Source organism: Hymenobacter sp. DG25B (genome assembly GCF_000801315.1).
Classification (GTDB): domain Bacteria; phylum Bacteroidota; class Bacteroidia; order Cytophagales; family Hymenobacteraceae; genus Hymenobacter.
The window spans coordinates 572,426-630,096 of the sequence record NZ_CP010054.1 but is presented as its reverse complement, the minus strand read 5'-3'; the positions used below and the strand labels follow the sequence as shown (position 1 = coordinate 630,096).

Sequence of the window (57,671 nt, the reverse complement as noted above, 5' to 3'; positions counted from 1 at the left end):
GAAACCGTGAGGTTGGTTTGCTTGCCGAAGAAGTCCTGCTTGTAGTCTACGCCAGCTTTATCCTCCGTGAGGGGCGGGTTCTGGTCGGGCAGGGTGGTTACCCGGAACATTTGGCCGGCGCCTTCGGCATCGGAACCCGTGATGATGGGCGTGTGCACGTAAAAGAAGCCGTGGTTGTTGAAGTACTGGTGCACCGCAAACGCCATGGCGTGCCGAATGCGCAGCACGGCCCCAAACGTGTTAGTGCGGGGGCGCAGGTGAGCAATTTCGCGCAGGAATTCCAGCGAGTGGCCTTTCTTCTGCAAGGGGTACGTCTCGGTATCGGCTTTGCCATACACCGAAATGTCCGTGGCCTGAATTTCAACCGTCTGCCCTTTGCCCTGCGAAGCTACCAGCCGACCGCGCACCTGTACGGCGGCGCCGTTCTCTACACCATCGGCCTTTAGCTTTTCCTCCGGAAACTGCTCGGCATTGGCTACTACCTGAATCGAATTAAAGCCGGAGCCGTCGTTTATGGCAATGAACTGCACGTATTTGTTGCCACGGCGGGTGCGCACCCAGCCGCGTACCAGCACTTCGCGTTCCAGCTCTTCGCTACGGAGCAATTCCTGCACGCTGCTTCTTCGGAGGTCGGACATCGGGACTTTTTTGGTTCGGAGTTGATAACGATAAGGGGGCAAAGGTAGCGGTTTTGAAAAGCGGCCGGAAGTGAAATTATGCCTACGGCTTACCGGGCGGGCCGCCCGCCACCGTATAAAGGCAGCGGCGCCGCTGGCAGGCCAAACTTTTTTACTTTAACTCAAGTACAGAAAGGCCTACATTTGAAGTTAAACCCCGCTTTCGCTGCCAGCGGGGCGTACCATTTTTAGCGTATGCAACGACTGGACATGAAACAGCTTCTCCAGCAGAAGCTGTCCCCCCAACAGATACAATTCATTAAGCTGCTGCAGATTCCTACTGCTGAGCTGGAAGCCCGCATCAAAGAAGAGCTGGAGGCCAACCCGGCCTTGGAAGAAGGCGACGACGAGCCCGAGGAGGAGTTTGAGGAGCAGGACCGCGACGAAGACGCCGAGGATTTCGACAACGACCCCGATGCCGAGTTCGATAGCGACAACAGCACGCTGGATGAGGATTTTGACGAGCCCGCCGACGAGCAGCCCGAAATAGAGCTGCCCGTAGCCGAAGAAGCTGCGCCCGAGGAACGCCAGAACGACAATGACGATCTGGACCTGGGCGACTATCTCAACGACGACGAAATAGCCGGCTACAAAATGCAGGGCGACGGCCCCGGAGAGCCGGAAGACGACCGGGAAATGCCCCTGGCCGATACCAGCGGCTCCCTCATCGACTCCCTGCTGAACCAGCTGGGTTTTACTGATTTAGACGAAAAGCAGGAAGCCATTGGCCGCCAGCTTATCGGCTCTATTGATGGCGACGGCTACATCCGCCGCGACCTGTCGGCCATCGTCAACGACCTGGCCTTCTCCCAGAACATCGAAACCACCACCGAGGAAATAGAGCAGGTGCTGCACCTGATTCAGAGCTTCGACCCGCCCGGCATTGCCGCCCGCGACCTGCAGGAGTGCCTGTTGCTGCAGCTGGAGCGCCGCCACCAGGACGACCCGGTAGTAGAGCACGCCGAGCGGATTCTGACCGATACTTACGACGAGTTTACCAAGAAGCACTACACCCGCATTCAGCAAAAGCTGGATCTGGAAGATGACGAGCTGAAGGACGCCATTGCCCTGATTCTGAAGCTGAACCCCAAGCCCGGCGGCACCGGCCCGGTAGGCCTGGGCAAGGTGCAGTACATCATCCCCGACTTCATTCTGACCAACGACAACGGCCAGCTGAGCCTGACCCTGAACGCCCGCAACGCGCCCGAGCTGCGCGTGTCGCCGGCCTACCAGGAGATGTTCCAGACATATGACAAGGCCGCCAAGAAAGACACCAAGATGAAGGAGGCCGTCACCTTCGTGAAGCAGAAGCTGGACTCGGCCAAGTGGTTTATTGATGCCATTCGGCAGCGCCAAAACACGCTCCTGAAGACCATGGACGCCATTGTGCGCTACCAGCGCGAGTTCTTCCTGGAAGGTGACGAAGGCAAGCTGCGGCCCATGATTCTGAAGGACATTGCCCAGGAAATCAGCATGGACATCAGCACCGTGAGCCGCGTGGCCAACTCCAAAGCCGTGCAGACGGAGTTCGGCATTTATCCGCTGAAGTATTTCTTCTCCGAAGGCATTGCCACCGACTCCGGCGAGGACGCCAGCTCCCGCGAGGTGAAGCACATTCTGAAGGAAATAATTGAAGGCGAAAGCAAAGGCAAGCCGTTATCCGACGACAAGCTGGAAAAGATGCTGAACGCGCGGGGCTACAACATTGCCCGGCGCACCGTGGCCAAGTACCGGGAGCAGCTGAACATACCGGTGGCGCGTCTGCGCAAAGAACTCTAAGAAAAAGGCCGGTAGCTACCGGCCTTTTTTTATGCCCGGCAGGGTGCTCCGCCGGGGCTGTATCTTGCGCCTCACTATCTATTCTGCCTGTTCTTGAAAAAGCATTTTGCTACCCTGCTCTCGGGAGTGTTTCACCCGCTGCTGGTCCCTACGTATCTGTTTGCTTTAGTTTGCTACGCCTTGCCCGGGGCGCTGGTGCGGCCCGCCTTGCCAGACCGCTGGGTAATCATGGCGGTGGTGGCGGTGTTTACATTTGGGCTGCCCACCCTGGGAACCTTCGCGCTGTACCGGGCGGGGCTGGTAAGCTCCCTGCTGCTGCAGGAGCGGCAGCAGCGGGCCTGGCCCCTTTTGCTGGCCACCATAAGCTTTGGGGCCGCGGCGCGGTTACTCTACCGCCCGGCGGTGTTTGACCCGCTCTTGGGACAAATGATGCTGGGCATGACCCTGGCCGTGCTGTTGGCCTTTGTGGTAACGCTCCGCTGGAAAATCAGTGCGCACGCTATGGGCATGGGTGGGGCGCTGGGCTTGCTCACGCTGCTGGGCTTACAACAGCTGGCGGCCCCGGGGGCTTTATTTCTGATTGGGGTAGTGCTGGTGGTAGCGGCGGCCGTTTTATGGGCCCGCCTGGCCTTACGCGCCCATACAAAGGCTCAAGTGGTGGCTGGCGTTGGTGCAGGACTTGGTATTGTATTCAGTTTAGCGGCTTACTGGCGAGGTTAGTCGGCTGAAATGCCACTTTGGACGATTTTTCAGCGGCTTTGGTAGAGGAATAAATAATTTCGTCTGATACCTAGATTGAATTGCATTTATTTCTTGTACTTTTGGAACATAATTCTGTACCTCTCCCTATTTCACCATCTATTGCCATGTTTCACTTTTACACCGCTCGCCTGGTTGCTCTGCTTTTGCTGGTAGGTATTCTGGCCGGCTCTCGTGGTGTACAGGCGCAATCCAATATGCGCCCCGCTAACTTCCTGGCTGATCAGGAATCCGCTGAACCATTGATTCTGTCGAAGTCAGATAAGGCCGAACTCATTACTCAGCGCTTTAGTGATGCGCTGGATCTAAGCCCTAAACAGCAAAGCCAGTTTCAGCGCTACACCTACAGCCACTTGTGCCAGAAGGAAGCCGCGGCCACCCGTCTGGTAGGCGCTACCCGTGCCCAGCGCCGCCTGGACCGCCGGTATGCCGCCGACCTGAGCCGGGTACTGCGCTCCAGCCAGCTGGCTACCTTTTACTGGCTCCGCAACCGCGAGCCACTGGCTCTTTTTGAAGCCCCGGCCACGGCCAAACGCTAGATTTTACCTCACACTCTACCTGCAACAACAAGCCGCCCGGCTGCCCAATCAATCCTGATGGGCTGGCCGGGCGGCTTACTTTTAAAGTGGGCCAGTGCTTAGTGATTCGCCTCCATTTCGGCCGCTACAAGGGCCTGCACCTGGGGCAGGTCATAGTCGGCTTCCTGCTGAATATGTGGCATCAGGCGCTGCATAATCTGGTCCTGGCGCTGCCCGGCGCTCCAGGCCTCGGCGTAGGGCGTGGCGGAGAAGGTTACCTGCGAGTACAGCGGAACCCAGCGGCCGGGGTATTGCGCCGAGATTTTACTTTCGATTTTCTTCTGGAGCAGGAAGCGCGGGTCGGCCACCCGGTCGCGCATTTCCTCAAAGTTGTACACAGCCAGGTCGGCCATGGCATCGGTGTTGGGCTTGCGCTGGCGCTGAAATTCTTGGAAGATAACGTGCCAGTCGTCGCCGTGCTGGTCCATCAGCTGGTTGAGTACGGTACAGTCCTCGAAGCCCGCATTCATGCCCTGCCCGTAGAAAGGCACAATGGCGTGGGAGGCATCGCCCAGCAGCAGCACGGCATCATCAAACGCCCACGGGAAGCACCGCACCGTAACTAAGGAGCCGGTAGGGTTCTGGAAAAAGTCTTCCACCAGCTCCGGCATCAGCGGCACCGCATCGGGGAAGACTTCCTCAAAAAACGCCTGTACCTGCGCCGGGGTTTGCAGGGCGGCAAAGGAATGGGGCCCCTCATAGGGGAAGAACAGTGTGCAGGTGAAAGAGCCGTCCAGGTTGGGCAGCGCAATCATCATATACTGCCCGCGGGGCCAGATGTGCAGGGCATTTTTCTCCAGCTGCCAGGTGCCGCCGGGGCCCGGAGCTATGTTCAGCTCTTTGTAGCCGTACTCCAGGTAGCTCTGGGAGTAGTTGTAGCGGTCGGTCTTCTGCAGGGCGCCGCGTACGGCGGAAAAGGCCCCATCGGCCCCAAATAAGCGCTGAAAATCCCGCGTGTACACTTGATTGGTGGCCGTGTTGCGTAGCTCCAGGGTCAGGTTGCGGGTATCTACGTTCAGGCACTGCTGGCTGAACTGCACCTCCACGCCGGGCATTGCTTCGGCCAGCTCCAGCAGCGTGCGATTCAGCCCGCCCCGGGATACGGAGTAAATGGCCTGGTTATCCTGGCCGTAGGGCTGGGAGGTAAGGTTACCGGCTACATCGTGCATCACGCGCCTATACATGGGAATGCCTACCTGCCGGATTTGCTCGGCTATGCCCACGCCCTCCAGGGCCCGCAGGCCCCGGTCGGAAAGCGCCAGGTTTATGGAGCGGCCCTCTATGGGGCCGGCCAGGCGGGGGTCGGGGCGGCGCTCCAGCACTTCCACCGGGTACCCGCGTTTGGCCAGATATAGTGCCAGCAAAGAGCCCACCAGCCCGGCCCCCATAATGGTGTAGCGTTCAGCAGAAGCAGCCGAAGAACCGGCCGTGGCAGCGTCAGAAGAAGATGTACTCATACAGAATAACAGACAGCGTAGCGCAATCTAAATCGGTTTTAGCAAAACGGAGGTGGTTGGCAAACCCTGCTTATTGCCAGATTACAGTTTTATTAAAATATTATACATAATTAGATGAATTATTCTAAACATTTGATTATACTTGTTTAATATGAAATTATACGATGCAATGATTTATCTGGTATAACAACGCTCTCAGCCTCCCCCACCCTTCCTTACCGCTACCGTTATGCAGTGGACACCCTTTTCGTTATTTGCTTCCGAACCTGGCGTTTCTTCTTCTGCTACCATTAAAGCCCGGCCGCTGCCCCGTGCCAAGCGACCGGCAGCCGTGGCCCGCCCCGTGGTGCCGCCGCAGCAGCTGGCCATTCCCTTTCAGCAAACGCTGCCCGCTTTCTCTACCATGCCGGCCGGCCGCCTGGGGGTTACCTTCACCCGGGCTGATATTTTTCAGATAGGAGAATTTATAATTGGCCGCACGGAATGCCAGAACCTCTATGGCCATCCGGATATTCGCTACTAGCAGGCGGCCGCATTAGTGCGGCTCCATTCTGTCTTTAATAAACCCTATTTCATTCCACCCTCTATCCTACTGATAGGCAAACAAATAAGTGTCGGTATGTTTTGGCACCCGGTGGGCTTTCCATTACATTTGTGCCTCGTTTTTTATACCGACCTCTTTTCTGTTCACCTATTGTATGAAAAAATTTTACGGAGCCTGGCTCCTGGCCTTATTCCTATGCCTGGCCCATTCCACCTGGGCACAACAGGAAAATCCTATTTCAGGAATAGTCCAGACTAACACCGGTGAGCCCCTGCCTGGCGCCACCGTCTTTTTGAAAGGCACCTTTGTGGGTACCAGCACCGACCGCGAAGGCAAGTTCACGCTGCGTGCTGATTTCAGTGCGGAACCGGTGGTGCTGTCGGTATCCTTTGTGGGATATGAAACCCGTGATGTTACGCTGAGTCAGCCGGATGGCGCCCTCCAGGTAGCCCTGGAGCCCAGCGCGGCCTTCACCAACGAAGTAGTAGTGGCGGCCTCCCGCGTGGAGGAAGGCATTCTGCAGGCCCCGGTAACGGTGGAGAAAATCACGGCCCAGCAGGTAGAGCGCATCCCCACTGCCGATATTCAGGTGGGCCTCAACCACTTTAAGGGCATTGATGTGAACAGCTCCAGCTTGCTGATGAACAGCCTGAGTACCCGCGGCTTTAACTCGGCAAAATCGGAACGTCTGATTCAGCTGACCGACTATTTCGATACCCAGTCGCCCTCGCTGAACGCCAATGCCGGTAACCTGACGGGCGTACCGGAGCTGGATATTGAAAGCATTGAAATTATTCATGGCCCGGCCTCGGCGCTGTACGGGGCCAACGCTTTTAATGGCGTGTTGCTGCTGAACTCCCGGGACGCTTTCGTGAGCGAAGGCCTGAGCTTCCGGGTGCGCGGTGGCCAGCGCAGCTACCTGGATGGCCAAGTGCGCTACGCCAAAAAACTGGGCGAGAAGTTCGCCTTTAAAGTGGTGGGCAGCTACCTCACCGCCGATGACTGGCTGGCCAGCAACTACAACGCTACCAGCACGCAGGTTGAGCGCCGCAACAATGCTGCCGGCTCTACTTTGGGTTACGATGCCGTGAACCGCTACGGCGAGCTGGGCGGCTATACCTTCCCGCAGTCTTTCCCCTTCCCCGAAGTGCGCGGCAAAACGGTGTTTATGCCCGGCTTTGATGAGAAAACCCTGGTGGCGAATGACGACAAGGCTACGGCCCGCAAGTTCCAGCCCACGGTTTCTTACCTGCTCAACAGCAACACCAAAATGACGATTGGGGCCAGCTTTGCCCGGGGCACCGCCTCGTACCAGAGCAGCAGCCGCTACCGCTTCAAGGACTTTGGCACCAACCAGTACCACGGCGAAATCAAGGGTAAGAACTGGTTCCTGCGGGGCCAGTCGGTGCAGGACTTCGGCAACAACTCCTACGACCTGAGCTTCCTGGGTGCCTTTATCCAGACTTCGCCCATTCCGGGTGTAAAAGATGCTCAGGGCAACCCGGTTAGCTACGCCGGTGCCTACTACAATGCCTACGTGCAGACTTACGCAGGCGCCCGCCAGCAGGGTATGAGCAACGAGCAGGCCCAGGCCGCTGCCCAGGCCGCCGCGGCTAAGTACCAGCTCGACCCCAACAGCCCGGAGTTTTCCTCGCTGCGCAGCCAGATTATCAAAGATGCTACTCCCGGCCGTGGTGCCCGCCTCAACCCCAGCTCCCTGCTGAACGAAGGCAACGCCCAGTATAACTTCAAGTTTGGCGAAGCAACCGACCTGATTGTAGGCGCGGCCTACCGCAAGTTCCGCCTCGGTTCCAACGGCAACCTGTATGCAGATGACAACGAGCGGATTCAGAACCACGAGTTGGGGGCCTATTCGCAGCTGACCTATAAAATGCTGGAAGACCGCCTGAAGCTGGCCGTTGCCGGCCGCGTAGACGACTTCAAGAACTTTGATCCGGCTTTCTCACCCCGCGCCTCGGCTGTGTACTCGGCCGGTGCCAACAAACAGCATAACTTCCGCGCCAGCTACGGCCGCGCCTTCCGCTCCCCTACCCAGTTGGACCAGTACATCCGCCTCGATGTAGGCCAGGTAGTGCTGCTCGGCAACGTGGGCAACGGCTTCCAGGGCTACAGCCTCACCAACCTGAGCCCGGTAGAATATGCCAAGCTGAAGCTGGAGCGCCTGAACACCTATGAAGTAGGTTACAAAGCTATTCTGGCTGAGAAAGTGCTGGTGGATGTCAACTACTTCCGCAGCAGCTACAACGACTTCATCGGCGCCCAGCGTTTCATTGGTAACCGCGACGGCAGTCGCCCCACGGCGGAGCAGCTGCAGGCAGAACAGGCAAAAAAGTCGCCGCTGACGCCGTTCCAGGACCCCAACTCCCAAACCCGCGTGTTGCAGGTTTGGACCAACGCCCGCCAGAAAGTAAGCACCCAGGGCGCCGCTCTGGGACTCACGTACTACATGACCAAGGCGCTGAACCTGACCGGCAACTACTCCCTGAACGTGCTGGAGGAAGACAACCTGCCCGAAGGCTTCCAGACCTTCTTCAACACGCCCAAGCACAAGTTTAACGTGGGTGTGAATGGCGTAGCCGTAAGCAGCCTGAGCTACTCGCTGAACTACCGCTGGGCGCAGGGTCACCTCTATGAGATGCCCTTCGCGCAGGGCCAGCTAGATGACTACAGCAGCCTGGATGCCTTTGTGGGCTACTCCCTGCCTAAGCTGGGGGCTACGCTGCAGGCCGGTGCTTCTAACCTGCTGAACCAGAACAACACCCAGGTATATGGCGGCCCCAACATTGGACGCCTCGCATTCGTAGGTGTACTTGTGGATATCAAATAATCCCAACCTCCCTATTCGAAAAAAGCCCTTCCAGCAATGGAAGGGCTTTTTTATTGTGGCTAAACCAAGTCGTAAATCAGCGACCAGGCTGTGCGTGAATAGTGCGAAAGGTAAGGTTAAGGCGTGGCCCCACCGGGCGGGCGGTTTTGGGCACGGCATGTTGCCAGTGCTGCTGCGTGGTACCGCGCATCACCAGCAAACTGCCGGAGGGCAGATCCAGACCAAGCGGGGCATGAGGTAGCTGCTGCGAGTGGCGCGGGCGCAGCCGAAAGCGCCGCGTGGCCCCCAGGCTGATGGAGGCAATAACCGGCTCCGGGCCCAGCTCGGGTTCATCGTCGGCGTGCCAGCCCATGCTATCCTGCCCGGTGCGGTAAAGGTTGAGCAGCACGCTGTTGAAAGTGGCGCCCGTGGCCTGCTCTACCAGCGTGCGCAGGGCCAGCAGGGCGGGCGTCCAGGGTTGGGGTGTGAGGTCCAGCCCGGAGTAGCTGTACCGGGCAGTGGCGTCGCCGTACCAAGCCGTGAGGCGAGGCTGCAGCACCTGCTTTCCAAACAGCCGGATGGGCTCCTGCCGCCATTGCAGCGTATTCGTTAACTCCTGTTGCAGCCGGGCCGCTTCTGCAGGCGGCAGGAACTGCGGATCAAGCCAGACGTCAGCGGCGGGCAGAGAGAGGGAGGAAAGCGGCACGGCAGGGGCTAAGATGAACCAGCGTTTAGGGCTTGATGAGCTGCTCCATTTCCCGCTGCACTTCCTTGGGCTGCTGCTTCATGAGGTAGGGCATCATCTTTTGCAAGCCCCACACCACCAGAAAACACAGGATAATGGGCGGCAACAGGCTGCGGCTGCGGTAGCTGGTGGCACCCACGTAGCGGGGCCAGAACCAGAGCAGATACGCCGCCAAAGCCCCACCATTAAAAATCAGGGCCGCCAGAAACGGGTTGACACCCTGCTGCATAATACCCCACATAAGCAGCTGCGTACCCGCCACCAGGTATACTACCAGAAACAGAATCAGCCCCAGCATGGCCCGCACCCGACCCAGCCGAAACAGGTTCATGCACAACAGAATGCCCCCGGCCAGCATGGAAAAGAAGACCGACAGAATAGTGATGGAAATGGGCGAATAGAGCGCCGTATCCGTGGTGGCGACTTCGGCTACCACTTCCGTATCATTGGCCTCGGAGAGTTGGCGGGCAGCAGCTTGCTGCACCTCCTGCTCCCGCACGGCTGCCTCCAGCGAAGGGCGTAGTGCATCGGCTTCGGCGTAGGGCTGCCCGCGCCGCGCCAGCTCGTCCAGGGCGGCCAGCACGGCATCTTCCCGGTATTGGTAGCGGGCCGTTACGTATTGCAGCAGCTCAGCCAGGGATTTGGTGGCCATTTTGGCCGCATATTCTTCAGCCATAGGTGAAATCAACTTAAATAACAGATATCCGCAGGTGGGATATGTGCAGGTACGAATTCAGACTGCATTTAAACAGCTAAACCCAAAAAATTATTCCGCCCAGCGCGACCAATCGGCCAGGGCCGCACCGGCGCGCTGGACATCGGCGAAGGTATTGTACAGCGGCACGGGCGCCATCCGAATAACGTTAGGCTCGCGCCAGTCGGCCATTATGCCCACGCTGGCCAGGTGCTCAAACAGCTCGCGGCCGTTGCGGTGCACCAGCAGAGAAAGCTGGCAGCCGCGCTGGGCGGGGTCGGGCGGGGTAATAATTTCGAGGACATCCTTGGCCAGTTCCAGGCGCCGAATCAGAAACTCGAGGTAAGCCGTGAGCTGCTCGCTCTTTTGCCGCAGCGCCGGCATGCCGCCTGCTTCCTCCACCAGGTTGAGGGCCACGCGGTGGATGGCCATGGGGAAAATCTGGGCGTTGGAGAGCTGCCAGCCGGCCGCGCCGGGCATGGGCCGGAAGCCTTTTTTCATCTGAAAACGGTCGGCGGGGTCGTGGCCCCACCAGCCGGCCAGGCGTGGCAGATCGGGGCGGTTGGCAAACCGCTCGTGCACGAACACGCCACTGGTGCCGCCGGGGCCGGAGTTAAGGTATTTGTAGGAGCACCAGCAGGCAAAGTCTACGTCCCAGTCGTGCAGGTGCAGCAGCAGGTTGCCGGCGGCGTGGGCCAGGTCGAAGCCGACCATGGCCCCTACGGCGTGGCCGGCCCGCGTGATTGCAGCCATATCAAAGGCCTGCCCGGTGTAGTAGTTCACGCCACCCAGAATCACGGTAGCCAGCGAATCGCCCAGCTCCTGAATTTTGGCTTCAATGTCCTCGGTGCGCAGCGTGTGCTCGCCGGGGCGCGGCACCAGCTCCACAATGGCCTCCTCGGGCTGGTAGCCGTGCAGCTTCACCTGCGACTCCAAGGCGTACTGATCCGAAGGGAAAGCGCCGCCTTCCATCAGTACTTTGTAGCGCGAGGTGGTGGGCCGGTAGAAGGAAATCAGCAGCAGATGCAGGTTCACGGTGAGGCTGTTCATCACTACCACTTCCACGGGCTGGGCGCCTACCAGCCGGGCGGTGGCCGCCGTCAGGTTTTCGTGGTAGTGCATCCAAGGCATAGCGCCCAGGAAATGGCCTTCCACGGCGCGCTCTTCCCAGGAGGCAAACTCCTCCTCCACGGCGGCGCGGGCAGCGCGGGGCAAAAGCCCCAGGGAGTTGCCGCACAGGTACACCGCTTCTCCCCCTTCAGGACCAGGGGGAATGTGGAACTGAGTACGGAACAAATGCAGCGGATCCTGCGCGTCTAGGTGGGCAGCGAATTCGGGAGTAGGCTCGAAGGTCATGTGTGGGCAAAGATAGGCAGGGGCGGCCTCTAAGAGTGGAGCAAGCTTAACTTGAAGCAGATGGCTCCGGCAACGCTGTCCAAGGCCATTTTACGCTGGCGTACAGCTTAACCAAGCCCAACAGAATGATCAGACCAAATAAAGTGGCCACAAACCAGGGCTGCATAATGGTGATGGTGTAAGGCTTTGATTTCAGGAAATGCAGCACCGATTCCAGATTGAGGAAGTAGGCCACTGAAACCGCTATGTACAGCCAGTAACTACGGGTCAAAAAACCGTAAGCTCCTAAAAATAGAATGGCCGGGTGCCAGTACCGCTCATGCATCTGGGTGTTGAAAAACGCAAACAGCAGCGGAATCAGGGCACAACTTAGCAGAACCAATTCTATAGATGGACCTGGGTTAAGGCAGATTTGGGTACGTGGCCACTTCAGCACACTTTGCACAGCCGAGGCCAGCAAGGGAAAAAGTGTAATGGCGGAAAAGCCAAAGAAGAGCAACAACCCCCAACCCTTGTAGGTGAGCCCGGCGAAATGTTGGGCATCGGAAACAAACCGCAGGTCTACATTCTGAAAAAGAAGATGCCAGAAATTGTAGGCATTCACAGCTACCACCGGAGCATAATCAACCGCGTCCCGGTTTATGTCCAGAATGTGGGGCAGGTAGTTTTTGGTACCACCCCAGATAAAGGGCGCCAACAGTAATAATGATGTGAGTGCAGCGGCGCCAACAGATTTCCAGATCCACTGCGGGCGCTGCCACCAAAGGGGAAGCCACAGTAACAGTAGCGGAGGCATAAAGATGATGGCCTGCGTTTTAGTGGCCAACGCCAATACATAGAGCATTACGCTAAGCACTGGCTTCCTCTGTACTGCGAATACTACGGCTCCAAACACCCAGAACGTATAAATGGCATCCACCTGCTCCCAAATCAGGGTGTTATACAGATATGCAATATTGAACAGCAGTAGCAGGCTCAGCTCAAACCGGCGGTTACGCTGTGCTACCAGAGAGGCGGCCCAAATAGCCCCGGCAAAATCAAAGAGTAGCGTGAATCCCTTCAGCGAGTTGATATAGGACCTGATACGCTCAGCATTACCCAGCAGCTTTCCGAAAAGCCACAGGATGTAGTGGTAAAAGGGATTGTAGTTGTTGCTGGGGTCAGCGTATGTGTTGCCCAGCCCATGCTCAAGTATATACGATGCCCAATTTGCCCAGTAGCCTACGTCGCCTTGGTGGCCGGCCCGGGGTACCAACACCATCAGCATCATAAACAGCAAACCGTAATACACCGCCTGACGACGATACGAAGGCTCGAGCATCTCAGGAATGGCTACAAAGGTTTACCAGCTTAGCATCATGCTTCTTCATAGCCCATTTACCGGAGTCCGGTGGTTGCGTTGGAGGTCATAAGGCGGGCTATCTGCGGATGTTGGGGACCCAGCCAGTCCAGGGCATTCTGACCCAGCATGCGGGCTTTTATTTCATCAGGGAAAGGCATGGATTCAATCAATTGCCCCGGTTGCAGCTCGCCTAGGGGAAAAGGATAATCGGTACCGAGGGTGATTTTATCGGCGCCCAGTGTTTTCACCAGGTAGTCCAGCATCAGCGGGTCGTGCACCAGGGAATCTACCCAGAACCGGCCCAGGTACTCGCGGGGGTTTACGTTGTTGTCGATGGCGCACAGGTCGGGGCGCACGTGGAAGCCGTGCTCAATGCGGCCAATGGTAGAGGCAAACGTGCCGCCGCCGTGGGCTACGGCTACGCGCAGCTTAGGCAGGCGCTCCAGCACGCCACCAAAAACCAGGGAGCAGAGCGCCAGGGTGCTTTCGGCGGGCATACCCACCAGCCAGGGTAGCCAGTATTTGGGCATTTTCTGCTGGCCCATCATGTCCCAGGGATGCACGAATACGCAGGCACCCAGCTCCTCGGCGGCCGCAAATACCTCAAACAGCTGCGGGGCGTCCAGATTCCAGTCGTTCACGTGGGAGCCAATCTGTACGCCGGCCATGCCCAGCTCTTTCACGCAGCGCTCCAGCTCCTTGATAGCCAGATCGGGAGCCTGCATAGGGATGGTACCCAAGCCCACGAAACGCGTGGGGTAGCGGGCCACCACGCCGGCAATATGGTCGTTGAGCAGGCGGCTCAGGTCCAGCGCATCGTGGGGCTTAGCCCAATAGCTGAACATCACGGGTACGGTGCTGAGCACTTGCACATCAACGCCAAACTGGTCGTACTCCCGCATGCGCACCTGCGGGTCCCAGCAATTATCCTGGATTTCGCGGAAGAACTTATCATCCTGCATCATGCGGGCGCAGCACGGCTTGTGGTGCTCCAGCCGGATGAAGCCGCCGTAGCCGTACCGCTCGCGCAGGTCGGGCCAGGTTTCGGGCAGGATGTGAGTGTGAATATCGACTTTAAGCACGGGTGGGGACTAGAAGCAATAAATCAGGAAGCAACCGGCGCGGGTGGCTGCATTACGGTGCCGCACACCTGACAGGTCCGCTTGTGCTCATCCTGCCAGAAGCGGTTCATAATGGGCGGCAGCTGGGCCACGATATCCGTGATTTCAGCGAATTCCTCGTAGAGCTTGTTGCCGCAGTTTTCACAGTACCATTGAAAGCCATCCAGCTCGCCTGCAGAGCGGTAGCGCTCTATTACCAGGCCCACGGTGCCGGCCGGGCGGCGCGGGGAGTGGGGCACGCCGGGCGGCAGCAGAAACATGCTGCCCTGCTTGATTTCGATATCCACGGGCTTACCGTCTTCGATAATCTTGACTACTATGTCGCCCTCTATCTGCAGGAACAGCTCTTCGCCTTCGTCCACGTGGTAGTCTTTGCGAGCGTTGGGGCCGCCCACCACCATCACAATAAAGTCTTTGTTGTCTTTGAACACCTGCTGGTTGCCCACGGGTGGCTTCAGCAAATGGCGGTGTTCATCAATCCACTGCTGGAAGTTGAAAGGACGGGCGACGGGCATAACGGGGCGGGTTGAGGTGGGAAACAAAGGGCGCAGCAGGCCAAAAAACCAGCACAAACGCCCGGCTAAGTACGGAATTGCCGCCGCAACTTCCCGCGTAAGCCCACAACTTTCTACCTTGCCGTCTGTCGCATCCTTATTCTTATTCCACCGTGAATCTTTCCTTAACTCCCTACCGCGCGCTGGTGGGCGGCAGTACCCAGGGCATTGGCCGGGCCGCCGCCGAAGAGTTGGCCCGCCTGGGCGCCACCGTCACGCTCCTGGCCCGCAACGAAGCCAGTCTGCGGGAAGCCGCCGCCAATTTGCCCACTGACCACGGCCAGCAGCACGATTATATAGTAGCCGATTTCTCCCACCCCGACCAGCTGGCCCAGCGCCTGCAGGAATATTTGGGTAGCCACCCCGCTGGCTTTCAGATTCTGGTGAACAACACGGGTGGCCCGGCCGGCGGCCCCATTCTGGAGGCCAGCGTGGATGCTTTTCGGGCGGCGTTTGAGCAGCATTTAGTGTGCAACCACCTGCTGGCTCAGGCTGTGGTGCCGGGCATGAAAGCCAGCGGCTACGGGCGCATCATCAATATTATCAGCACTTCCGTAAAGCAGCCGCTGCCGGGACTGGGCGTATCCAACACCATTCGGGCGGCGGTGGCCAACTGGGCTAAAACCCTGGCCAACGAGCTGGCGGCGCATGGCATTACCGTGAACAACGTGCTGCCCGGTGCTACCATCACGCAGCGGCACACCTCGCTCATCGAGAAAAAAGTGCAGACTACCGGGCAGACGACGGAGGAAATTGAGGCCGGCATGCTGCGCCTGATTCCGGCCCAGCGCTTTGGCCAGGTCGGGGAAGTAGCCGCCGCCGTAGCGTTTCTGGCCTCGCCGGCGGCCGGCTATATCAACGGCATTAACGTGCCCGTAGATGGCGGCCGCACCGGCAGCCTGTAAGGGTTTTTGCTGATTTGCCCGGGGCCGCTGTTGGCGGAAACGCTTTTAGGCGCTTCCTTCGCAGCGGCCACTGGCCCCCAACCACGCTCAACTACCCCCGATTTGGTCAAGTTTGATACGCTCTCTATCGTTATTCCGGTTTATAACGAAGCCCGCACCATTCATCAGATTCTGGATTTGCTGCACGAAACCGTGCTGGTAAATGGCATCCGCAAGGAGATTATTCTGGTGAATGACTGCTCTACCGATGGCTCGGCGGCCGCCATTACCAGCTACATGGAGCAGAACCCTAAAATGGGGCTGCGGCTGCTGCACCACAGCGTAAATCAGGGCAAGGGCGCGGCCCTGCACACGGGCATCCGGGAGGCTACCGGCGACTATGTCATTATTCAGGACGCCGACCTGGAATACGACCCGGAGGAGTATAACGTGCTGTTTAAGCCCATTCTGAAAGGCTTTGCCGATGTGGTATTCGGTTCCCGGTTTATGGGCGGCAAGCCCCACCGTATCCTGTTTTTCTGGCACAGCATCGGCAATAAGTTCCTCACCTTCCTGTCCAACATGTTCACGGATCTGAACCTGACCGATATGGAAACCTGCTATAAGCTGTTTCGGCGGGATATTATTCAGAGCCTGGTGCTGGAGGAAAAGCGGTTTGGCTTTGAGCCCGAAGTAACCGCTAAAGTGGCCCGCGTGCCCGGCGTACGCATTTACGAGGTGGGTATCAGCTACTATGGCCGCACCTACGCCGAGGGCAAGAAAATAGGCTGGCGCGATGGTGTGCGGGCTATTTACTGCATAGTGAAGTACGGGCTGTTTGGTTAAACCAGGCGGTTCTACCAGTACCCTGCGTGGCCCTTCGCCCCGCTATTTCATCCTGTATGCTCCTTCCCAAAGTATATGCTACCCGTTGGCCCATGCGCCTGGCGCTGGGTACGTTGCTGGTCCTGCTGTTTTTTGCCTGGCATTTTTATCTGGAGCGGGCGGCTTACTATGACCTGGCCTGGCACACCTATGTGTACACTAAAACCCAGGCGCTGTTTCTGCAGAACCGGCGGTTTGTGGCCGTGGTTACGCAGTGGCCCACTTTAATGGCCGTGAAGGCGGGCTTGCCGCTGGATGTGGTGCTGCGGCTGTACTCCCTGGTTTTTGTGGGGTACTACCTGGCGGTGTTTCTGGCGTGCGCTTACTGGCTGCGCAACGAGCAGGTGGCCTTGGTAGTGCCTCTACTGATGGTGCTGCTCTCTACGCGTACGTTTTACTGGTCGCAGTCGGAGCTGCCGCAGGCGCTGATGCCGCTGCTGCTTTTTTATGCCGGCGTAGCCCGGCAGGCGCCCATTCAGCGGCGCTTTAGTAGTCTGGCGCTGGCGGCGCTGATTCCGGTATTCATTTTTGGCTACCCCACCGCCCTCATAGCCTTTTTGTTTGTGTGGGTGTATGACTGGCTACTGAACCGGCGCTTCCGGGACTGGGCCTACTACGGCTACCTGGCGCTGGCCCTGGCCCTGCATGTGCTGCGCACCAAGCTGATTCCGCCCGGCTCCTACGAGGACTCGCAGATGACGTTTGTGCCCAACCTGCTGAAATACTTTCCGCACTACCTCTCGCTGGAAAGCTTCGACAACTTCTGGCACCTGAGTACCCATAACTTTATTCTGCTGCCGGTGCTGCTGGCCGTGCTCACGGTGTTCTACCTGCGGCAGCGCAGCTGGCTGGCTACGCTGCGCCTGCTGCTGATTTGGGGTAGTGTGGTTGGGTACGTCTTTATTGTAAGCGTTACCCGCGGAGGCTATACCGAAGTTACGTATCTGGAAAACCTGTATCTGCCGCTTACATTTTTTGTGGCGATTCCCCTGGCCATGGAGTTGCTGCCTGCCCTGGAGCACCGTTGGAGCGGGCAGGGCCGGCTGGTGGCCGCCAGACTGCTGGCCCTGGTTTTGGGCCTGCGCCTGGCGGTGCTCTGGCATCAGCATATTCCCTATACCGCTTATCAGCAGTGGCTGAAGCACTTGCTTACCTATACCCGGCAGTTTCCGGAGCGCAAATACATTATGTACCCCGATAACGTGGATCCGCAGGGCCTGCGGGCGGGCTGGCCTTGGTGGGCCATGGCCAGCGAAACCATGATGGTCAGCGCCCGCCAAAACCCCGACTCGGTGCAGACCGTGCGGGTGGGCTGGGACGTAGATCAGCTGGCCGCGGCGGGCGCGCAGACCACCACGTTTCTGGAGCCTTTTGATAACATTCCCAGCGCCCAGGTACCTACCCGGTACTACCGCTTCCCCAATACCGCGTACCGCGTCCTCAACACCCAGCCGCCCCAGGATACAGCCGCCCTGCGCCGCTATATTGGGGCGCACCGGCAGGTGCAGCTGCAACTGGTTGATTCGTTGCCCACAGCTATCCGGGCGGGGCAGGTGCAGCAGCTGCGGGTGCAGGTGCGCGTGCCCGCAGCGGCGCAGCCGCTGCACTCGGGCATACGTGGTCCGTACCCTACCTTAATCCGTTCCGGCTTCTATAAGCCCCACAACTGGCCCTCAGACACGGCCCCGCTGGAGGTAGCGCTGGAGGTGGACGTGTGGCAGCCCTGGACGCAAACTATCCGCGTGCAGGCGCCGCACCAGCCGGGTCGCTACACATTGGAAATCAGCCTGGTTAGTAAAGATTTCCAGGACTGGCCCGTACGCCTGCGCCGCCCCATAGACGTGACGGAATAGCGCACCGCAGGCTATTTGCCCAGCGTTACCTGCAAATCGTCCATAAAAACGGGCTGGGTACTCTGCCCGCGCCACACGTACGCCAGCAGCCGGCTTTGGGGGCCGGCCGTATCGGGCAGGGTAATGGTTTGCTCCACGTATTGCCACTGGTTGTACAGCTTCACGGCTTTGCTCAGGTCCAGCCCCTGCCAGAGCAGCCCTTTGCCGTCCTTGCCTGGCTGCTTTATCTCGATGACCAGTTGGGCGCTGGCCTGTTCGTTGGGCACGAACACCCAGGCGCCCACCGTCAGCTTAGGCGGCCAGTCGGGGGAGAGTCGGCTGAGGGCGTTGTTGTAGCCCAGGCTGAATTCATGGTTGCCATCTACCCGGCTGCTATAGGTGCCGGAGTGGGCTTTTTCCCGGCTTAGGGTTAACAGATAGGGCGAGTCAGCCAGCCAGCCATCTACATTCTCAAAATCGTTGAAGGCCAGTGGCTTTTTTCCTTTATCAGTATCCGTTTGTGGGGAACAGGCTACTAAGAAAAGTGCCGCCAGCAAGGCAGCAGAGCGGGAAGCAAACATAGCATCAACAAGCAAAAGAGAAAGACATAAAATGGCAGCGGGACGCTATTGGGCCAGCAGACTATCGGCGGGTGGTTGCCGCCAGGCTATAGCCAGCACGAACACTGAGATAAACAGCGTGAGGGAGGTGAGGTAGGCGTAGGGTATTTGAATGAAAGCGTAAAAAGTGCTCAGGTAAAAGCTCAGGGAGGCCAGTGCCAGCACCCGGTAATCGAGGCGGTGGCGCAATAGCCAGTAGACACCGGCGCTCAGCACCACAGCTCCTAAAGAAGCCACCACGTGGGCTTTCTGCAGCAGGCTGATGCGAGCAGGAACATCACCGCTGCCATAAGTATAAAACCAGGAGGCAAACCCCAACCCGCCAAACAAATGCCAGGGCTTACCATCGGGGCCATTGGTGCGCGTCCATTCCCCCAGCGTGGCAATTTTATACTCGCTTAGGGCGTGCGTAAAAATCGTCCAGTCCTTGGAGAGAAAAGGCACCACATAAATCAACACAATGCCCAGCAGCGTAAGGCCAGCCACCGCTACAGCGTGCCAGCGGCTCCGCTCCCGCCACAACAGCCACAAAAACAACGGCACCCAAAAAATCACCGAGTAGCGCGACAACAGGCAGAGCACCAGCGCCGCCGCCTGCACCAGCACCGAGCGGGAAAAGATGGCTGCCACCAGCAGGCAGTAATAGGCAATGATGGTAAACTCCACGGTATGCGCAAACAGTCCGCTGTCTACCTTAATAAGGTGCCATAAAAGCAGCCAAGGCAATACGGCCGCCGCGGCAAAAAGCCCCCCCCGCAGCCGCTGGCCGTTCAAAAACGCCAGATACGCTCCAAACCCAACCAGCAGCAGCAGCCCCAGTGCCCACCAGCGGTAATCAACCCCCAGCTGCTCGGCCATTACATAGGGCAGCCACTGCAAGGGCAAATGATTGGGAAACAGCGGGTACGGCAGATTGGTAATGTACTTGTACACCACCTCCCCGCTCAGGAAGCGGTGCACGTAGTTCTGCAGAATAGGGATAATATCGGACTGCGTTACATCTACCGGGTGGCCCAGAATAACCGGGGCCTGTACGTAGAGCACCGCTACGCCGCCCAGCAAAGCCACCAGCCAGGAGCCCAGCACCCGGCGGCTTTCCAGGGGTGCGGGCTCTGTGGGCGCAGGCTGATCCAGCTGTGCCAGCACGGCACACACGCACAGCGCCACCGAGGCCAGATAAAACCACACCGGGCTCCAGAACGGCCCAAAGTACCCCCGCAGCCTGGTGAAGAGCAGCACCTCTACTACAAAGGCCAAAACAGCGGCCAACTGCCACGGCCATTGCTTGGGCCGAACCAGCACCGTGGAAATGCGCGTAAATTCTTGGGGCATATTGGCTACAGGAAGGGGCGGGCCAGGGGTGCGGCGGCGCTACTTATTCAATGGCTTTAATACTCAGATCATCCACGTACACCGTGGAGGCCGCGCCGGCCCGCCACAAAAACGCTTTCAAGTTGTGCGTGTAGGCAATGTTATCCGGCAGCATAATGTCTTTGCTGACCTGCACCCATTTGCCGTATTCCTTCACGGTTTCCGGCAGGTTGATACCCCCGCCAAAGATTTCCTTGTTGCCCTGAGCCGGGTCCAGAATCTGCACGCCCAGCACGCCGGTGGTCTTCTCATCGGGTAAATAAACCCAGGCTTCCAGCTTAATGCCGCGCAGCTTGTGCGCACTTACGTTGCCCAGCATGGCCTGGTAAGTGAGGCTGAATTCGTGCTCGGGCGTTACCTGCAGGGCATACTGGCCGGAGTGCGCATGGTCCCGGGTCAGGGTAGAAGCATCGGGCACCCAGCCCATCATCGATTCAAAGTCGTTGCGCGTGATGGTGTCGCTGGGGGTGCCCAGCTCCGGGGCGGAGGAGCAGGCCGTAAGGCTTAGCGCGGCCAGCGCAGTCAGCAGTAATTTCATGCAGGAATTCATCAACTGGTATACCGGTATACCGGCGAAATTAGGCAGATTATCCACACGCCCTTAACAGCCGGCCTATCAGTGGGGACTCTCCGGGGCGGGGTGGGGTTGCGGGCGCCACCTTTCCACCGGCAGATACTGCGCCAGCAGCAGCAGGGCTACCCACGGCAGCAGCCAGGACACGCGGCCCTGCAAACGGTCGAGCACGTTCGCCAGGCTGCCGGTTACAAAGGCATTGCTCACCAGCCCGGCCCCGCACACCAGCACCAGACCCACGGCCGCCGGCGCTACCCGCGCCCGCCCGGCTCCCAGCACCAGCCAGCCAATGGCCAGCAGCGCCAGCAGGTGCACTGTATACACCCGCTCGTTCAGGCTTTTGAAATCCAGCAGCCCCCGGTTTTGAAGCGACGACATGTACTCTTTGAGCTCATAGGGGGTATAGCCGCCTACCTTCCAGTAGGGACTGGTGTTTTCCCGAAACGGCGTCAGGCCATCTCCATAACCCACGTGCGTAAGCTGCCGGAGCGTGGCCTGTATGCTTTCCGAAACCAACAGCGGGTAGTAGCGCGGGGAAAGCAGGATTTGCCGGATGATGTGCCGATATTCATCCCGATTGGCATTCCAGCCGCCCGTGCGCTGCAACGGGCTGTTGGCATCCCACATAAACAGCATGGCATCATTAGGCAGATCGTTCTGGAAAGCGCAGAGCTTGTATTGGTTTTGAGGGCCGCAGTTTTCGTGCAGAAACTTTTCCAGCACCCCGGTTTCCGACAGGCGGGCCATCAGGAAGGCCGGGGAGGCTTTGGAAATTTCGCCGCTGCCGCCAAAAGCCAGGTGCAGCCCGGGCAGCATAACCCAGCCCGCCAGCGTGACAGCCAGCGCCAGCAGCCAGCTGGCCCGCTGCAAAACGCCTCGCCGGAAAAGCCGCTGCTGCCAGCCCACGGCGCCCACGCTGAGCACCGTGAGCAGCAAGCTGAGCAGGTTGGAGGAGTGCATGATGGCCGCCAGCAGCAGAATAGCCAGCAGGGCCAGCCGCTCCGGCAGCGCCGGCCGGGTAAGCAGCAACAGGGCCAAAGCCAGCATACCCACGGCCGTAAAAATATCAGGCATCAGCTGGCTGCAGTACCACGATACGCCGGTAAGCCAAGTGGCCGCCAGCAACAGCCCCAGCCGGCCGGCCGGGTGTTGCAGGCGGGGCACAAACGCCACCATGCAGCGCCATAGCAGCCAGGCCAGCAGCAGGCCCTGGGCAAAAATTACCAGCCACAAAGAGCTGCGCAGCCCGGTGGCCAGCGTCCAGAGGCCGTAGGTGATGGGGCGGTCATCGGGCACGGACAGCTCCAGCGCACTGTTCAGGTAGGTGCCCGTGTCGGAAGTCACGAGGGGAAACCCATTGTAGAGGCCGGCACTGATGAGCACCAGCGCCCCCAGCAGCAGCCAGAACAAAGTATTGCCCGCACGGCGAAGAGTGGTCATAGCAAATAAATAGCCCGGGAAGGAATAAAAGCTGGCCGCCAATGAGGCGAAGAAGCTCAAAGATAGCCAAGCCCGCAAAAGACCAATACTACTCTTTGGCGGCCGGAAAATCCTGCTTCCAAAGCTCGCCTGCCTGGGTATGCTGGGCAGGCCGGCGCTGCTATCTTTGTCCGGCTTCCTGCTATCCGGCTATCTACCTTTCCCTGTCTTGTCTTACATCTCCTCCTCTTTCCGTCGGCACGGGCTGCCAGTACTGGTATTGCTGCTGCTCACGGCCGCGCTGATGTATGCCGCCCTGGGGCCTGTTCTGCTGCATCCGGGGCAGTACACCTTTGCGGCGGGCGGCGATGGTACCAAGAACTACTACTCTCTGCTCTATCACCTGCGCTACGGGCACGGCAGCCATTTCACGGGCATGCTGTACCCGTATGGTGAGCACCTGGTATTTGCGGACGGGCAGCCGCTGCTGGGCATTCCGCTGGCTTACCTGCAGCAGGCCGGCCTCCCCGTGGCCGACCATGGTCTGGCCCTGCTCAATGGCCTGATGCTGCTTTCTCTGCCGCTCACGGCCGTAGTGGTCTACCTGCTATTGCGGCGGGTGCTGCTGCCGGCCGCGCCGGCCGTGGTGGGCGCCCTGCTCATCAGCTTTATGGCCCCGCAGCTGGAGCGCTGGCTGGGGCACTATGCCCTATCTTATGCTTTTGTGGTACCCCTGCTGTGGTATTTGCTGGCGCGCGCCCTGGCTGCTCCCCGGGCCTGGGGGCCACTGCTGGCTTTTGTAGCGGTGGGGCTGCTGGCGGGCCTGCTGCACCCTTACCTGGTGCTGCTGACGGCTTTACTGGGGCTGGCCTTTGCCCTGGTGATGCTGCTGCAGCGCCGCGCTACTACTTCCGCCTACCCCCTAGCGCTGGTGGCCCGGGTGGCGCTGGCGGCCCTGGCACCTGTTGTGCTGTTTCAGGGGTGGATGGCCCTCACCGATTCCGTTACCGACCGGCCCTCCACGCCCTACGGCTTTCTGGTATACCGCTCCCACTTCGAAAGCGTGTTTTACCCCGTCCTCGATCCGCTGGCTTCCTTCTGGCGCGCCGCCTTCCGCACCCCCGAAACGGTGGGAGAAGGCTGGGCCTATGTGGGCTTAATGAGTCTGCTGGTACTGGCCCTCACGGCGGTAAAAGTTCTGCGGTATCTGCTGCGGGGCAAGTGGCGGCTGATTCTGCGGCCGGTGTTGCCCCTGCCCCTGCGCATTGGCGTATATGCGGGCCTTCTCACGCTGCTATTTGCCTGCGGCGTGCCTTTTATCTGGGGTTTTTCCTGGCTGCTGGAATGGCTTAAGCCCCTCAAGCAGTTCCGCTCTATTGGCCGCTTTGCCTGGATATTTTACTTCTTCTTCACGGTATATGCCGTGTTTTATTTCTACCAGTTGGGCCGCTACCTGCGCCAGCGCCGGGCCGGGCGCTTTGCCCACACGCTCCTGCTGCTGGTAGTCCTGGTATGGGGCTGGGAAGGCCGCACGGCCCTCACTACCTGGGCCAGGCGCATCAGGAACACCAACGCCGACAAGCATTACACGGCGCAGGCCCTTCTGCACCCCACCGACACCTTTATCCGCTACCTCAACTGGGAGAATACACCCCAGCACACTTACCAGGCCATTGTGCCGCTGCCCTACTTCCTGCTGGGTCCCGAGCAGTTTGGGAGCAATTCTATGCCAGCTTCGGCCTATGAAGCTATGCGGGCTTCCCTGCAAACCGGCCTGCCTATAGTGGCCTCCTCTATGTCCCGCACCTCGCAGGCCCAGGGGCTGGCGGTGGCTCAGCTGCTGTCGGCGCCGGAGCTGCCTAAAGCGCTGCTCTCCGCCCTGCCCTCGCGCAAGCCTTTTCTGCTGCTGGTGACCCAGGAAAGCCTCACGCCGGCTGAGCAGCGGCTGGTTGCGCTGGGTAAGCTGTTGCTAAAGGACGAGCACGTAAGCCTGTATGAATTGCCGGTGGCTGCGCTGGAGGCCGCGCCCTACCGACAGGCCGCGCTGGCTGCCGCCCCCGCCGCACCTGCCCGCCCCGATGTCGTGCGCCGCACCTGGCCGGTCAGCGCCGGAGCTGCCTCGCCGCTGGGAGGCGGGCGGTTGCGGGGCCAGCAGTCGGCCGTGCTTTTTGAGGGGCGCATTCCGCAGGCCGTGGATACTGCCCATTACGAAGTATCGGTTTGGGTGCGGGTCGTGGGGATGAATAACCTGCCCATCTTACGGGTGCAGGAGCTGGATGCCCAAACCGGCCAGCCGGTGGCAAACTATGAGGCGCCCGCCCGGCAGATTGTGGAGGTGTACCAGGGCTGGACACGCCCCTCCGTTACCCTGCGCCTGCAAAACCCTAATAACCGGCTGATGGTGCGTCTGGAGGGCGACCCTTTTGAAGCGGCCCACCTGCTCATCCGGCCCGCCGCAGCCGATGTGTATGATCAACCGGCAGCAGGCAGGACTTTCAAAAACAACTTTCCCCTGCAGGATTAGGCCGCGCCCCTTATTTGTTTTCGCGCCACCGTCCTCCGGAGTGCTGGCGGCCAACCTACCAAACCGCGGGCAGGGCTACCGCCGGTAGTACAGAAGGCCGACATTCTGCGGGGTTAATTCCGTACTTTCGCGCTTCTGCTGGTTCGGGGCTGAGCTTTTCCGGGCCTAATGTAGACGCTTCTATCCGGTGGGTGCCACCCGGTCATTATCCTTGCCCTCTTGTTGCTTGTCTCCTGTGGATCTGTCGGTTATCATACCCATTTATAACGAAGAAGAAAATATCCCGGCGCTGTATGAGCGCCTGCGTGGGGTGTTGGATTCGATGAGCCTGGGCAGCTACGAGTTTGTATTTGTAAACGACGGCTCGGCCGACCGCTCCCTCAGTCTTATCCGGGAGTTGGCCGCCCGCGACCCGCGCGTGCGCTACGCCGACTTCAGCCGCAACTTCGGCCATCAGATTGCCGTGTCCGCGGGGCTGGATCTTTCCGCCGGGGCCGCCATAGTTATCATTGATGCCGATTTGCAGGACCCGCCGGAGTTGATTCCGGCGCTATACACCAAGCTGCGCGAGGGCTACGAAGTAGTATATGCCAAGCGCCGCTCCCGCCAGGGGGAAAGTGCCGCCAAGAAATTTACCGCCAAGCTGTTTTACCGCCTGCTGGCCCGCATCACCAATATTTCTATCCCGGTAGATACCGGCGACTTCCGCGTTGTGTCCCGCAAGGTGGTAGATGCTCTGCGGCGCATGCCGGAGCAGAACAAGTTTATCCGCGGGCAGATTTCCTGGATTGGCTACCGCCAGACCTATGTGGAGTATGACCGGGCCGAGCGGGCCGGTGGCGAAACGGGCTACACCTACCGCAAGATGTTGCGCCTGGCGCTGGATGGCATCACCGGCTTTTCCGATGTACCGCTGAAAGCCGCCAGTATCAGCGGCTTTGTCGTTTCGGGTATAGCATTTCTGGTGATGCTTTATACTTTATACGAGCGGTTTGTAACGCGCAACTACCAGCCGGGCTGGGCCTCGCTCATGATCAGCATTCTGTTTCTGGGCGGCGTGCAGCTCATTGCCGTGGGCATTATTGGCGAGTACATTGCCCGGCTGCTGGCCAACGTGCGCCAACGGCCGCTCTATATCATTTCCGACACCAACGTAACCGACGCGCCCACTTTGCCGCGCCCGGTGGGGTTACCAACCGGCACTGCTTTATGAATATTGAGTACGAGCTCAAGTATCATCAGATAGAAGAAAACTACTGGTGGTTTCAGGCCCGGCGCGACATGGTATTTCGCCTGATTCAGGACCTGAAGCTGCCCCGTACCGCCGCGGTGCTGGAAATTGGCTGCTCCGGCGGCCCCCTTTTGCAGCGCCTGGAGAGTGTGGGCTATACCAATCTCACCGGTATTGATGTGAGTGAGGCCGGCGTGGCCGTGGCCCGGCAGCGCGGCATCCCCAACGTATCCTGCATGGACGGCGCCCGGCTAGACTTCCCCGATGCCGCCTTTGATCTGGTAGTAGCCTCCGATGTGCTGGAGCACATTCAGGACGAGGCGCAGGCCCTGCGCGAGTGGATGCGGGTGCTGCGGCCCGGTGGCCAGTTGCTGGTATTTGTGCCGGCCTTCCAGTTTCTGTGGGGCAAGCACGATGAGGTAAATCAGCACTGGCGCCGCTACAGCGCGGCCCAGCTTACGGCCGCCCTGCGCGGGGCCGGCCTGCAGGTGCAGCGCCACTCCTACTGGAATGTGGGGCTGTTTTTCCCCACCGCGGCCGTACGCCTGCTTAAGCGCGTGCTGCCGGCGGAGAAAGGCCCTGCCAAGGACGATTTTTTTGCCACGCCCCCGCTGCTCAACACGCTGCTGCGCGGCTACATCACCGCTGAAAACCGCTTGTTGCAGGCCCTCAATGCCCCAGTGGGCGTGAGTGTGTTTGCGCTGGCCCGCAAGCCGGCTTAGTTTTTATCTTTTCCCGCCCCACTGTGGATTTATCCATTATCATCCCCATCTACAACGAGGAAATGAACCTGCCGGCGCTGTACGCCCGTCTGAGCGCCATGCTCGACGCGCAGCCGCTGCAAGCCGAGGTGATTCTGGTGAATGATGGCTCCGCCGACCGCTCCCTGACCATTATCCGGGAATTGGCCGCCCGCGACCCGCGCGTGCATTTCATCACTTTCAGCCGCAACTTCGGCCACCAGATTGCCATTACGGCCGGGCTGGACCTCTCCCGCGGAGCCGCGGTAGTGGTAATGGATGGCGACCTGCAGGACCCACCCGAACTGATACCGGATTTATACGCCAAGCTGCGCGAGGGCTACGAAGTGGTGTACGCCAAGCGCCGCTCCCGCCAGGGCGAAAGTGCCATTAAGCTCTTCACGGCCAAAGTATTCTACCGCTTGCTGGCCCGCATTACCTCCGTCAATATCCCCCTGGACACCGGCGACTTCCGCATTGTGTCCCGCAAGGTAGTGGAGGCGCTGAAGCGCATGCCGGAGCAGAACAAGTTCATTCGCGGCCAGATTTCCTGGATTGGCTACCGCCAGACGTTTCTGGAGTTCGACCGGGCCGAGCGCGGCGGCGGCACGCCGGGCTATACCTACGGCAAGCTCATCCGCCTGGCCCTGGACGGCATTACCTCCTTCTCCGATTTGCCTTTGCGCGTGGCTTCCATCAGCGGCTTTGTAGTTTCGGGCATAGCCTTTTTGGTGATGCTGTATGCCATTTACGCCCGCTTCTTCCTGAAGAACTACGGCGCCGGCTGGCCCTCCACTATTGTGAGCGTGCTGTTTTTGGGCGGTGTGCAGCTGATGTGTATTGGCGTGATTGGGGAATATATTGCCCGGCTGGGAGCCAATACCCGCCAGCGGCCCCTGTACATCATTGACGAAACCGATATGCCCGCGCCGGCACCCTATAATCCGCACAATCCGCATCCATCTGCTTAAATGGCTGTTTCCGTTGACTTAGTTCTGCCGTGTTATAACCCACCCGCTGGTTGGGTAACCAATCTGGCCCAGCGCGTGGCACGGGCAACGGAGTTAATTCCTCAGGTGCAGCTGCACGTCATTGTTGTGAATGATGGCTCGGCGCGGGGCGTCTCGGCGGCCGATGTAGACCTGCTGGCAAGATTGCTACCCGGCTCCCGCTACCTTACTTACCCACAGAACCGGGGCAAAGGCTACGCTTTGCGCTACGGCGTGCAGCAGGCGCAGCACCAACTCTGTCTGTTCACGGACATCGACTTTCCCTATGAGGAAACCAGCGTGGCCGCCGTACTAGAGGCGCTGCTGGCCGGGGCCGATGTGGCCGTAGGCGCCCGCAATACCCAGTATTATGAGCAGGTACCCCGCGGGCGCATTATCATTTCCAAGCTGCTACGCCACAGTACCCGCTATCTGCTGGGCCTGGCGGTATCTGATACCCAATGCGGCCTGAAAGGATTTAACCAGCGCGGGCGCGAAGTATTTCTGGCTACCACCATCGACCGGTATCTGTTCGATCTGGAATTTATTTTTCTCGCCTCCCGCCCGGCCGCCCGGCTGCGGGTGCAGCCCGTTCCGGTTCAGCTGAAGCCCGGCATTGTGTTTTCGCGCATGAGCCCGCAAGTACTGCTCACGGAGGGGGGCAGCTTTCTGAAACTTCTCCTGAGTCGACTTACGTGAACATAACGCCTTCAACTCCGGGGCTGCGCCGCTATTGGTTTACGCCGTGGGCGGTGTTGCTGGTAATCATACTGCTGGGCGCCTTACTGTTTGGGCCGGTACTCTGGCACCCCGGCAACTACCTGTTTGGTAATTCCGAAGACGGGTTTAAAAACTACTACACGGCCCTGTGGTACGTGCAGCATAATGCCGGCCTCTGGTTTACCGGCATGAATTATCCCTTCGGGGAGCATGTGGTTTATACTGATAACCAGCCGTTGTTTTCACTGGTGCTGCGCAGCCTGCGGCAGGCCGGTCTGCCGCTGGAAGTAGTTACCGTATTCAACAGCGCCATGCTGCTGGCGCAGCTGCTAAGCGCGCTGCCGCTGCTGGGCCTGCTCCGCCGCCTGCCCCTCCCCGACTGGTATGCGGCCACCGTTACGGTATGCATGGTGCTGCTGGCGCCGCAGCTGGAGCGACTGCTGGGCCACTATGCCCTTTCCTACAGCTGCGCCGTGCCGCTGCTGTGGTATTTACTGGTGCGTGCCCAGGAAACCGGCAACCGCCTTTGGTACCTGCTGTACGGAGCTACTATGCTGCTTTTTGGCGGCCTGCATCCGTATTATATCATCATTGGGGCGCTGTTGCTGTTGGTATACAGCGCCGTGGCCTGGTGGCAGCGCCCGGTGGGTAGCAGCTCGTTCTGGCGGTTCTGGTGGCCGGTGTTGACGGCCGCCCTGCTCCCGATGGTCATTTTTCAGGGGGTGCTGCGCCTCACGGACCCGTACGCCGCCGACCGCACCAGCCTGCCTTACGGCTTCTTTGCCTACAGCTCCTCGTTCTGGAGCGTGTTCTTCCCGGTAGAGCTACCCACGCGCACCTGGTGGCAAAGCATCTTTCACACGCCAGATCCTAGCTGGGAAGGGTTGGCTTACGTGGGCCTGGTGGGCACTACCATAGCCGTGCTTACCCTGGCGCGGGTGTTGCGCCGGGTACGGCGCAAGCAGTGGCGCCGCCTGCGCCGCCCTGCCTTGCCGCCCATGCTGCGCGTAAGTTTGTGGGCGGCCACGCTTATTCTGCTGTTTTCAATGGGCTGGCCGTTCCGCTGGGGTCTGGAAGGCTTGCTGAACTATCTGGGCCCAATTCGGCAGTTCCGCTCCATTGGGCGCTTTGCCTGGATTTTCTACTACTTCTACTCCGTGTATCTGGCCTACACGCTGTACCAGGCTTACCGCTGGCTGCGGTGGCACAGGCCCGGCAAAATGGCCGGCAGCGTGCTGGCGCTAGGGCTGCTGTTCTGGTTTGCGGAAGGTATGCTGAATGCCGGCCACAAAGGCCAGCTTATTCAGCAGCTGCAGCGCGGCCCCAACCGCCAGATGCCCGCCGCCCAATCAGCGCCCGACCACTTCCGAAACCGTCTGGTGCAGGCCGGCCACCAGCCCTCCGATTTTCAGGCCATTATTCCGCTTCCGTATTTCCTGATGGGCAGCGAAGTTATGTCGTTGCCTACCGAGGGCCACCGGGTGGCGCATAGTATGTACCAGGGCATGCGTGCTTCGCTGGAAACCGAGCTGCCTATGGCCACCCACCAGCTTTCCCGCACCGCCCTTTACCAGGCCCAGGAGCTGGGGCAGCTGCTTAGCCACCCGGCCATTGACAAGGTAGTGCTGCGCCGCCTGCCCAACCAAAAGCCGCTTCTGCTGATAGTAGATACTAAAACACCGCTTGATTCGGCGGAAACCGCCTTGCTGGCCCGGGCCCGGGTGTTCTACCGCGACTCGGCCGTGTGGCTGGCGGAACTGCCGCTGAGCCAGCTGGAAGCCCGCCCCGCGTTGCAGGCATCCTTCCGGAAACAACTCCCTAAGCTGCACCGCTTCCCCACTTATTGGGCCAGTGCAGCCACGCCACTGGTGTGGCACAACGGCTTCGACAAGCCTAAAAAGGACCCGGATTTTCAGCCGAATATTTCACCGCTGGTGGGGCCGGGTGCCCAGCCGGTACGCCGGGCGCCTGAGCTGTACTTCCACCAGAATATTCCGCAGCCGGGCTGGTATGAAGCCTCCCTATGGGTGTATCTGCGCACGGAAAAGCTGCCGGCCCTGCACTGGAGCCTGACCAACGCCGCCGGTACCGTGCTGGACAGCAGCGCCATAGAAACCAAATTCAGTACCAACGTGCTGGGCGACTGGGTGCGCGTCACCGCCCACATTCACGTGACGCAGCCCGGCCAGCGCGTGCGCATCTGGACCCAGGGCCGCCGCTATGTGGTAGACGAGTTTGAGTTGCGGCCCACCGGCGTGGCCGTGTGGCGGCAAACACCGGATTCGAGCCAGCTCATCTACAACAACTATCTGCTGACCTCGCCCCTACCCATGGCCACGCCACTAGCTACCAAGCGCTAGACGAGAGTGGCAGAGGTAGTTTTGCACGGAAGGTCAAAAAGCGTCTTTCTTGGGCAGATACATAGGCACCTCAGCAAGCCCGTCGCCCGGAATTTGCTCTGGGCGGCGGGCTTGTTTTGTAGTCAATACCGGTAGAGTCTATTTAAAAGCTAAAGACGGACGCCACAGCAGGCTGTAGCCATCTATTTGCCGCTCTACGTAGCCAAGCGGCAGCAATATCTGGCGCAGATAATGGTGCACGGGCTGGTTCTGGTAGTCGGGGTGCACCACGAAAGCGGCCGGCTGATACTTGCGCAGAAAGGCCTGCACCTGCGCAGATGTAGGAACTGCTGGCGGTATGGTATCGGGGTGGGTTTGTACGGCCAGCAGCCGCCTTAGCACGGTATCCTGCTGAAACCTGGCGAATACTTCAGGGCTAACCCGGGAGAAATACCCGATTGGCAGCTTTTTGTGGTGCTGCGTCTGATAAAAGAACTGCTCGGTCTGCACTACGCCTATCTGCCGGTTGCCATCCAGCAGCCCAAAGGGTACCGGAAACAAAGTGGTGCCGGGCAGCCGGGCTACTTCTGCATACACGGCCGGAATATCCCGGGCAGTAGTAAGATGCACCGGCTTAGGCCAATATTCCAGCAGTACCAGGCCCAGCAGCAGTCCACTTAGCGCGGTTTGCCACCGGGGTGGCAGCCGGTTCTGCCAGATGGCCTCCAAAGCACTGAACGATACCACTGGCAGCAGGAGGCTCACCATCATGACCCAGCGCGTGGGCACCCGGATATTGTTAATGAAAGGAATGAAATGCAGTAGTGCAGTAGGCAGGTTTAGATGATTCTTACCGTAAACACGCAGCGTGGGCAGCGTTAACAGCACAAAAAACAGCAGCACCCAGGCCAGTGGCCGGCCCGCCGCATCCAGGTGGCGACGGGAGGCTAGCCGGTTGGGCCAAAGCGCTACCAGCAGCCCCAACGCTAGCAGGGCATAGCCCAGAAACACCACTATTTCTACGGAGCCCGGCATGTTATACACATTCCCGTTCTGGAACAGCCGCTGTGCCCACCCGAAATTCAGAAAGCGGCTGTTGGGCGCCGGTAGCAGGTAGCTCATGGCATCGCCACCCCACCAGGGGCCGCCGTAATCGGGCACGCCCAGGTTGCGCAGCTGTTTGATTAGGATATGACTCACCAGGAGCACCGCTGCCAGGCCCAGCCAGGTCTGCCACCGGCGCCAGTTAAGCTGGCCCAGCCGTAGCCAAAACCAAAGGGCGTAGGCCAGGCAGAAATACAGCAGTCCAAACGTCACGTAGTGGTCGCTGAGAAGCGTGAGCAGGCCCAGTCCCAGGCACCAAATTATGGCCCGGCGGCTGCGTACCTGTGGCAGAAAGCGGCCCGTTTCAAAAGCAAATGCATCCAGAAAAGCCATGACGAAAAAGGGCACGGTAGCCGTCAGGACCAAGTTATAATGCTCCGGCAGGCGCATCAGCTTGTAGGGGGAGTAGGCAAAAACCACCCCGGCCAGCAGGCACAGCACCGGGTTGCGCACCCAGCGGCGGCACAGCAGGTAGGCACCCGTGCCTGATAGCGCATAGCTTATCAGCAGCCCCAGATTTATGGTGAGCATCTCGTTTTGCAGCAGCACGTTCAGCAGGCCCAGCAAGGGCATGTAGGCATGCATCCACAACGACGAGCCCTCGGGGTACAGTAGCCAATCGGTATAAAATGGATTGTGGCCGCTGGCTACCGCTTCCCGGAAATTCCAGAAGTTCCAGATGTAGAGCAGAGAGTCGCCGCCGGTACCGGGCCGGGTGGGGAAAGCCGTGGTGAGCTGCGTGGCCAATGGCCAGGTGAACAACACGAACAGCAGCACATAAAAGCCGGTGACCAGGGCAAGGCGAAGCCAGTATTTCATTCAGGAGAGTGGATGGGGAGCGGGAAGTGCGGCTTTTCAGCCGCAGGCCCGGTTTGCAAAAGTAGCTATTCAAATCAGCTAGCTTTACCTTGCTGCCCCCATCCTCACCCCATTCATGCTCAAGCTTCAAAACTACATCAACGGCCAGCTGGTGCCGCCCGCGGCCGGCCGCTACCTCGACAACATTGAGCCCGCCACCGGCCAGGTGTACTCCCTGCTGCCCGACTCCAATACCCAGGATGTAGCCGCGGCTGTAGCGGCCGCGGAGGCCGCGCTGCCCGCCTGGCGCGCCCTGCCCGCCGAGGAGCGGGGCCGTTTGCTGGTGCGTATTTCCGAGCTGATTGAGCGCGACCTGGAGCCGCTGGCCCAGGCCGAAAGCAAAGACAACGGCAAGCCCGTGACTCTGGCCCGCACTGTGGATATTCCGCGGGCAGCCAGCAACTTCGCCTTTTTCGGGACGGCCGCGCAGCATTTCGCTTCGGAAACGCACTTTCAGGAAGGTGTGGCCCTGAACTACACCGTGCGGCACCCGCTGGGCGTGGTGGGCTGCATCTCTCCCTGGAACCTGCCACTGTACCTGTTTACCTGGAAAATAGCCCCGGCGCTGGCCGTAGGGTGCTGCGTAGTGGCCAAGCCCTCAGAAATTACCCCGCACACGGCGTTTCTTTTGAGTGAGCTGTGCATAGAGGCAGGCCTGCCGGCGGGGGTACTGAATATTGTGCACGGGGCCGGGCCGGGCACGGGGCAGGCCATTATTGAGCATCCCGGTATTAAAGCCATCAGCTTCACGGGCGGCACTAAAACCGGCGAGCATATTGCCCGCACGGCGGCTCCCATGTTCAAGAAACTCTCCCTGGAGCTGGGCGGCAAAAACCCCAACCTCATCTTCGCCGACTGCGACCTGACCGAAGCGGTAAACATCAGCATTCGCAGTTCCTTTGCCAACCAGGGCCAGATATGCCTCTGCGGCTCGCGCATTTTCATTGAGCGCAGCATCTACGAGCCTTTTAAAGCCGCCTTTCTGGAGCGCGTAGCGGGTTTAACGGTAGGCGACCCTATGGAGGCCGGCAGCCGGCAGGGCGCGCTGGTTAGCGAAGCGCATCTGCAGAAAGTACTCAGCTACATTGAGCTGGCCCACGAGGAAGGTGGCACACTGCTGGCTGGCGGCAAGCGCGTGCACCTGGAAGGCCGCTGCGCCGGCGGGTTTTTCCTGGAGCCCACCGTGTTTGAAGGCCTCACGCCCGACTGCCGGGTAAACAAAGAGGAAATCTTCGGGCCCGTGGTCACCCTCACCCCCTTCGATACCGAAGAAGAAGCCATAATCTGGGCCAATGGCACCGATTACGGCCTGGCCGCCACCATCTGGACGCGCGACCTGAACCGGGCCCACCGCGTGGCTCATGCCCTGCACAGCGGTATTGTCTGGATTAATACCTGGCTGCACCGGGATTTGCGCACGCCCTTCGGCGGCATGAAAAACTCCGGCGTGGGCCGGGAAGGCGGGCTGGAAGCGCTGCGCTTTTTCACCGAGCCCCAGAGCATTACGCTTAAGCTAAGCTAGCCGGGTTTACTCCAGCCGCCGCAAGGCGGTTTCCAACTGGGCCAGGGTGGTTTCCCTGAACTGCAGCTGGCTGGTGTCAGCGGCTGCATCCATCGGCCGCAGGGCCAGGTAGGGCGTTTGATTGAAGTAGCGTACTGCTACCAATGTACCTTGGGGCTGGGCAGGCGCGTGGCGGAAAACATAGCTACCCGTTTCATTGGGGGTCGCTGATAACACGGTGCGGCCATCGGCAAGCACCAGGCGCACGCTGGTATTGGGGTCTGCATCCAGTCGCACGGCCAGTTCCTGCGCTGAAGCCGGGGCGGTGTATGCACGGGCGCAGAGCAGCCACCCCAGGTTCTTGGTCCGGAACACGTAGTGCTCGGCTGAGGTCAGTCCACTTTCCTCTGCCTCTTCTACCGTATCGGCCGGGGCAGTGGCTACCTCAGAAGTGGTGAGCATGCCTTCCTGGGGTTAAAGCGGATGGGTACCACCATTTTCACCTTCACAAAGCGGCCGTCCTGCTGCCCGGGCGTCCAGTGGCCGGAGGTTTGACGTAGTACCCGCAGCACTTCTTCGTCGCAACCATCGCCAATGCCCCGCAGAATTCGGGGGGAGCGGACGCGGCCGGCTTCATCTACCACAAAGGAGGCAAACACCATTCCCTGGGTGCCCCGTGCCAAGGCGGTTTTGGGGTAGCGAATGAGCTTATTGATATCCGTGGGGCTTTTGCCATAAGTGGGCAGCTGCTCAGCGGTAGTATAAATCTGTTCAGGTGCCGGGTCGGCGGGGGCGGTTTCCTGCCACCGCACGGGTTGCAGCCCGGCACTCACACCCCGGAAGAGGGACATGCCCGTCTGCTGCCGCGAAACGGGCAGTTCTACCTGGTAAGTGCGGTTGGGAGCCAGCGCCAGCTGCTGGCCGTGGGCCGAAGCCCGGATAAATACGCCGCCGCCGGTAGTAAGCAGCTGCCCATCGGCGGTTTCGCTCACCACATCCGAGAGCAGCATATCAACCAGCGAATAGCATTCCTTCAACTCAATCCAGACCTGACCGGCCACTGCCCGCTGCTGCCCATCAACAAAGCAGCCGGCCGGAATCCGCACTACGGTGCCTTCCTGCCCGCGCACTTCGGCGGGGTGGGTGGCGTCGATGCGGTAGTACTGGCTGGCTTTGCGGGTAAGGTCGAAGAGGCGGGTTTCGCGAGGTGGCGGGCTGGCTACCAGCTCGCTGGCCGGGGGCCGGGCTACCCGGTTATACACTAAAAGCGGGGCATGGGGGTTGGTGCGGCGAGCCAGGCGGTGCCAGGTAACGGGCTTGTTGCCGGTGGGCTCCGCCGTAAGAGTGGCGGTATCAGCAGGCAGCGAATTGGCGGAAGTAGCGGCCGGTGAATCAGTCGGCTGGGTTTTCTCTGCCGGCTGGGGCTGACAGGCACTGATTAACAGGAGAAAAAAGCAGGAAAAGGGCTTCCACAACCTACGTTGAAGGGGCATCAGCATAAATAGCACCGGGCGTAGCGGGTTCAAGGATTTAGCAATAAACAAGATTGCCCAGGACTTTGCAAGCAATACATGCTTTACAAAGCCCTGGGCAAGCCCATACGAAGGCGCTCTGGCTTAGTTCACTGATTTTGCTGCGCCCGAAGAAGCATCCGGGGTGAGCGGCAGATTTTCCAGGATAAAGTTGGTCATCTGGCGGTAGAGATGCAGGCGCGTGTTGCCCCCATAAATACCGTGGTTGCGGTTGGGGTAGTACAGCGTCTGGTAGTCTTTGTTGGCCTTAATCATGGCATCCGTGAAAGCCACGGAGTTCTGGAAGTGCACGTTGTCGTCGCCGGTGCCGTGTACCAGCAGCAGCTTGCCCTTCAGCTTATCAGCAAACTGCACGGGCGAGTTGTCGTCATAGCCGCCGGGGTTTTCCTGCGGGGTTTTCAGGAAACGCTCGGTGTACACGGTGTCATAGTAGCGCCAGTTGGTAACGGGCGCCACGGCCACGCCCATGCGGAACAGGTCGGCTTCCTTGGTCAGGGCCAGGGCCGTCATGTAGCCGCCGAAGCTCCAGCCCCAGATGCCGATGCGGCTTTTGTCTACGTAGGGCAGTGTACCCAGGTATTTAGCCGTTTCGCCCTGGTCAACCGTTTCCAGCTTGCCCAGGTTGGCGTAGGTAGATTTCTTGAATTCAGACCCGCGGGCGCCGGTACCCCGACCATCCACGGAAACCACGATGTAGCCTTTCTCCACCAGCAGCTGGTGCCAGAGGTAGTTGGTGAAGGCAATGCCCCCACCCGCGTCGTCCTTCACCGTCTGGGAGCCGGGGCCGCCGTACACGTACATCAGCACGGGGTATTTCTTGTTTGGATCGAAGTTAGTTGGCTTCATCATCCAGCCATTCAGGGCTACGCCTTCGGAGTTTTTGAAGTTGATGAACTCCAGCTTGCCCAAGTTGTACTGGCCCAGCGTCTGGCGCAGGGCGGCGTTATCTTCCAGCACTTTCACCAGCTTGCCGGTTTGGGCCGTGCGCAGGCTAACCACCTGCGGCACGCCGGCCTCGGAGTGGTAGTTGAGGTAGTAGCGGCAATCGGGGCTCATGTTCACGGCATCTACGCCGCGGCCGGCCTCGCTGAGGCGGGTTTTGCCTTTGCCTTTCAGGTTTACGCGGTACAGGTGGCGCTCCATGGGCGAGGCTTCGGTACTGGTGAAATACACCAGGCCGTTTTTCTCATCGAAGCCATTGATTTCGGTAATTTCCCAGTTGCCTTTGGTCAGCTGGCGGTCCAGCTTGCCCTTCATATCATACAGATACAGGTGGCGGTAGCCGTCTTTTTCGCTGGTGAACAGGAACTGCTTGCCGCCTTTCAGGTAGCGCAGGTCATCGTTCACTTCCACGTAGGCCGCGTCGGTATCGGTCAGCACTACGTCGGTTTTGCCGGTGCTGGCGTTGGCGTGCAGAATCTCCAGCTTGTTCTGCAAGCGGTTGAGGCGGCGGATGCTGAGCAGGTTAGGCGTTTCGGTCCAGAGAATGCGCGGAATATACTGGTCCGGCTCCTGGCCCACGTCCATTTTCGTGGTTTTGGCGGCGGCTACATCAAACGTAGAAACACTCACGATGGAGTTTTTCTCGCCGGCTTTGGGGTATTTGTAGCGGTAGTCTTTGGGATAGAGCGGGCCCCACTCCTGCATGTTGTACTCCGGCACCTGCGACTCATCGAAGGTGTAGAAAGCCAGCTGCTTGCTGTCGGGGGACCAGAAGAAGCCTTTCGCAAACTCAAACTCTTCCTCGTACACCCAGTCGGTGCTGCCGTTGATGAGCTTGTTGCGTACCCCGTCGGTGGTCACGGCCTTTTCCTGCATGGTGGTCAGATCGACCACAAACAGGTTGTTGTCGCGCACGAAGGCCACTTTGCTGCCATCGGGCGAGAAAGTGGCGTAGCTCTGCTTGTTGCCGGCGCTCAGGGGCGTGAGCTTCTTGGCGGCGCGGTCGTACACGTAGTACAGGGCGCGGGAGCTGCGGCGGTAGATAGGCTCTTCGTCGGTCCAGAAGAGGATTTTCTGCTCATCGGCGTTGAACTCGTAGCCTTCTACGGCCAGCGGCTGCGTGCTGCCGGGCGCTAGCAAGTCTTTGCCGGCTACCAGGGTTTGCACGGCCTGGCCGGTGGTTACGTCGTGCTGCACCAGGTCGCCTTTATCCAGGGAGGAGTAGTAGCGGCCGTCGCGCATCCAATTAAAGCCGGGCACCGATTTGGCCTGGAATGTTCCTTTTTGCCAGATGTCTTCGAGGGTGATGTCCTTTTTCTGCTGGGCAACAGCCGTGGGGGTAAGCCCGGGCAGCAAGGCGGGGCTGGACAGGGCCAGCGCTAAGGCTAGTCCGAGAGTGCGAAATTGCATAGAGTGGAAAAATTTCGGCGGGGATACTGACGTTAAAGATAACACGCCCTCCGCGAAAGAAGTGCGCCTACCCGGGAATGGGCCCGCCGGCGGCGGAAAGTCGGGGCGCGGCCGTAAAGGTTGCTTGACTAGTGTATTCTGACTTTGCCGCGTTCTTCCCACCTTTGTTTTCTATGGCTCTTCGTCTATCCATTATTGGCCTGTTGGTTCTGAGCGGCCTGGCGGCCTGCACTTCGGAGCCCGGCTCCGAACCGCGCTTTAATTTCGTGGGCTCCTCGCGCTTCACCTCCAACGACCGGCTGCTCACCACCCCCGGCGATACGCTGACCACGCGTGTAACCGGCGACCTGCGCCATACCGACGACCCACTGCTGCAGCACTACACCATTACCGTAGATTACACCCCCAAAGAGGAAAACAAGGAGAAGCAGCTTCCGCAGCTGGTTTATTTCGATACCACCTTCAGCAGCCCCAACTTCAACTATCAGCTCACGTTTGGCGCCCGCACCACCTCCGGCTACGAGCGGTGGAAACACACCCTCACCAATGCGGATGGCAAAGCTGTTTCCCGCTCCTACCTGCTCACGGTGCGCAATGCCGACTCGCTGAAGCCCTACCACCCCTACAAGGTATTGCTGGAGGCCGCGCGCCGCACCAGCAGCCGTAGTACCCTCAATGCCCGACAGGGCCTGGTATTCCCGGGCTTTACCGTGCGCGCCAACCCGGCCGCCCAGCAGCAGGTGGATCTGATTGCCCTGCCTTCAAATGCCGGCGGAATAGAGCTGGCTTCCCCTACGGATGCCACTGTAGCGGCGGCGGCCCCGTTTCTGAATATAACGACCTGGCCCACCCGCAACGCTACCACTATCCGGCAGACCAGCCTCACGCAAGCACAATTTACCGCGCTTACTAAGGCCACTGATCTGGTAGCGCTGTATGATAGTGCAAAGGTCGGCGCTACGCCCACCCGCTCCGGCCCGCTGGTGAAAGAGAAAGTACTGGTTTTCCAGACGGCCACCGGGCGCACCGGAGCTATTTATGTGGAAGATGTCACTAACACCACCGCTTTTCCCCGGGCTACGCTGCAGGTAAGAGTTGACAAAGAATAACTACAGCAGCATCAATACATAAAAAGAGCCGGCACCCTAAGGGTGCCGGCTCTTTTTATGTTTGCTGGTCAGCCGGTTTAAAAGAGCTTGCCAATCGTGAAGCTCGTGGTAAAGCGGTTCTCATCAATATTCAGCAGGGGCTGCTGGTTGTTCGCCAAGGTAAACGGCGTGTACTTTGAAGTACCGGTAGTATACACCCCCGACAAATCGAGGAACGTATTCTTCTGGCGCAGGCCTACCCCGCCGGTATAATAAGCGCGGGAGCGATCTACCTCATTGGATTTGAATGGGTCGCCGTAGAGGGCGTAGCCCAGTCGGAAGCGGAAGATATCCGCCCGCAGCTCGCCGCCCAGGCGCACGTTTACGGCCGATTTATATTTATCAGCTACGGCCTGGTTTTGCTCGTCGAAGTAAGCCTCGTCATCGGTGTTATTCTCATTGTCGGCGTGCAGGCGGGCCCGGCCGTAGTTCACGTACTCCACATCCGCAGAAACAAAACCGTTTTTACCCACTACCAGCGCCCCACCCACATTGGCCCGGAAGGGCGAGGTGAGCGTGTAGCTGGACTCGCCGGGCCGCGTTACGGCCATGGCGTCGTTAATGGTGCTGGTGGTGCCGTCGGAATTGGTAATCTGCAGGCCGGAGAAGTTGGTACTGAGCGAGGTTTTGTAGGTTTCGGTGAGGCTACTAAAGGTGGGCGTCTGCACCGAAGCGCCGAGGCGCAGCTGGTCGCTGGCCCGGTAAATAACCCCGGCCCGCACATTAAGGCCGGTACCGGTGGTGTTCACCTCATCGCGCAGCAGCAAAGAGGTGAAGGCAGTGTTCACATCATCCTCCGCTTCACTGTATTCGCGCAGCAGATTATACCGGGTGCGCACCACGCCCAGGCTGGCGCCCAGATACACCTTGTCCCGGTAGCTGGCACCGTAGCCGAAGTCGTACTGCGTTTGCGAGCCCGTGGTGGAAATCGTTTCATCAATGCTAACCGGCTCCGAGCGGTTGATGGTGTACACGTAGTCCCGGCCGGTATTGTCCTGCCCTACGTTGGTTAGATAAGCGCCATAGCCCAGTCCGTCCAGCGTGGTAATGTTGTCCCCGTTCACCCCGTATTCCGCGTCCAGATCATCCTGCGTAGCCGGCGATTCACGCAAATACTCGAAGAAAGTTTGCCCATCACTTACATTCCCTTTGTAATGAAAGCGGGAATTGAAATCGTTGATGCGCGTGGCGCCAATAGCAAAGCTGCTTCCGCGCCAGTCCGAGGTGTTATCATTATCGGCCCGGCGGTTGGTAAACACCGCGCCCACGCTGCCAATGTGCAGGCTGCTGCGGTTGTTATCCAGCGGGCTGCCTACGCCGGAGGTAGTAGTATTGGAAAAGCCCAGCCCGGGCGTAAAGCTGAACTCCGACTGCCGGTACAGCCCCAGCCCGGCCGGGTTAGTGCTCAGCACGCCTAAATCGGCGCCCACGGCGGTGGTAGCGCCACCAATAGCCTGGGTGCGGGCCGTGCCGCCAAACTGCTGCCAGGAATAGCGCAGCGCGTCAGCATCGGTTTGGGCAACAGAAGGGAGGGCGAGGCCCAGACAAGCCAGGCCAAGCCAGAACGGAAGGGTTTTCATACGGAGAAGGGAGGAAGCAGAACGAATGCGCACAAGGTTTGGCGGCACTTAGTTAATGCGGCCACGGCCACGCGAGCCGTTATTGTTACCGGAGGAAGGCGTGGGGCGGCTGGCGGGGGCATTATTGCGCTCAGTGGACCGCTCATACGAGCGGGAAGGCTGCTCGCTGCGCTCCGGGGTATACTCCCGGACACGCTCCCGCCGGGGCTGCTCTGCCTGCCGGGTAGGACGCTCTTCCCGGCTCTCAGAACCCGCCGGGAAGCTGCGCGTGCGGCGGGGCTGCGGGCGAGGCGTTTCCTCTACCTCGCGGGCCGGACTGGAAGCGGGCACCTGCGGCTGGCTTTCCAGCATGCGGCCGGGCCGCGAAGCCGGGTCGCTCACGCTACCCCGGATCCCGCCATCGGCGTTGCGCTCCTCAATGCGGCCCCGGGCCGGAATGCGCCGCTCAGAGGCGGGCGAGGTAGAAGCGGGGCGCCCCGCTTCCGTAGCCGGCACGCTAATGGAAGTTCCGCCCGAGGTGTTGGTCCGGCTATCAATAGCGCGGCGGTCGGTGATTACGCCGCGCCCACGGGGGCTGGAATTACCAGTGCCTACGTTGTTGCTTCGGTCGCGGCGCGGGCCGTAGTAGGTGTTATCCCGCGAGGCCCGGCCCCAGTCGTTGTAGCGGTTGTTGTAATAGCCGTTGTTGTAGCCATTGCGGTACCCGTTGCGGTAGCCCCAGTCATAGCCACCGCCGCCATAGCCATAGCCGTACCCATAATGCCGACGGGAATAAGGCCAGCCCCAGCCAATGGAGATGTTCACATAGGAGCCACCACCATAGAAGAAGGGGTCATAGAAGGGGTCGTAGTAGCCGTAGCGGCTACCATAGGCATAGTCGTTGTAAAACCAGGGGTCGTAGGCGTAGCTGGTGTAGGCGTAATCATAGTAGCCCGGCGCAAAAGACCAATAGCTGGGCTGATGAAAGCGCCGGATACGGGCCATGTACGTGTACTCGTCGTCATCGTAAGTGGAGTACGAATCACTGTACTGCTCCCGCTGCTGCCCCTGGTTAGCGCGGGACTCCGGCGTAGCCGTCGAAGACTGATCGGAAGGCGCGTTTTCCAGGTCCCGGTTGGCCTGCACGGCCGCCAGGGCGGGGTCAGCGGTGGTTTGGTCTTTGGAGGAATAATATACCCCGTCGCTCTCGGTGGTGAGAGCCGCCGGGCCCGCACAGCTTCCCAGTGCAACCAGGGCCAGAGCGGACAGGAAAGTAGTGAGGGATTTTTTCATGACAGCGCAACAACAAGAAGTCAACTAAAGGAAAGAGTACCAACAACCGCAAACGGTTGCCTGTCACTTTTAGACAAGGGCAGTATGCTCCGGTTTAATAACGTAATTTCGCCCCGAAACGGTGCCCCAAACTACTGACAAATGTTGTACCAGTTTGTGGAACTATTCCTACTCTACCCAAAGATAGTCCCATCATGAGCAAAAGCCTGCCGAAGCGGAGCGAAGATTATTCGCTGTGGTATAATGAATTGGTGAAACGCGCTGGTCTGGCCGAGAATTCGGCCGTGCGCGGCTGCATGGTTATCAAGCCCTACGGCTATGCCATCTGGGAAAAAATGCAGCGCACCCTGGACGATATGTTCAAGCGCACCGGCCACCAGAATGCCTACTTCCCGCTGTTCGTGCCCAAAAGCTTATTTGAAGCCGAGGAGAAAAATGCAGAAGGCTTTGCCAAAGAATGCGCCGTAGTAACCCACTACCGCCTGCAAACCGACCCCGACAACCCCGGCAAGCTGCGCGTAGATCCCAACGCTAAGCTGGAAGAAGAGCTGATTGTGCGCCCCACCTCGGAGGCCATTATTTGGAGCACCTACAAAGGCTGGATCCAGAGCTACCGCGACCTGCCCCTGCTCATTAACCAGTGGGCCAACGTAGTGCGCTGGGAAATGCGCACCCGCCTGTTTCTGCGCACCGCCGAGTTCCTGTGGCAGGAGGGCCACACGGCCCACGCCACCGCCGAGGAAGCCCTGGCCGAAACCCGCCAGATGCTGGATGTGTACGCCGAGTTTGCCGAAGAGCACCTGGCGCTGCCCGTTATCAAAGGCGTAAAAACCGAAAACGAGCGGTTTGCCGGCGCCCTGGAAACGTATTGCATTGAAGGCATGATGCAGGATGGCAAGGCGCTGCAAGCCGGCACCTCGCACTTCCTGGGGCAGAATTTTGCCAAGGCGTTTGACGTGCAGTTTGCCAACAAGCAGGGCCAATTGGAGCACGTGTGGGGCACCAGCTGGGGTGTAAGCACCCGCCTGATGGGGGCCCTGGTAATGGCGCATTCTGATGACGAAGGCCTGGTGCTGCCGCCCAAGCTGGCTCCCATTCAGGTAGTTATTGTGCCCATCTACAAAACCGGCCAGCTGGATGAGCTGCTGGAGCGCATCCGCCCTATTCAGATGGGTCTGATTGCCCGCGGCATTTCCGTGAAGATTGATGACCGCGACACCGAGCGTCCCGGCTTCAAGTTTGCCGAGTGGGAGCTGAAAGGCGTACCCGTGCGCATGGCCGTAGGCATGCGCGACCTGGACGCCGGCACCGTGGAAATTGCCCGCCGCGACACCAAGGAGAAAATGAACCTGCCCCTGGCCGACATTGTGGCCAGCATCGACCAGCTGCTGCAGGATATTCAGCAGAACATCTACCGCAAGGCCCTGGCTTTCCGCGACACGCTCACCACCCGCGTAGACACCTACGAGGAGTTCAAGCAGGTGCTGGAAGGCAAAGGCGGCTTCGTGGTGGCCCACTACGATGGCACTTCTGAAACCGAGGAGCGCATCAAAGAGGAAACCAAAGCCACCATCCGGTGCCTGGCCCTGAACGAGCCCGACGAGGAAGGCATCTGCATTCTGACCGGCAAGCCCAGCCAGCGCCGCGCTTACTTCGCCAAGGCGTATTAATTCGCCGTTCATTCAGTAAATCGAAGCCCTCTGGGGCCACTATTTTGCTATTGAAAAAGTCCCGCTGTACGCCGTGCAGCGGGACTTTTTGTTGCTTTGCACAGTGGTTATACCACCAGCCGCAGCTCGTCGGTGGGTTGAGCCTGGTACTGCTGGTGGGCACGCTTAGCTTGCTGCAGGTGGCGTTCCTGGTGGGCTATTACGAACAAAAAAGCCTCACCCAGGCGCAGCTTCAGCAGGTGAAAAAACTCAATGGGTATGGCTTTGCGATTGAGGTTGGTTTGGGCCGCCCGGGCCAGCAGGCGCAATAGGGCTTCCTGATGCTGCTGAAACTCCGTAAGCACGTTGCGGTCCAGGTTGCTTTGCGCGGGGTTCATGTGCCGGAGCGTTTTCTGCAGCTTGCGGTTTTCCGGCCGCACCGTTTCGTAGGACTTACGGCCCAGCCAGCTAAAGCCTACTTCCGCCTCCGTTTTAAAGGCTGGCTGGTGCTGGGCCAGCGCCTTGCGCAGGGCCGGGAGGTAGTAGCGAGCGTAGCGGTTCAGGTGCTCCAGGCACTCCAGCGTGCTCCAGCTGGCCGGCGTGGGCTTGAATTGCAGCGCGCGGATATCCAGTGGTTCAAACTCTGTGTGAAGCATAGCGAGCTGGGCTTGCACCTGCTCCTGAAGCTGTTGCAGAAAGGCCTGGGGTTTCATAGCGGCGGGTATGAAAGTGAGTGATAAGTGACAGCTCAAACTTCCTACTTCTGAGTGCTCAAAACCTTGATGCAAATCAATATTTAGCGCAGCCGGCTAAGGGTTTCCGGGGTCATGCGCAGGTAGGAGGCAATGTACTTGCGCGGCACCAGCTGGAACAGGTGGGGACTGCGCGCCCGCAGCCGGTCCAGGCGGCGCTGGGGCTCGGGCAGCAGCAGGTCTATTTCCCGCTCAATGCGCCCCACCACGGCCCGCTCCATTTCTGTGCGCCAGAAGCGCCCAATGTTGGGGTGCGTTTCAATCAGTTCCAGCAAATGGGTGCGGGAAATGGCAAGCAGGCGGCAGGCTTTCAGGGCCTGAATACCGTAGGCGGAAGGCCGGCCTTCCACGAAGGAGGGGAACGAGCAAATAAGCGTACTGGCATAGCCAAAGCCCACGCATATTTCCTCGTGCGCCGTGGGCAGAAAGATGCGCAGAATGCCTTCGTCAATGAAATACAGGAAGTGGTCAGTCTGGCCTTCCTGAATCAGAAAATCTCCGCGCCGCAGCTGCACCGGCTTGTGCCAGCAGCGCAGTAGCGCTTCAATGTCGGAAGCCTGCAAATCCGACACCCGGTGCAGCAGCTCGCGCAGGTGAGCCACCGGCGTGGCATTGATACGGGTAGCGGGTGTTGCCATAAAAAGGGCGGAGAAACAAAACAGAACACAGACGACAAGTAAAATAAGCACCTTCCGCCGCTTGCCGAAGCTTTCTGCGTATCTTCCCTCCCCCTACTGCATTTTCCTTTTCATCATGGACTGGCTCACTATTGCGCTCCTGCTGTTGTTTGGTCTGGTTTTTCTGGCGGCCGAAGTCATCTTTATTCCCGGTACTACGGTGGTTGGCTTGCTGGGCTTTGCGCTCCTGGCGGCCGGCATCTGGTTTGCCTACCGCGACATGGGCACCGGCACCGGGCATGTGCTGCTGGCATCATCGGCGGCGGTGGCCGGGCTGCTATTGTATGTTGGGCTACGGCCCAAAAACCTCGCCCGGGTAGCGCTAAATGACATTAATAGCGGCCACGTGCGCGACGCCCGCCTGCCCGACGTGCAACCGGGTACCACGGGCCGCGCACTTTCTGCCCTGCGTCCGGCCGGTACCGTGCTCTTCGATGATAACCGCCGCGAAGTCACCACCCGGGGCGAGTTTGTGGCAGCCGGCTCCGAAGTGCGGGTATTACGCATCGAACAAAACCGCATTATTGTGGAAAGTATAGCATAGTGGCTATCAGACTTCTGCTGCCAGGTTTCCAGAATCTTCCTGATTTTTAGCGCCGCTTCCAGATGGCGAATGGCGGAGCGCTTCCCGCCGGATGGGGTCAGGTAATTACTAAATCCAGCAGCAAGAGCGCATAGCAGTTTTATCAGACCGCTAAACTTATCGGCCTTGTAGCATCGCCCGAAGCCTGCATTTTACTTATCTCATTTTTTAATTGTTAGTTGCTACCCGCAAACTGTTGTCCCTAACCCCTACAAACACCCGATGGAGCTTCCCTTCCTGCCCTTAATTGTGGGCGCAATAGTACTGCTGGTCTTTCTCTACTTCTTCCCCATCAGCCTCTGGATTACAGCGCTGTTTTCGGGGGTGAAGGTGAGCCTGTTTCAGCTGGCGTTTATGCGGGTGCGCAAGGTGCCGCCGTCCCTCATCGTCAACTCGCTTATCACTTCCACCAAAGCCGGCCTGGAGCTGACGGCCAACGACCTGGAAACCCACTATCTGGCGGGCGGCAATATTCCCAGCGTCATCAAGGCCCTGATTTCCGCCGATAAAGCCAACATTCCCCTCACCTTTAAGCAAGCCACCGCCATTGACCTTGCCGGCCGCGACGTATTTGAGGCCGTGACCACCAGCGTAAACCCCAAGGTGATTAACACGCCCAACGTGGCAGCCGTGGCGCAGGATGGGATTCAGCTTATTGCCAAAGCCCGCATTACGGTGCGCGCCAACATCACTCAGCTGGTGGGCGGCGCCGGCGAGGAAACCATTCTGGCCCGCGTGGGCGAGGGCATCGTAACCAGCATCGGCTCCTCCAAGTCGCACAAGGAAGTGCTCGAAAACCCGGATAAAATATCCAAGCTGGTGCTCAGCAAAGGCCTCGATGCCGGTACTGCCTTTGAAATTCTCTCCATTGATATTGCTGATATCGACATAGGAGAAAACATTGGGGCCAAGCTGCAGATAGACCAGGCCACCGCCGATTTGAAAGTGGCCGAAGCTAAAGCCGAAGAGCGCCGCGCCATGGCCGTAGCCATTGAGCAGGAAAACCGCGCCAAAACCCAGGAAGCCAAAGCCCGCGTGGTAGAAGCCGAAGCCGAAATTCCCAAAGCCATTGCTGAGGCCTTCCGCAGCGGCAACCTGGGCGTGATGGACTACTACAAAATGCGCAACGTGCAGGCCGACACCGATATGCGCGACTCCATTGCCAACCCCGGCGGCCAGAACAGCAGCGCCAAACCCGGCCGCGACGAAACAAGGCTGAGTTAGGCTGTCATTGCGAGAAGGCACACGTGTCATTGCGAGGCACGAAGCAATCCGTCCTCTCCGCAGCACCAAACGCTTCTTTACCAGAAAGCCCTTGACGTGTGGGACGTCAAGGGCTTTTCACATCTTATGGCTTTCCACATTTCAGAGGACAGATTGCTTCGTCCTGCGTCCTCGCAATGACACCTATTTACTATTTCTTCGTCACGGTAAATTCTACGCGGCGGTTCAGCTTGCGGGTTTCCTCCTCGTCGTTGCTGGCAATGGGTTTGGTGCCGCCGTAACCTTCGGTGGTAATGCGGGAGGCGCTGATGCCTTTGGATACCAGGTACTTCTTCACCTCATTCACCCGGTCAATGGAAAGCTTCAGGTTCAGGGCCGGGTCGCCCTGATTATCGGTGTGGCCCTCCAGCTTAATTTCTACGTTGGGGTAGTTCTTCAGAATCTTGATGAGGCGTTGCAGCTCGGGGTAAGAGTTTTCGCGCAGGTAGTACTTGCTCTGGGCAAAGAAGATGTTGTTCAGTTTGATTTTCTGGCCCACCGCAAACGGCACCAGGAACAGATCCTGGGTTATTTCCGAGTACTTCTGCCGGTCCGTAACGTCCAGGTTGTCACTTTCGGAGAGATAGTCCTTGGCCTCGGCGCGGTAGCCATAGTGCACCCCCGAGGGCAGTACAATGGTGTAGCTGCCATCGGCCGGGTTGGTTTCGGCCACGCCCAGCTCTTCGCCCGTCAGCAGGTTTTCGTAGTGAATAACGGCATCAATGGGTTTCTGCGTGGAGGCATCCAGCACCCGACCGCGCACCAGCGTTACTACTTCCGGCTTAAACTGCGGCACCAGCCCAATGCGGAAGATGTCGCGCGAGTTATCGATGCCATTGCGGGACGACACCAGATAAGCTTCGTCGCCGGCTGCGGAAAGGGTGAAATAGCCATCAAAGTCCGGGGAATTCACGTTGGGGCCCATGTTGCGGGGCTGCGTCCAGTTGGTCCAGGAATTATCCAGGCGCTTGCTGTAGAAGATGTCGCCTTTGCCATAGCCCTGGTGGCCCTCGGAGGCGAAGTACAGCGTTTTACCATCGGAGGCCAGGAAGGGCGCAAACTCTGGCTTTTTGGTGTTGATGGTGCCGCCCAGGTTCAGGGGGCGGCTCCAGGTACGGCCATCGGGCTTCAGGAAGCTGACATAGATATCCTGCTGGCCTTTGCCATCCTTCCGGTCTACGGCCATCAGCAGCACTTTGCCGTTGGGTCCCAGGTAGTAATCTACGTTTTCGTCGTCGTCGTTGTAGAAATCATCAATTTCCACTTTCACTGGCTTACTCCAGCCGGTTTTGGTGCGGCGGCTGAAACTGGCCCCTTTGGGGTCCAGGGTGCCATCGTCCTTGTACACATTAATGAGCAGGGCCAGGTTGCCATCCGTAGAGATGGAGGCCAGGCCATTGGGACCAGGCGTATTGATAGGAGCGCCCATGTTTTTGGCCTGATTCCACACTTTTTTATCCGTAGTGGAGCGGGCCAGCGTGCTGTACCACACATCCTGCACGTCGCTGCTACCGCCGATGTTCTGGGGGTGCTCCTGGCGCGCAAAAAACAGCGTCCGGCCATCGGGCGATATAACGGGGTGGGTATCTACATATTTGGAGTTAACATTCGGCCCCAGGTTTTCCATGGTGGAGTCTACGCCAGCGGGTCTGGGCGCCTGCTTGAACTCTGACTTCACCATCAGCTCGGCCACGTCGGCAATGCCAATGGCATCAATCTGGTTTACCCCGTTTACGGCCTTGGTATTCATGGTAACGCCCACGCCAATGGTGCGGTAGGTGCCCGGCGAAAACGTGACGGTAAGCGTGCGGAAGGCATCCGGCAGCGGCCCGGGGTTCTTGTTTTCATACACCTGATGCTTGGTGCCCCGGGTATCAATCAGCTCAATTTTAGTAACGGAGCCGGGGTTGAAGTTCTCCACCACCGTCACCTGTTTGGCTATCAACGACTTGCCAAATTTTACTTCGATGTATTCGTTGGCCCCTTCCTTTTTGGGAATCCAGGCATTGTTGCTAATCTGCCCCAGCGGCAGCGCATTAGGCTCGCCCAGTACCTTCTCGGGGGAAAATGCTTCTTTACCCGATGCTTTCTGCGAGGATACTTCCACCAGTTTGCCCGCCCATACCGCGTGCTGCGCCTGCGCGCGCATTCCCATTCCACACAATGCCAAACCCAAAAGCCAGTGTCTTATCTGTAGCATACTGTAGCGGAAAAAAGCTGGTTGTAAGTGGCTCTACACAGAGCCCACTCCGAAAACGCCTACGTTCGGAAACAGAACAGAGACGTTTTCTCCCAGCCTCATGTTACGCTCTGAAAACGCAACAACAGGGCTGATCTTGTTACTTGTTCGATTTACACAAAACTATATTAATAATATTATATGAAATTGCAATAATATCGACTTTCACCACTGATAAATTTTAAGCAGATAGCACAATAAAAACGCCAAACAGGCCCGTGCACGGCAGTACACGGGCCTGTTTTAAGAAGAAAGCAGTCGGCGGCCGGCGCGGTTAGGGCTGCAGCGTGAACGTGCGGGTAACCGAGTTGAACGGACCGGGAATGAGCGTGCCATTGGCATCTACCAGTTCCAGCTTCAGGGTATTCTCGCCCATGGGCAGGCCTTCCATCATATACGGGGCCCAGCGGTCCAGCATAAACTCGGTGCCATTGATGGTGGCGCGCACTTTATTGCCATCCGGCGCCAGCGTGGTGTTCACCAGGTAGAAGTCCAGCATTACTTTCTGGGCATCCTTGCCGGTGTAGGTATCCTTGGGGCGGCTATAGAACAGGTGCGGGGCTCTGGTATCGAAATTCAGGGGCGTGGTTACTTTGCCTACCGTGATAACGCGCAGATCATGCGCGCCCAGGTGCTTCAGGCTCTCATGATAAGAGCGCGACAGGAATGACAGCACCACGTGCTGGCCATCGGGAATATTCTTGGTGAACTCCGTGGTGTAGTGGGCCGTGTAAGGCTCGTTGTCTACAATGTTATGGATGTGCTGGCCTTTCTCAGAGTTGGCCATTTCACCGGCGTGCATACCGCCGGTCATTTTGGTGAGCTGGAAGTTCGTGATGTCGTAGTCGAAGGCCACGGCGCCGGAAGGCACCGTAGAGCCCGTTACCGGCGACTTCAGCTGCATCATGGCTTCCGGATTTTTTGGCGAATCCTCGAAGGGCGTGAAGCGAATACCATTGTTTTCCATGGTTTCGGCACGCGGGGTAGTATTCACGCTCTCCGCCGTGGCGGAGTTAGCCGTATCACTGGTTTGACGGGCAGAATCGCAGGCCCCTAAACCGAGGAGAAATACACTACCGAGTAGTAAAGCTGATGCTTTCATAAAAAGGGCAAAGTGGTGGTCAGAGAGATGACGAGTGAACTACTACCGAAGAGCGGACTGTTTCTCGGTAGCAACATGTTTTTTAAGTACCTTGCGCAATACGTAAGGTTTGCCCAAAAGTATATTGTTTTTTCACTATGGAGGAAAAATTGCTGGAAGAAATTCCATCCCTCGACCTCGCCGACTTTCGTTCCGGCGACCCCACCCGCAAAGCGCGCTTTGTACAGCAGCTCGGCGAAGCCTACCAGAATATTGGATTTGTAGCCCTGAAGAACCACGGCCTTAACGATGCGCAGACAGCCCAGCTGTATGCCGACGTAAAAGCCTTTTTCTCCCTGCCCGACGACGTAAAGCAGCGCTACGAAAACCCGGAGTTGGCGGGCCAGCGCGGCTACACCGGCAAAGGCAAGGAGCACGCCAAAGGCCGCAACACCGGCGACCTGAAGGAATTCTTCCACGTGGGCCAGGAGGTAGACGATGCCAACGACCCCATTAAGAACGAATACCCCGACAATATCTGGCCCGCAGAGGTGCCGTCCTTCCACGAAAGCACCTTTACTACCTACAAAACGCTGGAAGCGGCTGGCAAAGACGTATTGCGCGCCATTGCCCTGTATCTGCACCTGCCCGAAAATTATTTCGATGACAAGGTGCGCAACGGCAACTCCATCCTGCGCCCTATTCATTACTACCCCATCGAAAACCCCGACTCGGTTCCGGCCGATGCCGTACGGGCTGCCGAGCACGGCGACATTAACCTGATTACCCTGCTCATGGGGGCTTCCGCCGATGGTCTGCAGGTGAAGCGCCGCGACGGCAAGTGGATTCCCATTACCGCCCTGCCCGACCAGATTGTGGTGAACGTGGGCGACATGCTGCAGCGCCTGACCAACGGCGTGCTGAAAAGCACGATTCACCGCGTGGTAAACCCGGCCCGGGAAAAAATGAACTCCTCGCGCTACAGCATTCCCTTCTTTATGCACCCCCGCTCCGAAATGAGCCTGGCGGCGCTGGAAAACTGTGTAACGCCTGAGAACCCCAAGAAGGAAGCCGACATTACGGCCGGTGAGTTCCTGAATGAGCGCCTCGTAGAGCTGGGCCTGAAGAAAAAGTAATCTTCTGCCCCGAATACGCTTACCGGTTGCCGGAAGTCAGGCTGCACTTTTTTGCCCCTGACTCCCGGCAACCGGTTTTATTTTGTAGGTTACCTGAGTAGTTTCCTCTGCTTTGGTCCCTCCCCCCTTCTCCGACAACCGGCAACCGACTGTGGAAACGGAAGAAATAATCCTGGCCCCTCCCCCTCGTGGCGACCGAACCAAGCGGGTGCGCAACATCATCTTTCTGAAGGATGTGGCGGCCCTGGGGTGCACCGCCTTTGGCGGTCCGCAGGCCCACATGGCCATGATGATCCGGCTGCTGGTGGAGAAGCGCGGCTACCTGACCACCGCCGAGCTACTGGAGCTCACGGCCCTGTGTCAGCTGTTGCCGGGCCCTACGTCTACCCAAACCATTACGGCTATCGGCTTTCGGCTGGGCGGGCCCAACCTGGCCTACCTCACCCTGCTTATCTGGATGCTGCCCGCCGTCCTCATCATGACGGTAGCCGGCTTGGCCATGAGCTACCTCGACAAGGACCAGGTAGCGCGCGTAATTCAATATGTGCAGCCTATTGCAGTTGGGTTTGTAGCGTACTCGGCCTTTAAGATTACTCAGAAGGTCATTCAAACCAAGACGTCCGTAGCCCTTCTGGTAGCGGCGGCCATGCTGGCTTATTATTTTCAGCTGCCGTGGGTACTGCCTTTATTACTGCTGGCTGGCGGCCTGATTACTACCTTCCGGTACCGCCGAATGCCCCAGGAGGAAAAACAGCCCATGCAAATTGAATGGGCCAACTTTATTCTCTGGATAGGCATTCTGATAACGGCCGCTTTGCTGGGTAGCTTTACCAAAGAACTACCGGTGCGCCTGTTTGAGAACTTCTACCGCAACGGTAGCCTGGTTTTTGGCGGCGGGCAGGTGCTAGCCCCGCTGCTCTACGCCGAGTTTGTGGAATTTAAGCACTACCTCACGGCGCCGGAGTTTCTGTCCGGCCTGGGGCTGGTGCAGGCCCTGCCGGGGCCCAACTTTTCTTTTGCCTCTTATATCGGGACGCTGGCCATGCGCGAGCATGGTATTGGCGGGCAGTTGGTAGGCTCCCTTGTAGCCACCGCAGGCATTTTTATGCCGGGCACCCTGCTTATCTTCTTCTTGATTCGGTTCTGGGACCAGCTGCGCCGCTACCGCGTAGTAAAAGCGTCCCTGGAAGGCGTTAATGCGGTATCGGCCGGACTGGTGTGGGCGGCCACCTTCCTGCTATACCATCCGCTGCCGGATACTACCCTTAACATTGCCCTGGTAGCCGCTACGTTTCTGGTGCTGCTCTGGGAAAAGGTGCCATCCTATATTATTGTGGGTGCCGGCTTGCTGGCGGGCGTTCTGTTTTAGGTACTTGTCTTAACAAAAACAGCCCTTCTCTTTGCAGAGAAGGGCTGTTTTGTTTTGAAGCAATGTTGAAGCTTAGCCTACATGAGCAGCTGCTCAGGCAAGCGCAGCAAATAGTCGCCGTAGCCACTTTTGCGCAGCGGCTCGGCAATCTTCCGCAGCTGGTCGGCATCAATAAAGCCCTGGCGGTAGGCCACTTCCTCAATAGAGCCCACTTTAAGGCCCTGGCGCTGCTCCAGCACGCGCACAAACTCACCGGCCTGCATGAGGCTCTCAAACGTGCCCGTATCGAGCCAGGCAGTGCCGCGGCCCAGAATACCTACTTTCAGCTTACCCCGGCGCAGATACTCCTGGTTTACGTCAGTAATTTCATACTCGCCCCGGGCACTGGGTTTCAGGTTGCGGGCAATCTGTACTACCTCATTATCATAGAAGTACAGACCGGGCACGGCGTAATTGCTCTTGGGGGTAGCCGGTTTTTCCTCAATACTGAGCGCTTGGTTGTTGGCATCAAACTCTACCACGCCATAGCGCTCCGGATCATGCACGTGGTAGGCATACACCACGCCGCCTTCCGGGTCATTGTTGGATTTCAGTAATTCTTCCATGCCTTCGCCATGGAAGATATTGTCGCCCAGTACCAGGGCCACTTTATCATTGCCGATAAAATCTGCACCCAGCACAAAGGCCTGCGCCAGACCGTTGGGCACTTCCTGTACTACATACTCAAAGCGGCAGCCCAGATTCACCCCATCACCCAGTAGCTTTTTAAACTGCTCCTGGTCATGCGGGGTGGTAATGATGAGGATTTCCCGAATACCCGCCATCATCAGAATCGACAGCGGATAATAAATCATCGGCTTGTCGTACACGGGCATCAACTGCTTACTCACGGCCAGCGTGAGGGGGTGCAGGCGGGTGCCGGAGCCACCAGCGAGGATAATACCTTTCATAAGGGGAGCTTAGAATCTTGAAATCCAGCTTATCATTCTGCATTTGCAGAGGCTGATGGGACGGGGTTAATTACGCTCGGCAATAAACGCTTGGTTGGCTTCAAACCACGCCAGGGTCTTCTGTAGGCCTTCGCGGATGCGGATCTGCGGGTCGTAGCCCAGCAGGTTTCGGGCTTTGCTGATATCGGCCAGGGAGTCCCGGATGTCGCCGGCGCGGTCGGGGCCGTATTCGGGGTTGATATCGGAGCCGGCTTCTTCCTTCAAAATGTTGAACAGATCGTTGAGGGAAGTGCGGTCGGCTACGGCAATGTTATACACCTGGTTTACGGCTTCCGGGTTCTGCACCAGTGCCGCTTTGATGTTGGCCTGCACGCAGTTTTCCACGAAGGTAAAGTCGCGGGTCTGGCCCCCGTCGCCGTTCATGCGCGGGCTTTTGCCCTCCAGCACGGCATCAATGAACAGCGGAATTACGGCTGCATAGGCCCCATTGGGGTCCTGGCGCGGGCCGAAGATATTGAAGTAGCGCAGGCCAATGATTTCCATGCCGTAGGTTTTGCCAAATACATCGGCATACAACTCGTTGGCATACTTGGTCACGGCATAGGGCGAGAGGGGCTTGCCGATGCGGTCCTCTACTTTCGGCAGGGCTTTGTGGTCGCCGTAAGTGGAGCTGGAAGCGGCGTATACGAAGCGCTTCACGCCTGCTTCTTTCGCACCTACCAGCATATTCACGAAGCCCCCTACGTTCACATCATTGCTGGTGATGGGGTCGTTGATAGAACGGGGCACCGAGCCCAGTGCTGCCTGGTGCAGCACCACATCAATGCCTTTGCAGGCATCAATGCAGGTTTGCCGGTCCCGGATGTCGCCTTCAATTACCCGCAGGGCGGGATTTTCAGCAAACAGCGCCACATTTTTGCGGAAGCCGTTGGAGAAGTTATCCAGCACGCGCACTTCTTTGGCGCCATACTTCAGGAGGTATTCCACCAGATTAGAGCCGATAAAGCCGGCCCCGCCGGTTACGAGGAAGCTCACCTCATGGAGCGGCTGGTCGTGAAAAGGGGTTTCGTACACGAGGAAATCTTTAGTGTTAAATGCTGAATGTTGAATTTCAGACAACGCACGGGCGGGTCAAGCAATTCAACAGCCAACACTCAGAGTTTAAATTTGATGCCTTAGCGATTATACTGCTGCTGATAATACTGCTGGTAGGCGCCGCTGGTCACGTGGTCGAGCCATTCCTGGTTCTGCAGATACCAGTCTACCGTCTGGCTCAGGCCTTGTTCAAAAGTCACAGACGGCTTCCAGCCCAGCTCGTTCATGATTTTGCTGGAGTCGATGGCGTAGCGCAGGTCGTGGCCGGCGCGGTCGGTTACAAAGGTGATAAGCTTGCGCGAGGTGCCTTTTGCCTGGCCGGTTTTCTCGTCCAGCGTGTCGCAGAGCAAGTGAATCAGGTCGATATTCATCCACTCATTCACGCCGCCGATGTTGTAGGTTTCGCCCACCTTGCCCTTGTGGAACACGGCGTCGATGGCGGTGGCGTGGTCTTTCACGAACAGCCAGTCGCGCACGTTTTCGCCCTTGCCGTACACCGGAATGGCTTCGCCGTGCTGAATGCGGTGAATGGCCAACGGAATCAGCTTTTCCGGGAAGTGGTTGGGGCCGTAGTTATTGGAGCAGTTGCTCAATTTTACCGGCATGTGGTAGGTATGGTACCAGGCCCGCACAAAGTGGTCGGAAGCGGCTTTGGAGGCCGAATAGGGTGAGCGGGGGTCGTAGGCGGTGTCTTCGGTGAACATCTCTGGTCCCATTTCTAGGGAGCCGTACACTTCATCGGTGCTTACGTGGTAGAAGGTTTTGCCCTCGTAGCCCAGTGGCTTCCACAGGTTTTTGGCGGCATTCAGCAGGTGCACCGTGCCCAGCACATTGGTTTTCACAAAGGCCAGCGGATCGGTGATGCTGCGGTCGACGTGGCTTTCGGCGGCGAGGTGAATTACCGCATCAGGCTCCTCAGTAGCAAACAGCTGATCCACAAAGGCCTGATCCGTGATGTCGCCTTTCACCAGACGGTAGTTAGGCGCATTTTCGATGTCCCGCAGGTTTTCCAGGTTGCCGGCGTAGGTCAAGGCATCCAGGTTCAGAATCTGATACTCCGGGTACTTGGTTACGAACAGGCGCACCACGTGCGACCCAATGAAGCCGGCCCCGCCGGTGATAATGATTTTCATCTATTTAAACTATTGGCTATTAGCAAACAGCCTGTTGAAAAAAAGTAAGCAAAAAGCTACTAGCTAACTGCTTCCAAGGACTGCTGCCACTTCCAGGAACTGGCCAGCGCCTGCTCAAGCGTGGAGGTGGTGCGGAAGCCCAACTCCTGCGTGGCCTTGGTTACATCCGCGTAAATGGCCGGCACATCACCGGCCCGGGGTGGGCCAATAACGTAATTCAGCTTCTGGCCCGTGGCACGCTCAAAGGCATGTACTACTTCCAGCACGGAGTTACCCCGGCCGGTGCCAATGTTAAAGGTTTCTACCTTGTCGCCTTGGCCGTCCAGCAGGCGCTGCACTGCCACGATGTGTGCCTTGGCGAGGTCTACCACGTGCACATAGTCCCGAATGTTGGTGCCATCGGGCGTATCGTAGGTGTCACCATAAATGGTGAGCTTTTCCCGGATGCCGGCCGCCGTCTGAGTAACATAGGGCACCAGGTTTTGCGGTACGCCCAGGGGCAGCTCCCCAATTTTGGCGGAAGGATGAGCACCTACCGGATTGAAGTAGCGCAGCAGAATACTTTTCAGCCTGGTGCTGGGCGCCGCCGCCACATCGCGCAGAATATCCTCGCACATCTGCTTGGTAGCACCGTAGGGCGAGTTGGCTTTTTTGGTGGGCGTTTGCTCCGTTACGGGCAGCTGATCCGGAATGCCATACACCGTGCAGGACGACGAAAACACCAGGGCATCCACGCCAAACTCGCGCATCACCTGCAGGAGCGTAAGCAGCGAGCCGACATTGTTCTGGTAATACTCCAACGGCTTTTCCACTGATTCCCCTACTGCTTTGTAAGCAGCAAAGTGAATCACCCCCCGCAGGTTGCCCTCCTCGGCGAAAACGGCGCGCATAGTCTCCGCGTCGTTGCAGTCAACTTTATGGAACGGTACCCGCACGCCCAGAATCTGCTCAATGCCTTCCAGCACCGACTCCCGGGAGTTGCTGAAATTATCGATAATAACCGGCAGAAAACCAGCTTCGTACAGCTCTACCACGGCATGGGAGCCAATATAGCCCGCCCCGCCGGTTACCAGAATCTTCGTCCTTTCCATATAGTCTTGGCTTTTAATCGACTGCTGCCGGTTATCCGAACCCTAACCAGGCGTCGGAAAACCGGCAGCAGTTAATAATCGAATTACAAACTCCAGTACTGCAGCTCCTGCATCTGGCCACGGTACAGGCCCTTGATGTCAACCAGCACCGCATTGTCGCTGGTAATCGACTGGAAATAAGCCTCATCCAGCTCTGTGTACGGAGCATGGCTTACGGCGACAATAACGGCATCGTAATCTTTGCTGATAGCTGCCGGATCTGTCAGGCGGAAGCCGTACTCATGGTGCAGCTCATCGGAATCAGCGTGTGGGTCCACGATGTCTACGTTTACGGAGAAGTTCTTCAGCTCCTGGATTACATCGGCCACTTTGGAATTGCGGATATCCTCCACATTTTCCTTGAACGTGGCGCCCATCACCAGCACTTTGCTTTTGGCTACGTCTTTGCCTTTTTTAATCATCATCTGCACGGTTTTGCGTGCGATGTAGGCGCCCATGTTATCATTGGTGGTGCGACCGGAGAGAATCACCTTGGCATCATAGCCCAGCTCTTTGGCTTTGTAGGTGAGGTAGTAAGGGTCTACGCCAATGCAGTGGCCACCTACCAGACCAGGCGAAAACTTCAGGAAGTTCCACTTGGTACCGGCAGCTTCCAGCACCTCATAAGTGTTGATGCTCATGCGGTCAAAAATCATCGACAGCTCATTCATCAACGCAATGTTCACGTCGCGCTGGGTGTTTTCGA

General features: G+C 58.6%; 48 protein-coding genes (2 of these 48 running past the window's edge). 21 read left to right on the top strand and 27 right to left on the bottom strand.

What is annotated here, in order from left to right:
- Nucleotides 1-638, bottom strand: the start of a protein-coding gene (asnS, locus tag PK28_RS02735) for an asparagine--tRNA ligase (protein ID WP_044511148.1). Its footprint begins 769 nt before the window's first position; 638 of the gene's 1,407 nt are visible here — the first part of the coding sequence; it begins with the start codon at nucleotides 636-638; its stop codon lies off the left edge, out of view.
- Nucleotides 639-872: 234 nt separating this feature from the next.
- Here asnS and rpoN point away from each other — a divergent pair, with 234 nt between their 5' ends.
- From rpoN to PK28_RS02720, 3 genes are all read left to right on the top strand, one after another.
- The gene (rpoN, locus tag PK28_RS02730) at nucleotides 873-2,456 is read left to right on the top strand and encodes an RNA polymerase factor sigma-54 (RefSeq protein ID WP_044511146.1); all 1,584 of its coding nucleotides are present in this window, start codon (nucleotides 873-875) and stop codon (nucleotides 2,454-2,456) included.
- A gap of 93 nt (nucleotides 2,457-2,549) precedes the next feature.
- Entirely contained in the window at nucleotides 2,550-3,176 is a 627-nt protein-coding gene (locus PK28_RS02725) for a hypothetical protein (protein WP_048825481.1), read from the top strand.
- A 146-nt stretch (nucleotides 3,177-3,322) separates the two neighbouring features.
- On the top strand, nucleotides 3,323-3,754 hold the full coding sequence (locus PK28_RS02720; protein WP_044511145.1) for a hypothetical protein: 432 nt from the start codon (nucleotides 3,323-3,325) through the stop codon (nucleotides 3,752-3,754).
- A 98-nt stretch (nucleotides 3,755-3,852) separates the two neighbouring features.
- On the opposite strand, the gene PK28_RS02715 is transcribed toward PK28_RS02720, so the two are convergent.
- Entirely contained in the window at nucleotides 3,853-5,250 is a 1,398-nt protein-coding gene (locus tag PK28_RS02715; RefSeq protein ID WP_082016921.1) for an FAD-dependent oxidoreductase, read from the bottom strand.
- A gap of 229 nt (nucleotides 5,251-5,479) precedes the next feature.
- On the opposite strand from PK28_RS02715, the gene PK28_RS02710 reads away from it, so the two are divergent.
- Both PK28_RS02710 and PK28_RS02705 read left to right on the top strand, forming a co-directional pair.
- On the top strand, nucleotides 5,480-5,773 hold the full coding sequence (locus PK28_RS02710) for a hypothetical protein (protein WP_044511142.1): 294 nt from the start codon (nucleotides 5,480-5,482) through the stop codon (nucleotides 5,771-5,773).
- 175 nt (nucleotides 5,774-5,948) lie between these two features.
- Nucleotides 5,949-8,642: a TonB-dependent receptor gene (locus PK28_RS02705; protein ID WP_044511140.1), complete on the top strand. Its 2,694-nt coding sequence runs from the start codon at nucleotides 5,949-5,951 to the stop codon at nucleotides 8,640-8,642.
- A gap of 76 nt (nucleotides 8,643-8,718) precedes the next feature.
- Here PK28_RS02705 and PK28_RS02700 read toward each other — a convergent pair whose 3' ends face one another.
- The 6 genes from PK28_RS02700 to PK28_RS02675 form a co-directional block, all read right to left on the bottom strand.
- Nucleotides 8,719-9,327, bottom strand: a complete 609-nt coding sequence (locus tag PK28_RS02700) for an alpha-ketoglutarate-dependent dioxygenase AlkB family protein (RefSeq protein ID WP_044511139.1) — start codon at nucleotides 9,325-9,327, stop codon at nucleotides 8,719-8,721.
- 25 nt (nucleotides 9,328-9,352) lie between these two features.
- The gene (locus PK28_RS02695; RefSeq protein WP_044511137.1) at nucleotides 9,353-10,042 is read right to left on the bottom strand and encodes an LptF/LptG permease family protein; all 690 of its coding nucleotides are present in this window, start codon (nucleotides 10,040-10,042) and stop codon (nucleotides 9,353-9,355) included.
- 90 nt (nucleotides 10,043-10,132) lie between these two features.
- Nucleotides 10,133-11,416 carry a kynureninase gene (gene kynU, locus PK28_RS02690; RefSeq protein ID WP_044511135.1) on the bottom strand — a complete coding sequence of 428 codons (1,284 nt, stop codon included), beginning with the start codon at nucleotides 11,414-11,416 and terminating at the stop codon, nucleotides 10,133-10,135.
- A gap of 46 nt (nucleotides 11,417-11,462) precedes the next feature.
- Entirely contained in the window at nucleotides 11,463-12,737 is a 1,275-nt protein-coding gene (locus tag PK28_RS02685; RefSeq protein WP_156126215.1) for a putative hexosyltransferase, read from the bottom strand.
- A gap of 56 nt (nucleotides 12,738-12,793) precedes the next feature.
- Nucleotides 12,794-13,840, bottom strand: a complete 1,047-nt coding sequence (locus PK28_RS02680) for an amidohydrolase family protein (protein ID WP_044511131.1) — start codon at nucleotides 13,838-13,840, stop codon at nucleotides 12,794-12,796.
- 23 nt (nucleotides 13,841-13,863) lie between these two features.
- Nucleotides 13,864-14,394, bottom strand: a complete 531-nt coding sequence (locus tag PK28_RS02675) for a 3-hydroxyanthranilate 3,4-dioxygenase (RefSeq protein ID WP_044516112.1) — start codon at nucleotides 14,392-14,394, stop codon at nucleotides 13,864-13,866.
- A 152-nt stretch (nucleotides 14,395-14,546) separates the two neighbouring features.
- Between PK28_RS02675 and PK28_RS02670 the strand changes: the two genes are divergently transcribed.
- The 3 genes from PK28_RS02670 (at nucleotide 14,547) to PK28_RS02660 (ending at nucleotide 18,055) form a co-directional block, all read left to right on the top strand.
- On the top strand, nucleotides 14,547-15,338 hold the full coding sequence (locus tag PK28_RS02670) for an SDR family oxidoreductase (RefSeq protein ID WP_044511129.1): 792 nt from the start codon (nucleotides 14,547-14,549) through the stop codon (nucleotides 15,336-15,338).
- Nucleotides 15,339-15,440: 102 nt separating this feature from the next.
- Nucleotides 15,441-16,163 carry a glycosyltransferase family 2 protein gene (locus PK28_RS02665; RefSeq protein WP_044511128.1) on the top strand — a complete coding sequence of 241 codons (723 nt, stop codon included), beginning with the start codon at nucleotides 15,441-15,443 and terminating at the stop codon, nucleotides 16,161-16,163.
- A 56-nt stretch (nucleotides 16,164-16,219) separates the two neighbouring features.
- Nucleotides 16,220-18,055: a hypothetical protein gene (locus PK28_RS02660; protein WP_044511126.1), complete on the top strand. Its 1,836-nt coding sequence runs from the start codon at nucleotides 16,220-16,222 to the stop codon at nucleotides 18,053-18,055.
- Between the two features lie 11 nt (nucleotides 18,056-18,066).
- Here the strand turns inward: PK28_RS02660 and PK28_RS02655 are convergent, their stop codons facing one another.
- From PK28_RS02655 to PK28_RS02640, 4 genes are all read right to left on the bottom strand, one after another.
- The gene (locus tag PK28_RS02655) at nucleotides 18,067-18,615 is read right to left on the bottom strand and encodes a carbohydrate binding domain-containing protein (protein WP_044511125.1); all 549 of its coding nucleotides are present in this window, start codon (nucleotides 18,613-18,615) and stop codon (nucleotides 18,067-18,069) included.
- Between the two features lie 45 nt (nucleotides 18,616-18,660).
- Complete coding sequence (locus tag PK28_RS02650) at nucleotides 18,661-19,986, bottom strand: hypothetical protein (protein WP_044511123.1); 1,326 nt, start codon at nucleotides 19,984-19,986, stop codon at nucleotides 18,661-18,663.
- 43 nt (nucleotides 19,987-20,029) lie between these two features.
- Entirely contained in the window at nucleotides 20,030-20,563 is a 534-nt protein-coding gene (locus PK28_RS02645; RefSeq protein WP_156126214.1) for a hypothetical protein, read from the bottom strand.
- 78 nt (nucleotides 20,564-20,641) lie between these two features.
- Nucleotides 20,642-22,039, bottom strand: a complete 1,398-nt coding sequence (locus PK28_RS02640) for a hypothetical protein (protein ID WP_156126213.1) — start codon at nucleotides 22,037-22,039, stop codon at nucleotides 20,642-20,644.
- Between the two features lie 208 nt (nucleotides 22,040-22,247).
- Between PK28_RS02640 and PK28_RS02635 the strand changes: the two genes are divergently transcribed.
- From PK28_RS02635 to PK28_RS02610, 6 genes are all read left to right on the top strand, one after another.
- Complete coding sequence (locus PK28_RS02635) at nucleotides 22,248-24,542, top strand: DUF6311 domain-containing protein (RefSeq protein WP_156126212.1); 2,295 nt, start codon at nucleotides 22,248-22,250, stop codon at nucleotides 24,540-24,542.
- Between the two features lie 235 nt (nucleotides 24,543-24,777).
- Nucleotides 24,778-25,755, top strand: a complete 978-nt coding sequence (locus tag PK28_RS02630) for a glycosyltransferase family 2 protein (protein ID WP_044511116.1) — start codon at nucleotides 24,778-24,780, stop codon at nucleotides 25,753-25,755.
- On the top strand, nucleotides 25,752-26,495 hold the full coding sequence (locus PK28_RS02625) for a class I SAM-dependent methyltransferase (protein ID WP_044511114.1): 744 nt from the start codon (nucleotides 25,752-25,754) through the stop codon (nucleotides 26,493-26,495). Before PK28_RS02630 ends, PK28_RS02625 begins: the two co-directional genes overlap by 4 nt.
- A gap of 23 nt (nucleotides 26,496-26,518) precedes the next feature.
- Nucleotides 26,519-27,484, top strand: a complete 966-nt coding sequence (locus PK28_RS02620; protein WP_044511112.1) for a glycosyltransferase family 2 protein — start codon at nucleotides 26,519-26,521, stop codon at nucleotides 27,482-27,484.
- On the top strand, nucleotides 27,485-28,201 hold the full coding sequence (locus PK28_RS02615; RefSeq protein WP_044511110.1) for a glycosyltransferase: 717 nt from the start codon (nucleotides 27,485-27,487) through the stop codon (nucleotides 28,199-28,201).
- Complete coding sequence (locus tag PK28_RS02610) at nucleotides 28,198-30,582, top strand: DUF6311 domain-containing protein (RefSeq protein WP_044511108.1); 2,385 nt, start codon at nucleotides 28,198-28,200, stop codon at nucleotides 30,580-30,582. Before PK28_RS02615 ends, PK28_RS02610 begins: the two co-directional genes overlap by 4 nt.
- Before the next feature lie 138 nt (nucleotides 30,583-30,720).
- Here PK28_RS02610 and PK28_RS02605 read toward each other — a convergent pair whose 3' ends face one another.
- Nucleotides 30,721-32,484: a DUF6311 domain-containing protein gene (locus PK28_RS02605; RefSeq protein ID WP_044511106.1), complete on the bottom strand. Its 1,764-nt coding sequence runs from the start codon at nucleotides 32,482-32,484 to the stop codon at nucleotides 30,721-30,723.
- Between the two features lie 115 nt (nucleotides 32,485-32,599).
- Between PK28_RS02605 and PK28_RS02600 the strand changes: the two genes are divergently transcribed.
- The gene (locus PK28_RS02600) at nucleotides 32,600-34,045 is read left to right on the top strand and encodes an aldehyde dehydrogenase (protein WP_044511105.1); all 1,446 of its coding nucleotides are present in this window, start codon (nucleotides 32,600-32,602) and stop codon (nucleotides 34,043-34,045) included.
- A 6-nt stretch (nucleotides 34,046-34,051) separates the two neighbouring features.
- On the opposite strand, the gene PK28_RS02595 is transcribed toward PK28_RS02600, so the two are convergent.
- The 3 genes from PK28_RS02595 to PK28_RS02585 form a co-directional block, all read right to left on the bottom strand.
- Nucleotides 34,052-34,486, bottom strand: coding sequence for a hypothetical protein (locus PK28_RS02595; RefSeq protein WP_044511102.1), 435 nt, complete (start codon nucleotides 34,484-34,486; stop codon nucleotides 34,052-34,054).
- On the bottom strand, nucleotides 34,465-35,517 hold the full coding sequence (locus PK28_RS19495; protein ID WP_197070458.1) for an energy transducer TonB: 1,053 nt from the start codon (nucleotides 35,515-35,517) through the stop codon (nucleotides 34,465-34,467). Before PK28_RS19495 ends, PK28_RS02595 begins: the two co-directional genes overlap by 22 nt.
- Nucleotides 35,518-35,640: 123 nt before the next feature.
- The gene (locus PK28_RS02585; RefSeq protein ID WP_071885038.1) at nucleotides 35,641-37,908 is read right to left on the bottom strand and encodes a S9 family peptidase; all 2,268 of its coding nucleotides are present in this window, start codon (nucleotides 37,906-37,908) and stop codon (nucleotides 35,641-35,643) included.
- A gap of 173 nt (nucleotides 37,909-38,081) precedes the next feature.
- Here PK28_RS02585 and PK28_RS02580 point away from each other — a divergent pair, with 173 nt between their 5' ends.
- Nucleotides 38,082-39,017: a hypothetical protein gene (locus PK28_RS02580; RefSeq protein WP_044511100.1), complete on the top strand. Its 936-nt coding sequence runs from the start codon at nucleotides 38,082-38,084 to the stop codon at nucleotides 39,015-39,017.
- 77 nt (nucleotides 39,018-39,094) lie between these two features.
- Here the strand turns inward: PK28_RS02580 and PK28_RS02575 are convergent, their stop codons facing one another.
- Nucleotides 39,095-40,636 carry an OmpP1/FadL family transporter gene (locus PK28_RS02575; protein WP_044511098.1) on the bottom strand — a complete coding sequence of 514 codons (1,542 nt, stop codon included), beginning with the start codon at nucleotides 40,634-40,636 and terminating at the stop codon, nucleotides 39,095-39,097.
- Nucleotides 40,637-40,684: 48 nt separating this feature from the next.
- Nucleotides 40,685-41,908: a hypothetical protein gene (locus tag PK28_RS02570; protein WP_044511096.1), complete on the bottom strand. Its 1,224-nt coding sequence runs from the start codon at nucleotides 41,906-41,908 to the stop codon at nucleotides 40,685-40,687.
- A 194-nt stretch (nucleotides 41,909-42,102) separates the two neighbouring features.
- On the opposite strand from PK28_RS02570, the gene proS reads away from it, so the two are divergent.
- Entirely contained in the window at nucleotides 42,103-43,578 is a 1,476-nt protein-coding gene (gene proS / locus PK28_RS02565) for a proline--tRNA ligase (RefSeq protein WP_044511095.1), read from the top strand.
- Between the two features lie 107 nt (nucleotides 43,579-43,685).
- Here proS and PK28_RS02560 read toward each other — a convergent pair whose 3' ends face one another.
- Both PK28_RS02560 and PK28_RS02555 read right to left on the bottom strand, forming a co-directional pair.
- Nucleotides 43,686-44,270: a DinB family protein gene (locus PK28_RS02560; RefSeq protein ID WP_044511093.1), complete on the bottom strand. Its 585-nt coding sequence runs from the start codon at nucleotides 44,268-44,270 to the stop codon at nucleotides 43,686-43,688.
- Between the two features lie 83 nt (nucleotides 44,271-44,353).
- Nucleotides 44,354-44,947, bottom strand: coding sequence for a Crp/Fnr family transcriptional regulator (locus PK28_RS02555; protein ID WP_048825477.1), 594 nt, complete (start codon nucleotides 44,945-44,947; stop codon nucleotides 44,354-44,356).
- A 115-nt stretch (nucleotides 44,948-45,062) separates the two neighbouring features.
- On the opposite strand from PK28_RS02555, the gene PK28_RS02550 reads away from it, so the two are divergent.
- Both PK28_RS02550 and floA read left to right on the top strand, forming a co-directional pair.
- The gene (locus PK28_RS02550; protein WP_044511090.1) at nucleotides 45,063-45,530 is read left to right on the top strand and encodes an NfeD family protein; all 468 of its coding nucleotides are present in this window, start codon (nucleotides 45,063-45,065) and stop codon (nucleotides 45,528-45,530) included.
- A gap of 261 nt (nucleotides 45,531-45,791) precedes the next feature.
- Nucleotides 45,792-46,793: a flotillin-like protein FloA gene (gene floA, locus PK28_RS02545; protein WP_044511087.1), complete on the top strand. Its 1,002-nt coding sequence runs from the start codon at nucleotides 45,792-45,794 to the stop codon at nucleotides 46,791-46,793.
- A gap of 190 nt (nucleotides 46,794-46,983) precedes the next feature.
- Here the strand turns inward: floA and PK28_RS02540 are convergent, their stop codons facing one another.
- Nucleotides 46,984-48,981 carry an OmpA family protein gene (locus PK28_RS02540; protein ID WP_048825475.1) on the bottom strand — a complete coding sequence of 666 codons (1,998 nt, stop codon included), beginning with the start codon at nucleotides 48,979-48,981 and terminating at the stop codon, nucleotides 46,984-46,986.
- A gap of 364 nt (nucleotides 48,982-49,345) precedes the next feature.
- Nucleotides 49,346-50,173, bottom strand: a complete 828-nt coding sequence (locus tag PK28_RS02535) for a hypothetical protein (RefSeq protein ID WP_044511085.1) — start codon at nucleotides 50,171-50,173, stop codon at nucleotides 49,346-49,348.
- A gap of 137 nt (nucleotides 50,174-50,310) precedes the next feature.
- Between PK28_RS02535 and PK28_RS02530 the strand changes: the two genes are divergently transcribed.
- Both PK28_RS02530 and chrA read left to right on the top strand, forming a co-directional pair.
- The gene (locus PK28_RS02530; protein ID WP_044511083.1) at nucleotides 50,311-51,288 is read left to right on the top strand and encodes an isopenicillin N synthase family dioxygenase; all 978 of its coding nucleotides are present in this window, start codon (nucleotides 50,311-50,313) and stop codon (nucleotides 51,286-51,288) included.
- 169 nt (nucleotides 51,289-51,457) lie between these two features.
- Nucleotides 51,458-52,657: a chromate efflux transporter gene (chrA, locus tag PK28_RS02525; protein ID WP_044516107.1), complete on the top strand. Its 1,200-nt coding sequence runs from the start codon at nucleotides 51,458-51,460 to the stop codon at nucleotides 52,655-52,657.
- A gap of 77 nt (nucleotides 52,658-52,734) precedes the next feature.
- Here the strand turns inward: chrA and rfbA are convergent, their stop codons facing one another.
- From rfbA to PK28_RS02500, 5 genes are all read right to left on the bottom strand, one after another.
- Complete coding sequence (gene rfbA, locus PK28_RS02520) at nucleotides 52,735-53,607, bottom strand: glucose-1-phosphate thymidylyltransferase RfbA (RefSeq protein WP_044511081.1); 873 nt, start codon at nucleotides 53,605-53,607, stop codon at nucleotides 52,735-52,737.
- Between the two features lie 66 nt (nucleotides 53,608-53,673).
- Complete coding sequence (locus PK28_RS02515; RefSeq protein ID WP_044511079.1) at nucleotides 53,674-54,681, bottom strand: SDR family oxidoreductase; 1,008 nt, start codon at nucleotides 54,679-54,681, stop codon at nucleotides 53,674-53,676.
- Between the two features lie 101 nt (nucleotides 54,682-54,782).
- Nucleotides 54,783-55,835: a dTDP-glucose 4,6-dehydratase gene (rfbB, locus tag PK28_RS02510; RefSeq protein WP_044511076.1), complete on the bottom strand. Its 1,053-nt coding sequence runs from the start codon at nucleotides 55,833-55,835 to the stop codon at nucleotides 54,783-54,785.
- A gap of 59 nt (nucleotides 55,836-55,894) precedes the next feature.
- The gene (galE, locus tag PK28_RS02505) at nucleotides 55,895-56,926 is read right to left on the bottom strand and encodes a UDP-glucose 4-epimerase GalE (RefSeq protein ID WP_044511073.1); all 1,032 of its coding nucleotides are present in this window, start codon (nucleotides 56,924-56,926) and stop codon (nucleotides 55,895-55,897) included.
- An 83-nt stretch (nucleotides 56,927-57,009) separates the two neighbouring features.
- Nucleotides 57,010-57,671, bottom strand: partial view of a nucleotide sugar dehydrogenase gene (locus PK28_RS02500; RefSeq protein WP_044511070.1) — the 3' portion only. The gene runs 634 nt beyond the window's last position; only the last 662 of its 1,296 coding nucleotides appear in the window; its start codon lies off the right edge, out of view; the stop codon is at nucleotides 57,010-57,012.

Bases quoted from the DNA above. Each gene is read 5' to 3' on its own strand.
- rfbB (WP_044511076.1), bottom strand. From the start codon at position 55,835: ATGAAAATCATTATCACCGGCGGGGCCGGCTTCATTGGGTCGCACGTG.
- PK28_RS02570 (WP_044511096.1), bottom strand. From the start codon at position 41,908: ATGAAAAAATCCCTCACTACTTTCCTGTCCGCTCTGGCCCTGGTTGCA.
- PK28_RS02600 (WP_044511105.1), top strand. From the start codon at position 32,600: ATGCTCAAGCTTCAAAACTACATCAACGGCCAGCTGGTGCCGCCCGCG.
- PK28_RS02675 (WP_044516112.1), bottom strand. From the start codon at position 14,394: ATGCCCGTCGCCCGTCCTTTCAACTTCCAGCAGTGGATTGATGAACAC.
- PK28_RS02595 (WP_044511102.1), bottom strand. From the start codon at position 34,486: ATGCTCACCACTTCTGAGGTAGCCACTGCCCCGGCCGATACGGTAGAA.
- PK28_RS02585 (WP_071885038.1), bottom strand. From the start codon at position 37,908: ATGCAATTTCGCACTCTCGGACTAGCCTTAGCGCTGGCCCTGTCCAGC.
- PK28_RS02615 (WP_044511110.1), top strand. From the start codon at position 27,485: ATGGCTGTTTCCGTTGACTTAGTTCTGCCGTGTTATAACCCACCCGCT.
- PK28_RS02530 (WP_044511083.1), top strand. From the start codon at position 50,311: ATGGAGGAAAAATTGCTGGAAGAAATTCCATCCCTCGACCTCGCCGAC.
- rpoN (WP_044511146.1), top strand. From the start codon at position 873: ATGCAACGACTGGACATGAAACAGCTTCTCCAGCAGAAGCTGTCCCCC.
- PK28_RS02695 (WP_044511137.1), bottom strand. From the start codon at position 10,042: ATGGCTGAAGAATATGCGGCCAAAATGGCCACCAAATCCCTGGCTGAG.
- galE (WP_044511073.1), bottom strand. From the start codon at position 56,926: ATGGAAAGGACGAAGATTCTGGTAACCGGCGGGGCGGGCTATATTGGC.
- kynU (WP_044511135.1), bottom strand. From the start codon at position 11,416: ATGACCTTCGAGCCTACTCCCGAATTCGCTGCCCACCTAGACGCGCAG.
- floA (WP_044511087.1), top strand. From the start codon at position 45,792: ATGGAGCTTCCCTTCCTGCCCTTAATTGTGGGCGCAATAGTACTGCTG.
- PK28_RS02720 (WP_044511145.1), top strand. From the start codon at position 3,323: ATGTTTCACTTTTACACCGCTCGCCTGGTTGCTCTGCTTTTGCTGGTA.
- PK28_RS02710 (WP_044511142.1), top strand. From the start codon at position 5,480: ATGCAGTGGACACCCTTTTCGTTATTTGCTTCCGAACCTGGCGTTTCT.
- PK28_RS02715 (WP_082016921.1), bottom strand. From the start codon at position 5,250: ATGAGTACATCTTCTTCTGACGCTGCCACGGCCGGTTCTTCGGCTGCT.
- PK28_RS02655 (WP_044511125.1), bottom strand. From the start codon at position 18,615: ATGTTTGCTTCCCGCTCTGCTGCCTTGCTGGCGGCACTTTTCTTAGTA.
- PK28_RS02540 (WP_048825475.1), bottom strand. From the start codon at position 48,981: ATGCGCGCGCAGGCGCAGCACGCGGTATGGGCGGGCAAACTGGTGGAA.
- PK28_RS02640 (WP_156126213.1), bottom strand. From the start codon at position 22,039: ATGACCACTCTTCGCCGTGCGGGCAATACTTTGTTCTGGCTGCTGCTG.
- PK28_RS02705 (WP_044511140.1), top strand. From the start codon at position 5,949: ATGAAAAAATTTTACGGAGCCTGGCTCCTGGCCTTATTCCTATGCCTG.
- PK28_RS19495 (WP_197070458.1), bottom strand. From the start codon at position 35,517: ATGCCCCTTCAACGTAGGTTGTGGAAGCCCTTTTCCTGCTTTTTTCTC.
- PK28_RS02550 (WP_044511090.1), top strand. From the start codon at position 45,063: ATGGACTGGCTCACTATTGCGCTCCTGCTGTTGTTTGGTCTGGTTTTT.
- PK28_RS02555 (WP_048825477.1), bottom strand. From the start codon at position 44,947: ATGGCAACACCCGCTACCCGTATCAATGCCACGCCGGTGGCTCACCTG.
- PK28_RS02580 (WP_044511100.1), top strand. From the start codon at position 38,082: ATGGCTCTTCGTCTATCCATTATTGGCCTGTTGGTTCTGAGCGGCCTG.
- PK28_RS02625 (WP_044511114.1), top strand. From the start codon at position 25,752: ATGAATATTGAGTACGAGCTCAAGTATCATCAGATAGAAGAAAACTAC.
- PK28_RS02645 (WP_156126214.1), bottom strand. From the start codon at position 20,563: ATGAAATTACTGCTGACTGCGCTGGCCGCGCTAAGCCTTACGGCCTGC.
- PK28_RS02575 (WP_044511098.1), bottom strand. From the start codon at position 40,636: ATGAAAACCCTTCCGTTCTGGCTTGGCCTGGCTTGTCTGGGCCTCGCC.
- PK28_RS02560 (WP_044511093.1), bottom strand. From the start codon at position 44,270: ATGAAACCCCAGGCCTTTCTGCAACAGCTTCAGGAGCAGGTGCAAGCC.
- PK28_RS02650 (WP_044511123.1), bottom strand. From the start codon at position 19,986: ATGCCCCAAGAATTTACGCGCATTTCCACGGTGCTGGTTCGGCCCAAG.
- PK28_RS02660 (WP_044511126.1), top strand. From the start codon at position 16,220: ATGCTCCTTCCCAAAGTATATGCTACCCGTTGGCCCATGCGCCTGGCG.
- PK28_RS02605 (WP_044511106.1), bottom strand. From the start codon at position 32,484: ATGAAATACTGGCTTCGCCTTGCCCTGGTCACCGGCTTTTATGTGCTG.
- proS (WP_044511095.1), top strand. From the start codon at position 42,103: ATGAGCAAAAGCCTGCCGAAGCGGAGCGAAGATTATTCGCTGTGGTAT.
- PK28_RS02535 (WP_044511085.1), bottom strand. From the start codon at position 50,173: ATGAAAGCATCAGCTTTACTACTCGGTAGTGTATTTCTCCTCGGTTTA.
- rfbA (WP_044511081.1), bottom strand. From the start codon at position 53,607: ATGAAAGGTATTATCCTCGCTGGTGGCTCCGGCACCCGCCTGCACCCC.
- PK28_RS02685 (WP_156126215.1), bottom strand. From the start codon at position 12,737: ATGCTCGAGCCTTCGTATCGTCGTCAGGCGGTGTATTACGGTTTGCTG.